We start from the raw sequence: 57,671 nt of genomic DNA on the forward strand, positions 1-57,671 counted from the left end.
GGGGAAGGCGGTCCCTGTTCGGCGCCCACTCCACCCGAGCCCCTACCCCCACCACCAACAAACCCCCCCCCACCCCCCCCCCCCCCCCCCCCCCCCCCCCCCCCCCCCCCCCCACCTCCGTGTGCCGTGCGGTCAGCCGGTGTTGCGCAGTCCGGCCGCGACGCCGTTGACGGTGAGGAGCAGCGCCCGGGACAGCAGCGGGTCGGGCTCGGCGCCCGCGGCGGCCTCGTCGCGCTGGCGCTTGAGGAGGGCGACCTGGAGGTAGGAGATCGGGTCCAGGTAGGCGTCCCGGATGGCGAAGGTCTGCTGGAGGACGGGGTGGTTGTCCAGCAGCCGCTCGCCGCCGGTGACGCGCAGCACCTCGCGGACGGTCAGTTCGTGTTCGGCCCTGATGGTGTCGAACACGTGCTTGAGCTCGTCGGGGACGAGGGTCTCGACGTAGTGGCCGGCGATCCGCAGGTCCGTCTTCGCCAGCGTCATCTCGACGTTGGAGAGGAAGTTGCGGAAGAAGTGCCACTGCTCCTGCATCTCGTCGAGGACGGTGTCGAGGCCGGCCTCGCGCAGTGCCTTGAGGCCGGAGCCGACGCCGAACCAGCCGGGCACGATCTGCCGGGACTGGGTCCAGCCGAAGACCCACGGGATGGCGCGCAGTCCGTCGAGCGAGACGCCGGAGCCGGGGCGGCGGGAGGGCCGTGAGCCGAGGTGGAGTTCGGCGAGCTGGTCGACCGGCGTGGAGGCGAGGAAGTAGGTCGGCAGGTCGGGGTCCTCGACGAGCCGGCGGTAGGCGGCGTGGGCGGCGTCGGAGACGACGTCCATGGCGGCGTCCCAGCGGGCGAGGGCCTCGTCGGACTGGCGGGGCGCGGTGTGCAGGGCGGAGGCCTGCAGCGTGGCGGCGACGGTCAGTTCGAGGTTCTCGCGGGCGAGTGACGGCACGAGGTACTTGTCGGAGATGACCTCGCCCTGCTCCGTCACCTTGATCTCGCCCTCCAGAGTGCCCCAGGGCTGGGCGAGGATGGCGTCGTGCGAGGGGCCGCCGCCGCGGCCGACGGTGCCGCCGCGGCCGTGGAAGAGGCGCAGCCGGACGCCGTAGCGGTGGGCGACGTCGCGCAGCCGGCGCTGGGCGCGGTGGATCTCCCACTGGGAGGTGGTGATGCCGCCGAACTTGGAGGAGTCGGAGTAGCCGAGCATGACCTCCTGGACGTCGCCGCGCAAAGCGACCAGGCGCCGGTAGGAGGGGTCGGCGAGCATCTCGTCGAGGATGACGTCGGCGGCGCGCAGCTCGTCGGTGGTCTCCAGCAGCGGCACGATGCCGATCTTCGCCCAGCCGGCGTGCAGGTCGAGGAGTCCGGCCTCGCGGGCGAGGACGGCGGCGGCGAAGACGTCGTCGGCGCCCTGGCACATGGAGATGATGTAGGACTCGATGACCTCGGGTCCGAAGACTTCGAGTGCCCGCTTGACGGTCTGGAAGACGCCGAGGGTCTTCTCGCCGGCGGCGTCGACCGGGGCGGGGCTGGGGGCGAGGGGACGGCGGGAGCGCAGTTCCTTGGCAAGGAGCTTGCCGCGGTACTCGCGGGGCATGTCGGCGTAGCGCCAGGACTCCTCGCCGAGCCGGTCGAAGAGCTGGCCGAGGGCGTGGTGGTGGGCGTCGGCGTGTTCGCGTACGTCCATGGTGGCGAGCTGCAGGCCGAAGGCGGCGAGGGTGCGGATGGTGCGGTTCATCCGGCCGTCGGCGAACAGGGCGCCGCGGTGTTCGCGCAGGGACGTCTGGATGAGGGTGAGGTCGGCGAGGAGTTCGCTGGTGCCGAGGTAGTCGCGGCCGTCCTCGTGGGGGATGCCCCGGGCGAGCCGCGTCTTGGTGTTCTCGAGCTTCTGGCGGATGCAGGTGGCCTTGAGCCGGTAGGGCTCCTCGGCGTTGAGCCGCTTGTAGCGGGGGCTGATCTCGGGGAGCCGTTCGAGGTCGGCCTGCAGCGAGGTGAGCAGTTCCTCGGTGGCACCGGTGTATCTGATGGAGTTCGACAGGAAGCCGCGCAGCTCGTCGATCATCTCCAGGGCGTCGTTGATGCCGTGTTCGTGCTGGAGGATCAGGACGTCCCAGGTGACCTGGGGGGTGACGTTGGGGTTGCCGTCGCGGTCGCCGCCGATCCAGGTGCCGAAGGTGAGGGGGCGGGTCTCGTCGGGGAGGACGACGCCGACGCGCTCCAGTTCGGCGGTGAGGTCCTCGAGGACGTCGCCGACGGCTCCGGCGTGCAGTTCGTCGAGGTAGTAGATGGCGTTGCGGGCCTCGTCGGCGGGTTCGGGGCGTACGACGCGCAGTTCGTCGGTCTGCCAGACGAGGTCGATGTTCTCGGCCAGGCGGGTGTCGTGGCGGCGCCGGTCGGCCTCGATGACCGGGGTCTCCAGGAGGGCGGCGATGCGGCGCAGCTTGTTCAGCACCGAGCGGCGGGCGGCCTCGGTGGGGTGGGCGGTGAAGACCGGGCGGACGTTGAGGTTGCGCACGGTGTCGCGCAGGTGCTCGGGGTCGGCGTCCTTGAGGCGGTCCGCCGTGCGGGCGAGGAGGCTGCCCTCGGCGGCGCGCTTGGCGCGCAGCTCGCGTCCGCGGTGCACCTGCTCGGTGACGTTCGCGAGGTGGAAGTACGTGGAGAAGGCGCGGACCAGCTTGGCGGCGGTCTCCAGTTCCGTGCCGCGGAGCAGCTCGGCGGCGGCCTCGCCGTCCTCGCGGGTCAGGCGGCGGACCTTCTCGACCAGTTCCAGCAGCTCGGGGCCCTCCTGCCGGACGAGGGTCTCCCCCAGCAGGTCGCCCAAGCGGCGGATGTCGGCGCGCAGCTCGCTGCTGTTCGTCGTGGTCTGATCGTCGGCACTGCTCACAGGTGCGGCTCCTTGCAGTGTTGAAGCTCGTCTGAAGCTCGTCTGGGAGGGAACCCGGGTGACGACCGCGCGGCGGGGTGCCGCTTAGGGACGTGGCATCCGGGAAGAAATCAGAACGGACCGCGCTGTCCGACCGACTCCAAGGATAGGTGTCCATGCGGACGCGCAGACTCTCGGGCTCTTGCCGTCGGCCTTCGCGCTGCCATACTTACGACGCCGTAGGTTACGGAACCGTAGGGATGCCCGTCAGCTCCAGGGATGTCTCGCGGATCCCTACCCCCGGCAGCTCTCTCAACCCCCGACCCTCGACCCCACAAGGGGACGCCCATGACCGCAAGCTCCGATGTGATCGAAGACGCCCCCCGGGCGGACGACGACGCCACACTCCCTCCCGCCACGCTGGGCGGTGAGCAGAAGCGTTCGGTGGAACAGTTCGCGCTGCTCCTCTTCATCGTCTTTCCCTTCCTGGCCCTGCTGGCGGCGGTGCCCCTGGCCTGGGGCTGGGGGGTGAGCTGGCTGGACCTCGGCCTGATGGTGTTCTTCTACTACCTGGGCTGCCACGGCATCACGATCGGTTTCCACCGGTACTTCACCCATGGTTCCTTCAAGGCCAAGCGGCCGCTGCGGATCGCGCTGGCGATCGCCGGCTCCATGGCGGTCGAGGGGCCGCTGGTGCGCTGGGTCGCCGACCACCGCAAGCACCACAAGTTCTCCGACGCCGAGGGCGACCCGCATTCGCCGTGGCGCTTCGGCGAGACGGTCCCGGCGCTGATGAAGGGCCTGTGGTGGGCACACATCGGATGGATGTTCGACGAGGAGCGGACGTCGCAGGAGAAGTACGCGCCGGACCTGATCAAGGACCCGGCGATCCGGGCGATCTCGCGGCAGTTCATCCTCTGGACGGCGCTGTCGCTGGCGCTGCCGGCGCTGATCGGCGGCCTGGTGACGATGTCCTGGTGGGGCGCGTTCACCGGTTTCTTCTGGGGATCACTCGTGCGGGTGGCGCTGCTGCACCACGTGACGTGGTCGATCAACTCGATCTGTCACGCGGTGGGCAAGCGGCCCTTCAAGTCGCGTGACCGTTCGGGCAACGTGTGGTGGCTGGCGGTGCTGTCGTGCGGTGAGTCGTGGCACAACCTGCACCACGCCGACCCGACGTCGGCGCGGCACGGGGTGGACCGCGGCCAGGTGGACTCCTCGGCCCGGATCATCCGCTGGTGCGAGCAGCTGGGCTGGGCCTACGACGTGCGCTGGCCGTCACGCTCGCGTATCGATTCCCGCCGGAACACGGACGGGACGGGCGCCCGCCGCAAGCCGGAGACCGCCGACGCGGCATGATGGACGGTGTGGCGACCGACTCCAGCACCTCCGGCAACGACAAGCAGCGGCGGCCGCGCCGCACTCGTATGACCGGTGCTGAAAGACGCCAGCAGCTTCTCGAGATCGGTCGCACCCTGTTCGCCGCCAAGGGTTTCGAGGCCACGTCGGTGGAGGAGATCGCGGCGAAGGCCGGGGTCTCCAAGCCGGTGGTGTACGAGCACTTCGGCGGCAAGGAGGGCCTGTACGCGGTGGTGGTGGACCGGGAGATGCGCCGGCTGCTGGACATGGTGACCGGTTCGCTGACGGCCGGCCATCCCCGTGAGCTGTGCGAGCAGGCCGCCTTCGCGCTCCTCGACTACATCGAGGAGTACACGGACGGTTTCCGGATCCTGGTCCGCGACTCCCCCATCCCGCAGTCGACGGGTTCCTTCGCGTCCCTCATCTCGGACATCGCCACGCAGGTGGAGGACATCCTGGGGCGCGAGTTCAAGAGCCGCGGGTTCGACCCGAAGCTGGCGCCGCTGTACGCGCAGGCCCTGGTCGGCATGGTGGCGCTGACCGGCCAGTGGTGGCTGGACGTACGGAGGCCGAAGAAGGCCGAGGTGGCCGCCCATCTGGTGAATCTGGCGTGGCACGGGCTGGACGGCCTGGAGGCCAAGCCGCGCCTGATCGGCCACCGCAAGTCCTAGCGGGCCCTTTTCACCGACTCCGGGGCCCGGGGAGCGGCTCCAGGAATTCGAGCCGGTTGCCGACCGGGTCCTCGGAGTAAAAGCGGCGGTGGCCGGGGAGGCCGTCGTCCCAGGTGACGGGCGCTCCGTGCGCCGTGAGCCGGGCGGCGTACGCCTCGATGCCGCGGACCGCGAGGCCCGGGTGGGCCTTCCTCGCCGGCCGGAAGTCCTCCTCGATCCCCAGATGCAGCTGCACGGTCCCGGCGGCGAACCAGCAGCCGCCGCGGGCGGCGAGTGCGGCCGGCTTGGGGATCTCGGTCATGCCGAGCACCTCGGCGTAGAACGCGCGCAGGACGCCCTCGGAGCCCGGTGGGGCGGCGAGCTGGACGTGGTCGATTGCGATCAGCACCGGTCAGCCCGCCTTCCGGGCGACGGCGAAGACGCGGCGGAACGGGAAGACGGTGCCGTGCCCGCCGGCCGGGTACGCGGCGCGCAGGGCCGCCCGGTACTCGTCGACGAAGGCCTCCGCGTCCGGTCCGAGTTCGGTGAGGACCGGACGCAGGCCGGTTCCCTTGACCCAGTCCAGGACCGGGTCCTCGCCCGGCAGGAGGTGCAGGTACGTGGTCTCCCAGACGTCGGTCTCGCAGCCGAGGGCGGCCAGGTGGTCCAGGTAGCCGGCGGGGGTGAGGATCGCGCCGTCGTGGCGCAGGGTTCCGCCGAGGCGGTCCCGCCAGCGGGCGGAGTGGGCGATCTCCCGCATCAGCCGGTGGCTGGGCGAGTCGAAGTTGCCGGGGACCTGGAAGGCGAGGGTGCCGCCGGGTGCGAGGGCGTCCACCCAGGCGGGGAAGGACTCCGGGTGCCCCGGCACCCACTGCAGGGTGGCGTTGCTGATGATCAGGTCGTACGGCTCGGCCGGCGTCCAGGTCCGGGCGTCGGCGGTGGCGAAGTCGAGCCGGCCGCCGCCCGGGGTGGGTCCTTCGTGGTCGGCGCGGGCGCGCTCCAGCATCTGCGGCGAGTTGTCGTAGCCGGTGATGTGCGCGGTGGGCCAGCGGTCGGCGAGCAGGGTGGTGACGTTGCCGGGGCCGCAGCCGAGGTCGGCGATGCGGGCCGGCCGGCCCGGCAGGTCGGGGACGCGGGCCAGCAGGTCGGCGAAGGGGCGGGCTCGGTGGTCGGCGTGGCGCAGGTACTGACCGGGGTCCCAGTGGGGGGCGGCGGCAGGCATGGCGAGGCCTCCTGGCGGTCGGGCGGGGTGGGTCGGCGTCCCGGGCCGGGTGTCCTGGACGATCTCCACCTTCACACCCGAAGTATCTTGACGTCAAGAGACTTCACGTCGACACAACCACTACACTGATCGTCATGGAGGACGAGGTCGATCGGCTGGTCGCAGCATGGCGCCGGGAGCGCCCCGACCTCGACGTGGAACCGCTCGAGGTGCTCAGCCGGGTGAGCAGACTGGCCCGGCACCTGGACCGGGCACGCCGCCTGGCGTTCTCCGAGCACAGTCTCGAACCCTGGGAGTTCGACGTCCTGACCTCGCTGCGGCGCGCGGGAGCCCCGTATCAGCTCTCCCCCGGCCAGCTGCTCACCCAGACCCTGGTCACCTCGGGCACGATGACCAATCGCATCGACCGGCTCGCCAAGAAGGGCCTGGTCGAACGGCTGCCCGACCCCAGCGACCGCCGGGGCGTGCTGGTCCGGCTCACCGAGGAGGGCCAGGACCGGGCCGACCAGGCACTGGCCGGTCTGCTCGACCAGGAGCGCGCGATCCTGGCGGAGCTGAGCCGTGCGCAGCGCGGGGAACTGGCGGCGCTGCTACGCCAGTTGACCGCCCCGTTCGACAACATCCCCGGCTAGGTCGACCGGCCCCACCCCGGCCCGGCGGGCGAGCGCGACCGCGGCGAGCGTGGAGTGCACCCCGAGCTTGCCGAGGACGTTCTGCATGTGCGTCCGCACGGTGTGCGGTGAGAGGAACAGGCGCTCGGCGACGGCCTTGCGCCCCAGCCCGGCCACCATGCAGCGCAGCACCTCGCGCTCGCGCGGCGTGAGGGACTCCACCAGCCGCTCGCTCTCCGTGCGGTGCTTGCGGGCCGCGGTCAGCTCCCGCAGCACGCCCGTGAGGAGGGCGGGCGGCAGGTGCGTCTCGTCGCGCAGCACCCCGCGGATGACGGTCAGCAGCCGGGACAGCGAGCAGTCCTTGGCGACCCAGCCCGAGGCGCCGGCCTGCAGGGCGAGGGCCGCGCGGCGCGGGTCGTCCTTCTCGGCGAGCACCACCGTGCGCACGTGCGGCTGGCCGGAGCGGACTCCGGCGACGAGCGAGATCCCGTCGACGAGCCCGTCCTCGTTGCTCTCCTGCACGGGTACGGCCGGGCGCACGCCCGGTACGTTCCCGCCGAGGTCCGCGTCGACGAGCAGCACGTCGAATCTGCGGCCCTCCGCGGCCCCGCGCTCCAGGCAGCGCAGCGCGGCGGGACCGCTGCCCGCCGCGGACACGTCGACGTCGGGCTCGGCGGCCAGGGCCGCGGCGAGCGACTCGGCGAAGATGCGGTGGTCGTCGACGACCAGGACTCGGATGCGAACCACTGAAACCCCCACTGTCGGAGGACGACCTGCGCAGGTACGGCGCCCGGAATGATCCCCGAGCCCCTGGGCCCGGGGGTGGGCCGCCGCAGCCGCACGGCCGCCGCCGTGCTGGAACTGCTACCCCCACTCCGGGCGTCGTACCCGGCTGTCTCGCCCCCTGATCAGCACCGGCCCCCACCGGTGCTGTTCATCAGGGTAGGGCCGGGAGCGGGGAGCGGAAGGCAATTTGCAGAACTGGTTGGCCAGCGCGTTTATGGTGAGCCGTATGTTTCGTCTTGAGACAGAAGTAGACAGGGAGAGGCGGGATCTGCTGCGCCGGCGCCTGCGGGACGCCAACACGCAGGCGTCCCCGGTGCTCCGCTCCCTGCGCGGAACCCCCGGTGAACGGGAGGTTCCGCTCCACGTCTGGGCGCTGGACGACGAGGGCGCCGTCGTGGGAGGTCTCGTCGGGCACACGTGGGCGACCTGGCTCCACGTCACGTACCTCTGGGTGGACGACCGCTGCCGGGGGGCCGGGCTCGGGGCCCGGGTGCTGGCGCGGGCCGAGCGTGCGGCGCGGGACGATCACGGCTGCCGCAGCGCGCGCCTGGAGACCTGGGACTTCCAGGCCCCCGGGTTCTACGAGAAGCAGGGCTACGAGGTGGTGTGCGTGATCCCCGGCTATCCGCCGGGGATCACCGAGTACACGCTCACCAAGCGGCTGACCCGCTGAGACGCGGGGCCTTCGCCCCCTCGGCCCTGCGGGTCTCCCCGGACTCAGCTCACCCGGTGGGCGCCCGCCGCCGGGACCGCCGGGAACACCCGGGGGGCGGTGTGACCGGCCGCGGCGAACGCCTCCGTCACCGCCTTGGTGACGGTGTCGACGTCGGCGGACTCCACCAGGACGACCGCCGAGCCGCCGAAGCCGCCGCCCGTCATCCGCGCGCCGAGCGCCCCCGCCGCGTTGGCGGAGGACACCGCGAGATCCAGCTCCGGGCAGGAGATGCGCAGGTCGTCGCGGAGGGAGACGTGCCCCTCGGTGAGGACGGGCCCGATGGCACGCACGTCGCCCGCGTCCAGCAGGCCGATGACCCGTTCCACCCGGTGGTCGTCGGACACCACGTGCCGCACGTAGCGGCGCACCCGGTCGTCGGACAGCCGGGCCAGCGCCGCGTCCAGGTCCTCGTACGCGACGTCGCGCAGGTGGGAGACGCCGAGCTGCCGCGCGCCCTGCTCGCAACCCTCGCGCCGCTCCGCGTAGGCGCCGTCGCCCAGGGCGTGCTTGACGCGGCTGTCGACGACGAGCAGTTCTAGACCCTGGGCCGCGAGGTCGAAGGGGACCTGACGGATCGACAGGTCACGGCAGTCGAGGTGCAGGGCGTGTCCCTCGGTGCAGCACGCCGAGGCCGTCTGGTCCATGATTCCGCAGGGCACGCCCACGAAGTCGTTCTCGGCGCGCTGGGCGACGCGGGCCAGCTCGGGACGGGTGAGCCCCAGGTCGAACAGGTCGTTCAGGGCCAGCGCCGTCACGACCTCCAGGGCCGCGGAGGAGGACAGGCCCGCGCCGGTCGGCACGGTGGAGGCCAGGTGCACGTCGGCACCGGTCACGGCGTGCCCGGCGGTGCGCAGCGCCCACACCACACCGGCCGGGTACGCGGCCCAGCCGGTGTCGGTGAGCGGCTCCAGCGTGTCCACGTGCAGCTCGACGACCGGTCCCTCGATGTCGGCCGAGTGCAGCCGCAGGACGCCGTCGTCGCGCCGCGAGACCGCCGCCACCGCGGTGTGCGGCAGGGCGAGCGGCATCACGAACCCCTCGTTGAAGTCCGTGTACTCGCCGATCAGGTTGACCCGGCCGGGGGCCGCCCAGACGCCCTCCGGCTCGGCCCCGTACAGCTCCTCGAATCCTTCGCGAACCCCCACCTGCTGCTCCCTCAGTCCCTGTTCTGTGCGAACGCCCACGCGTCCGCGACGATCCCCGCGAGATCCGCGCGGGACGGGTTCCAGCCGAGCCGGTCGCGCGCGGTGGCGGCCGAGGCGACCAGGACGGCCGGATCGCCGCCGCGGCGCGGGGCCACCACCTCGGGGATCGGGTGGCCGGTCACCTGCCGGACGGTCTCGATGACCTCGCGGACCGAGAAGCCGTTGCCGTTGCCGAGGTTGCAGATGAGGTGCTCGCCCGGGCGGGCCGCGGTGAGCGCCAGCAGGTGGGCCTCGGCCAGGTCCGCGACGTGGATGTAGTCGCGGATGCAGGTGCCGTCCGGGGTCGGGTAGTCGTCCCCGTAGACCGAGATGGCGTCCCGGCGGCCCTGGGCGACCTGGAGCACGAGCGGGATGAGGTGCGACTCGGGGTCGTGCCGCTCGCCGCAGTCGCCGTGGGCGCCGGCGACGTTGAAGTAGCGCAGGGAGACCGCGGCGAGCCCGTGGGCCGCCGCCTCGCCGGAGATCATGTGGTCCACGGCGAGCTTGGAGGCGCCGTAGGGGTTCGTCGGCGCCGTGGGCGCGCTCTCGACGATGGGGGTGACCTCGGGCTCGCCGTAGGTGGCGGCCGTGGAGGAGAAGACCAGTTTCCGCACGCCCGCGGAGCGCATGGCGGCGAGCAGCGCCATGGTGCCGCCGACGTTGTTCTCCCAGTACTTCTCGGGCTTCACGACGGACTCGCCGACCTGCGAGAAGGCGGCGAAGTGCAAAACCGCGTCGTAGGAGGAGTCCAGCCATTTGGTGGCGTCGCGGATGTCGCCCTCGACGAAGGCGGCCCCGGCCGGGACGCCCTCGCGGAAGCCGGTGGAGAGGTTGTCGAGGACGGTGACCTCGTGGCCGGCCTCCAGCAGGTGCTGGGCGACCACGCTGCCGACATAGCCCGCGCCGCCGGTGACCAGGTACTTCCCACTCATGAACTCGCTACCTCTCGCAGTCGCTGGGCCGCGGTCTCCGGCGGCACGTCGTTGATGAACACGTTCATGCCGGACTCGGAACCCGCGAGAAACTTCAGCTTGCCGGAAGTGCGGCGAATGGTGAAAAGCTCGAGGTGGAGTGCGAAGTCGTCCCGGTTGATGCCCTCGAACTCCTCCAGCGTGCCGAACGGCGCCTGGTGCCAGGCGGCGATGTACGGCGTCGGAGACCCGCCCTCACCGAAGATCCGGTCGAAGCGCCTCAAGATTTCCAGATACACCTGGGGGAACTCTGTGCGCGCGCCCTCGTCGAGGCCGAGCAGGTCGGGGACCCGCCGCTTGGGGTAGAGGTGCACCTCGTACGGCCAGTGCGCGGCGTACGGCACGAAGGCCGCCCAGTGCTCGCTCTCCAGGACGACGCGGGTGCCCTCGGCGAGTTCGCGTGCGACGACCTCGTCGAAGAGGTTGCCGCCCTCGGTCGCCTGCTTGTGCGCGGCCAGCGAGCGCAGCATCAGTGCGGTGCGCGGGGTGGTGAAGGGGTAGGCGTAGATCTGCCCGTGGGGGTGGCCGAGGGTGACGCCGATCTCGGCGCCGCGGTTCTCGAAGCAGAAGACCTGCTCGACGGAGGGGAGATGGGACAGCTCGGCGGTGCGGTCCGTCCACGCCTCCAGGACCAGGCCCGCCTGCTCCTCGGTGAGGTCGGCGAAGGACGCGTCGTGGTCGGAGGTGAAGCAGACGACCTCGCAGCGGCCGGAGTCGCCGGCCAGCGAGGGGAAGCGGTTCTCGAACACCACGACGTCGTACGAGGAGTCGGGGATCTCGCTGAGCCGGTCGTCCCGGGAGGGGCAGAGCGGGCATTCGTCCGCGGGCGGGTGGTAGGTGCGGCCCTGGCGGTGCGAGGCGATCGCCACCGAGTCGCCGAGCAGCGGGTCGCGGCGGACCTCCGAGGTGGTGACGGTCGGGTCGAGGGGGCGCCGGTCGACCGCGTCGCGCACCGAGTCGTCCCGTGCGTCGTAGTAGACGAGCTCACGACCGTCCGCCAGCCGGGTCGAGGTCTTCTTCACTGCCGGACTCCCCTGTTCCCACCCATCAAACAGAACCGAACACAACAAACCACAAGTCCCCACGGACGTCAACATCACAATCAAACAAAGAACATCAACTGAAGTGTTCATTTTCTGAACGTGGAGGCGTAGGTTCCGGTCGGATACGTTCACGCAACGAAGCGAGTTCCTATGCAGTCCCCCACATACCTGCCCCACGGCACCTACCTCGCCGAAGGGCTCCGGCTCCCCACGAACGGGCTCGACTACGCGATCCTGGCGATCTACTTCGTGGTGGTGCTGGGCATCGGCTTCGCCGCGCGCCGCTCGGTGAGGACGAGCCTCGACTTCTTCCTGTCCGGGCGCTCGCTGCCGGCCTGGGTCACGGGTCTCGCGTTCGTCGCGGCCAACCTGGGTGCGACCGAGATCCTCGGCATGGCGGCCACCGGCGCCCAGTACGGCGTGGCCGTCGTCCACTGGTACTGGATCGGCGCCATCCCGGCCATGGTCTTCCTCGGCCTGGTGATGATGCCGTTCTACTACGGCTCCAAGGTGCGCTCGGTGCCGGAGTTCCTGCTCCAGCGCTTCGACAAATCGGCCCACCTGCTGAGTTCGGTCCTGTTCGCCTTCGCCGCGGTGCTGATCGCGGGCGTCAACCTCTACGCCCTGGCGATCGTCGTCGAGGCGCTGCTGGGCTGGCCGCAGTGGGTGGCGATCGTCGTCGCCGGCTTCTTCGTCCTCGCGTACATCACCTTCGGCGGCCTGTCCTCGGCGATCTACAACGAGGTCCTGCAGTTCTTCGTGATCCTCGCCGCGCTCATCCCGCTCTCCGTCCTCGGGCTGAAGAAGGTCGGCGGCTGGGACGGTCTGACGGACTCGCTCAGCAAGAGCCACGGCGACAACTTCCTGTCCGCCTGGGGCGGTACGGGCATCGGTGACGCCAATCCGCTCGGCGCCAACTGGCTGACGATCGTCCTCGGCCTCGGCTTCGTGCTGTCCTTCGGCTACTGGACGACCAACTTCGCGGAGGTGCAGCGCGCCCTGTCCGCGAAGAACCTCTCCGCCGCCCAGCGCACCCCGCTGATCGCCGCGTTCCCGAAGATCTTCATCGTCTTCCTGGTGATGATCCCGGGTCTGGTCGCCGCCGTCCTCGTCCCGAAGATCGGCACGGGCTCCTCGGACCTGCAGTACAACGACGCCATCCCGTACCTGATGCAGGAACTGCTGCCCAACGGCGTGCTCGGCATCGCGGTGACCGGTCTGCTCGCCGCGTTCATGGCGGGCATGGCGGCGAACATCTCGTCCTTCAACACGGTGTTCACCACCGACATCTGGCAGCGGTACGTGGTCAAGGACCGCGAGGACGGCTACTACGTGAAGTTCGGCCGGCTGATCACCGCGATCGGCGTGCTGGCCTCGATCGGCACGGCGTTCATCGCCTCCAGCTTCTCCAACATCATGAGCTACCTCCAGACGCTCTTCTCCTTCTTCAACGTGCCGATGTTCGTGGTCTTCATCATCGGCATGTTCTGGAAGCGCGCCTCGGTGAAGTCCGGTGTCTGGGGCCTGGTCGCGGGCACCACGGCCGCGATGGTCAACTACTTCTGGATCTACAAGCAGGGCATCATCTCCATCCCCAGCGACCAGGGCGCCAACTTCGTGTCGGCCATCGTCGGCTTCGTCGCGGGCGCGGTCGTCATGGTCGCCGTCACCCTGTTCACCGCCCCCAAGCCGGAGGCCGAACTGGCCGGTCTCGTCTACGGAACGACCTCCCCGGGCGTCCCCGAGCCCCCCGCCACCGGCGACGACGCCTGGTACCGCAGGCCGGCCCTGCTGGGCTGGGGCGCGATCGCCCTCGCCGCGCTCTGCTACGTCCCGTACTCCTTCTGACCCGATCGGAGGCACTGACCATGTCCGAACTGCAGCGTGAAGTCTCCGAGCTGGAGAGCAAGTCCGCGACCGCCGCCCGTCTCTTCGACATCCGGCGGATCATCGGCGGCCTGTTCGTGGTCTACGGCGTGATCGTCACCATCGCCGGGATCAACCCGTCCGACGCCGACCTGGAGAAGGCCCAGGACGTCAACATCAACCTGTGGACGGGCCTCGCGATGCTCGCCCTGGGGCTGTTCTTCCTGGTGTGGCTCAAGCTGCGCCCCATCGCCCCGCCGGTCCCGGCGGAGGCCGCGGCGCCGGACGAGAAGGCCTGACCCACCCCGGCGGGGCCGGAGTTCACTCCGGCCCCGCACTCGCCTCCGTCCGCGGATGCGGCACCGGACCGGCCCGGTCGAGCAGCCCGGTGCGCGCGGCGAGCGCCGCCGCCTCCAGCCGCGAGCCCACCCCCAGCTTCATCAGCACCCGCTGGACATGCGTGCGCGCGGTGCTGGGCGCGATACCCATGCCGGCCGCGATGAGCCGCGTGTCCTCGCCGTCGGCCACCCGCACCAGCACCTCCACCTCGCGCGGGGTGAGCATCTGCAGCAGCCGCTGGCCCTCGTCGTCGGGCTGCGCGGCCGGGTTGAGCAGCTCGCCGAAGGCGCCCTGCAGCAACTGCGGTGCCACCGCGGCCTCTCCGGCCCGGGCCTTCATGATCGCGCGCTCGACGCCCTCTATCCGCTCGTCGTGCCGGACGTACCCGGACGCACCGGCCGCGAAGGCCGCGGCGATCCCCCGCGGGTTCGGCACCGGACCCAGCACCAGGACCGCCACCTGCGGACGCTCCCGCTTGATCCGCACCACCGGGTCGAAGATCCCCGGTTCCGCCGGTGCCGCCGTGCCCAGCAGGCACACCTCGGGCGCCCGGGCGATCACCAGATCGGCCGCTCCCGCGGCCGGCGCGGCGGCGGCGAGCACCCGGTGCCCGCGCAGTTTCAGCGCCGAGGCCAGCGCCTCGGCGAGCAGTCGGTGGTCGTCGACCACCATGAGCCGAACCCCCATCGAGCAACCCCCAGTCCCCCTGAGCATCCCCACTGGTTCCCCGTGGCAGGAGCCCCCCCGGCTCTCCATCCCCCGGAAGCTACACGCTTGTTCGACGTTGCGCTTCCCTACCGATGAGAAGTGACCCGTAATACCGAAATCCCTCCCGTTCGCGCATGATGCGGGATATGCGTACGGCCCCGCCCCTGAACTGGGGCGGGGCCGTCGGCCACGCTGCGGTACCTGGTACGGCACCCGGCGCCATCCGGCGCCGGGTGCCACCGTCGGGCGCCGCTCGCGCTACTTGGCGCCGAACCCGAGCGCCGTGTACTCCTTCTCGTCCTTCGAGTACGGCTTGCTGACCAGGTCCTTGCCCATGAACAGGCGGCCCGAGGTGTACAGCAGCTCGCAGGAGTCGGGGACCATGCTGCTGATCGCGCCGAGCACGGTCTCGGAGGCGGGCGTCTCCAGCAGCTTCGTCTGCTTCAGCGACCCTCCGTCCACGGAGACGACCTGGGCGCCCTTGTCGTACGGGCCGTCCTTGTACGCGATGATGTTGTCGCCGTCCATGCGGATGGGGAACATCGCGTAGCCGTCGCCCGCGTCGATCCGGTCGCCGGTGGTCTTACCGGTGGCCAGCGAGAACGAGATGATCTCGTTGGTCTGGCTGTACTTGGCGGTGCCGTCGTGCTCCTTGGTCGGCACGTACAGCTTGTCGTTGCCGACCGTGATGCTCTTGCAGTCGTGCACCTTGCCGACGTCGCAGTCGTGCTCGTACTTGCCGTCCGCCAGCGTGATCTTGGTGCGCAGCTTGCCGCTCTCGTCGAGCGAGAACGCGTCCGTGACGCCGGAGGCGGTGATGTCACCGGAGTCCACACCGAAGACCACCGGCTTGGTGGAGATCACCTTGGCGTTGTCGATGCCGGCCGGCAGTTTGTACGTCCACTTGACGCTGCCGCTCTTCGGGTCGAGGAGCTGCACCTGGTACTTCTCGTCGCCGTAGTCACCGCACTTGCGGACCGCGACCAGCTGCTCGCCCCCCGCGTAGCCGACGTCCTCGCACGAGCTGACCTTCGGCTGCCACAGGACCTTGCCGCTCTTCGCGTCGAACGCGGCGCCGCCGGAGTAGCCGCCGCCGACGGCGACGGTGGTGCCGCTGATCGTGACCTCGCCGAACGCGACCTTCGTGCCGCTGATGTCGACCGTCTCGGTCCACAGGTGCTTGCCGCTGTTCACGTCGAAGGCGACGACCTGCGTGCAGGGCTTGTGGTCGTTCTTGCCGTTGCGCTTGCCCTCTTCGGCGACCACCGCGGCGACGCCGTCCTCGGTGACCTCGCGCGAGCCCGCGCAGGTCTGGCCGGGCAGGTCGAGGGTCCACTTCTCGGAGCCGCTGTCCGGCTCGTAGCCCACGATCTTGTTGACGCCCGACTTGGCGTACACCGAGTCGGTGAGCCAGGAGCCGGTGACGCTGTCGATCTGGTTCTCCTCCTTGACCTCGGGCGCGGGCACCTGGAAGAGGACCTTGGCGCTCGGGTCGGACGGCGCCTTCTCCTGGGCCCCGCCACCGGAGGAGCCGGTGGTGGTGCCGCCCTTGTCGTCCTTGCCGCCCGTGCTGCCGCCCGGCCCCGCGGAGGTGTCCTTGGTGTTGTCGTCCTTGCCCGAGGAGGACGCGTACCAGACACCGCCGCCGATGATGAGGGCGATGGCCACGAGGGCCGCGACGATGATCAGCAGCTGCGGGCTGACCTTGCGGCCGCCGCCCTGGGGCACCTGCGGCTGCATCGGGTGGGTCTGCGGCTGCGGGTAGCCGTACGGCGACGGCTGCTGCTGGCCCGGGTAGCCGTAACCGGGCTGCGCGGGCGGCGTCTGCGGGTAGCCGTAGCCCGGGCCCTGCGGGGGCGGGGGCGTGCCCTGCGGCGGGGCGGGCGGCGGCGTCTGCGGGGGCTGGGGCGCCTGCGGGTAGCCGTAACCGGGGGCCTGCGGGGGCTGGGGCGCGCCGAAGCCGCCCGGGGGCGGGCTCTGCGGTGCACCGAAGCCGCCCGGGGGCGGGTCCTGCGGTGCACCGAAGCCTTCTCCCTGCGGGGGCTGGTTGGGCGGCGGGGGCGGCGGCGGCTGGCTCATGACGTCTCTACCTCGGGGTGTTCGGAGCGCGAAGGGCGCGCGGGGCGCGAAGGGGTGGCCGTGGGGAGGGGGCCGGGCGGGCCTGCGGTCACTTGCCGTAGGCCAGCATCAGCTTCTCCTTCGACTCGTCGTTGCCCGTCAGCCGGGTCGTGGAGAGGTAGAAGCGTCCGTCCACGTAGTCGAGGGCCTTGGAGTAGAAGCCGTTCTCGATCTCGGCGGTGCCCTGCGGGTTCTGCAGCAGCGTCGTCGTCTTGTGGCCGCTGCCCCCGGTGGGGATGGACACGACCCGGCCTCCCGCGTCGTACGACGGCTCGACGTACGCGACGAGATTGCTCCCGTCGATCTTCAGCGGCAGCATCGTCTGGTCCGTGGGCGACTTGGTGCGCCACTTCTCCTTGCCGCTCTCCAGGCTGATCGCGACGATCTCGTTGGGACCGCTCTTGGCCTCGGTGGGCAGGTAGAGGGTGTTGGCGTCCGCCGCGACCCCGGTGCAGCCCTGCAGGTCACGGCTGAGGATCGCCCAGCCGCACTCCGGTGCGAAGGACTCGTCGACGTCCACCTGCGAGCGGATCGTGCCGTTGTTCTTCAGCGTGGAGATGTTCCACTGCTTCTTGTCCTTGTTGGTCAGGTAGAGGACCACGGGGTCGACGGAGTACGTCCGGGCGACCTGCCAGCCCTTCGTGACCTTCTGGGTCCACCGGACCTTGCCGGTCGCCGGGTCCAGCTCCTGCACCTCGTCGTGCTCGTTGGAGGTGCTGGCGCCGCAGGAGGAGACGGAGATCAGCTTGCTGCCGCCGGCGAAGGCGGTCGGGAAGCACGCCGTGCCGTACTTCTCCTTGTCCCACAGCTTCTTGCCGGTCCGCACGTCGTACGCGGTGCCCGACTGGGAGCGGCCGACCATCAACGTGTCGCCGGACAGGCTCAGTTCGATCGACAGGGCGCTGTCGAAGAGGCCGCCGTCGGCGACCTTGCCGCTCCAGCCCTTCTTGCCGCTGGAGAGGTCGATCTCCTGCAGCTGGTTGCACTTGGCGCTGTCGCTGGCACCGCTCATGTACGCGACGACGATCCTGTCGTCCGACGTCTTCTGCGGGGTGGCCGCGCAGATCTTCTGGTCGAACGTGATCGGCTCCCAAGTGGGCTTGCCGTCACCGACGTCGTAGGCGAAGAGCTGCTTGTAGGCCGCCTTCACCGCCGTCTTGTCGGTGATCCACATGCCGGGGGCGTCGGCGCCGGAACCGGGGGCGTCGGGCGCCTCCTTGTACCAGAGCACCTTCGCCTCGCCGTCCTGGCGGCCCTCGTTGAGGTTCTCCGGGTCCTCGCCGCCGTCACCGCTGCCGTCGCCCTCGTCGACCGGTGCCGACTGGGTCGGCTTGTCGTCCTGGCTCTTCTTGGCGACCGGCTTCTTGTCGTCGTCACCGTTGCTGGAGACGGCCCACACGGTGCCGCCTATCGCGAGCAGCGCGGCGACCGCGGCACCGATGATCATCGCGGGCTTGCCCTTGAAGGGGTTCCGGGAGCCGCCACCGGGCGGCGGCGGCACCGGGCCGCCGGGGAACTGCGCCTGCGGATAGCCGTAACCGGCCTGCGGCGGCTGCCCGTAGGGACCCGGCTGCGCGTACGGGCCGGGCTGCTGCGGCTGGCCGTAGGGACCCGGCTGCTGGGGCTGCCCGTAGGGGCCCGGCTGCTGCGGCGGCTGCCCGTAGGGACCCGGCTGGGCGTACGGGCCGGGCTGCTGCGGGTATCCGTAGCCGGGCTGCGGCGCCTGCGGAGCACCTCCGGCGGGCGGGGCCGGCGGGGCGGGCGGCGCCTGGGGCGGCTGCGCGGGCGGCGGCGGCGCCGCTCCCGGCTGCCGCGGATCCTGCGGCGCCCCGAAGGCGATCTGTGTCGGCTGGTCGTGCGGTGTTCCCGAGCCGCCCTGGGGCGGCTCGTTGGGCGGCTGAGTCATCAGCGCTCCCCCTCTTCACTGATTTTTAGCCACCCGCGGTCGCGCTGGAGTGGTTCTCAGACTGTTCTCAGTCGGCTCTTTCTATCACTGCGCGAGCCTCGAACAAGGGGCCGGTCCTCCCCCTGTTCCCAAGGGAGGACCGGCCCGTGATGCCCTCGTTACGCGCCTTCACGCGCCCTTCACGCCCGCTGCGCGCGCTACGCGTCCTCGGCGAGCTCCAGCCAGCGCAGTTCCAGCTCCTCGCGCTCGCCGGCCAACTCCCTCAGTTCGGCGTCCAGTTTGGCCACCTTCTCGAAGTCCGTTGCGTTTTCGGCGATTTGGGCGTGCAGCCTGGTCTCCTTGTCGGAGACCTTGTCCAGCTGACGCTCGATCTTCTGCAGTTCCTTCTTCGCGGCGCGGGCGTCGGCGGCCGACGCGGACCTGGCCGGAGCCGGGGCGGCGGCCAGGACGGCGGCCGCCGCGGCCTCCTCCATGCGGTGGCGCCGCTCCAGGTACTCGTCGATGCCCCGCGGCAGCATCCGCAGGGTGGCGTCCCCGAGCAGCGCGAACACCTTGTCGGTCGTCCGCTCGATGAAGAACCGGTCGTGGGAGATCACGACCATCGAACCGGGCCACCCGTCGAGCACGTCCTCCAGCTGGGTGAGCGTCTCGATGTCCAGGTCGTTGGTGGGCTCGTCGAGGAAGAGGACGTTGGGCTCGTCCATCAGCAGCCGCAGCAGCTGGAGCCGCCGGCGCTCACCACCGGACAGGTCCCCGACCGGCGTCCACTGCTTCTCCTTGCTGAAGCCGAACGTCTCGCAGAGCTGACCCGCGGTCATCTCCCGGCCCTTGCCGAGGTCGACCCGGTCGCGGACGGCCTGCACGGCCTGCAGCACCCGCCAGGTGGGGTCGAGTTCGGCGACCTCCTGGGACAGATAGGCGAGCTTGACGGTCTTGCCCGTGACGATCCGGCCGGCCGCGGGCTGCTTCTCGCCGTCGCTGCGCGCGGCCTCGGCCATCGCCCGCAGCAGGGAGGTCTTGCCCGCGCCGTTCACCCCGACCAGGCCGATCCGGTCACCGGGGCCCAGCTGCCACGTCAGGTGCTTGAGCAGCAGCTTGGGACCGGCCTGGACGGTCACGTCCTTCAGGTCGAAGACGGTCTTGCCGAGCCGCGACGAGGCGAACTTCATCAGCTCGCTCGTGTCGCGCGGCGGCGGCACGTCCGCGATCAGTTCGTTGGCGGCCTCGACCCGGAAGCGCGGCTTGGACGTCCGCGCGGGCGCCCCGCGGCGCAGCCAGGCCAGCTCCTTGCGCACCAGGTTCTGCCGCTTGGTCTCCTCGGTGGCGGCGATCCGCTCCCGCTCGGCCCGCGCGAAGACGTAGTCGGAGTAGCCGCCCTCGTACTCGTACACGGCGCCCTTCTGCACGTCCCACATGCGGGTGGCGACCTGGTCCAGGAACCACCGGTCGTGGGTGACGCACACCAGCGCCGACCGCCGCTCGCGCAGATGCCGGGCGAGCCAGGCGATGCCCTCCACGTCCAGGTGGTTGGTAGGCTCGTCGAGGATGATCAGGTCCTGCTCCTCGATGAGGAGCTTGGCCAGCGCGATGCGCCGCCGCTCACCGCCGGAGAGCGGGCCGATCACCGTGTCGAGACCCTGCGGGAAGCCGGGCAGGTCGAGCCCGCCGAAGAGTCCGGTGAGCACGTCCCGGATCTTGGCGTTGCCCGCCCACTCGTGGTCGGCCATGTCCCGGATGACCTCGTGCCGGACGGTGGCCGCGGGGTCGAGGGAGTCGTGCTGCGTGAGCACGCCGAGGTGCAGGCCGCCGGAGTGCGTGACCCGGCCGGTGTCCGCGTCTTCCAGCTTGGCGAGCAGCCTGATCAGAGTGGTCTTGCCGTCGCCGTTGCGGCCGACCACGCCGATCCTGTCCCCTTCGGACACGCCGAGGGAGACACCGTCGAGCAGGGCACGGGTTCCGTACACCTTGCTGACGGACTCGACATTGACCAGATTGACGGCCATTTCTCTCCTGACAAGGGGGACGATCGACCCTCAAGGGTAGTCCGCGGCCGCCGTCGCCCGGGCCGCGGTCTCAGAGCAGGGTGGCGCCGGGCGCCGGTCCCTCGGTGACCCGTACCGCCCGGCAGGTGCCGGAGGCGAGCAGCGCGTCCGCGACCTCGCGTGCCGAACCCGCGTCCCGGACGAGGAAGGCCGTCGTCGGCCCCGACCCGGAGACCAGCGCGGCGAGGGAGCCCGCGGAGCGGCCGGCGGCCAGGGTGTCGGCCAGCTTCGGGAAGAGGGAGAGCGCGGCGGGCTGCAGGTCGTTGGAGACGGCGGCCGCGAGGGCCGTCGGGTCGCCCTTGGCCAGGGCGTCGAGGAGCTCCTGGGAGGCGGCCGGCGCGGGAACGGTGACGTTCGCGGTGAGGCGGTCGAACTCCCGGTACACGGCCGGTGTCGACAGCCCGCCGTCGGCGACCGCGAAGACCCAGTGGAAGCTGCCGCCGACCTCCAGCACGCGCAGCCGCTCTCCCCGCCCGGTGCCGAGAGCGGCCCCGCCCACCAGACTGAACGGCACATCGCTGCCCAACTCGGCGCAGATGTCGAGGAGTTCCTCCCGCGAGGCCCGGGTGCCCCACAGCGCGTCGCAGGCGAGGAGTGCGCCGGCGGCGTCCGCGCTGCCGCCGGCCATGCCGCCCGCGACGGGGATGTCCTTGGCGATGTGGAGGTGCACGTCGGGCGCGAGACCGTACCGTCCGGCGAGCGCGAGAGCCGCGCGGGCCGCCAGGTTCGTCGTGTCCAGGGGCACCAGCGCGGCGTCCGGGCCCGCGCAGGTGACGCTCAGCTCGTCCGCGGGGGTGGCCGTCACCTCGTCGTACAGCCCGACCGCCAGGAAGACGTTGGCCAGGTCGTGGAAGCCGTCGGGGCGGGCGGCACCCACCGCGAGCTGGACGTTGACCTTGGCCGGGACGCGTACCGTCACCGTCACGATGCCCTGGGCTCCTTCTTCTCGGCGTGCTCGGCGTCCGCCGCCGGTGCGTCGTGTCCGGCGGCGCGGTGCTCCGCGATGCGGACGAACTCCTCGACCGTCAGCGCCTCCCCGCGGGCCTGCGGGGAGACGCCCGCGGCGACGAGCGCGGCCTCGGCGGCCGGGGCGGAGCCCGCCCATCCGGCGAGCGCGGCCCGCAAGGTCTTCCTGCGCTGGGCGAACGCGGCGTCGACCACGGCGAAGACCTCACGCCGGGAGGCCGTGCTCTTCAGGGGCTCGGTCCGCCGCACCAGCGACACCAGGCCGCTGTCGACGTTCGGCGCGGGCCAGAACACGTTCCGTCCGATGGCACCGGCACGCTTGACCTCCGCGTACCAGTTCGCCTTCACGGACGGCACGCCGTACACCTTCGAGCCGGGCGCCGCGGCGAGCCGGTCGGCCACCTCGGCCTGCACCATCACGAGCGTCCGCTCGATGGTCGGGAAGGCCTCCAGCATGTGCAGCAGCACGGGCACGGCGACGTTGTACGGCAGGTTGGCGACGAGTGCGGTGGGCGCGGGCCCCGGCAGTTCGGTCACCTGCATCGCGTCGGAGTGCACGAGCGAGAACCGCTCGGCACGCTCCGGCATGCGCGCCGCGACGGTCGCGGGCAGGGCGGCCGCGAGCACGTCGTCGATCTCCACGGCGACGACCCGGTCGGCGGCCTCCAGCAGACCCAGGGTCAGCGACCCGAGGCCGGGCCCGACCTCGACGACCACGTCGTCGGAGCGCACACCGGCGGTCCGTACGATCCGCCGCACGGTGTTCGCGTCGATCACAAAGTTCTGGCCGCGCTGCTTGGTGGGCCGCACGCCGAGGACGGCCGCGAGTTCGCGGATGTCGGCGGGGCCCAGGAGGGCGTCGGGGGTGGGGCTGCTCACGCCCCAAGGGTACGGGTGGCCGGGACACACCTCGCCCACCCGACACCGACGGACCCCACTCCGACCGGACCACCCCGGTCCATGCCGGACCCACACGCGATGCCCGGGGATCCCTTCAGCACGTCCGGGGAAGCTTCCCGGCCCGCCCGGCGCTTGCGGACGAGCGCGTCGGCGCGACGGCGTCCGGCCACACCCCGGCCGTCCCGACACATGACGCCCGGGGGATGCATTCAGCCCGCCCGGCGACACCCCGGCCCCGTCCCGAGGTCCGAGGAGATGCATCCAGCCCGTCCGGCGCCACCCCGGCCCCGTCCCGAGGTCCGGGGAGATGCATTCAGCCCGTCCGGCGCCACCCCGGGTACGGCCCGGGAGGACGAGCCGGTCGGCGCGGCCGGGGGTTCGGGGGCGGAGCCACGGGAAGGGGGCGTCCTCAGCCGTGCAGGCGGGTGCCACAGTGCGGCCACGGGCTCGCCCCCCGCCGCACATACAGCCGCTTCGCCCGGAACGTCTGCTCCGCCGCGGGCGCGTCCTGGGGCCGCCCGGACCCCCCGAGGCTCTGCCAGGTCCGCGTGTCGAACTGGTAGAGCCCTCCGTACGTCCCGGAGGGATCCACCGCCCCGGGCCGTCCGCCCGACTCGCAGGCCGCGAGCCCGGACCAGTCCAGGTGGTCGGCCCCCGCGACCGACGCCGGCGGCGCCTTCGTCCCGACCTTCACCACCTGCGTCACCGGTTCCCGCACCACCTCGGTCCGCAGCCGCCGCGGCGTCTGCCGTACGCCGTTGACGGTGCGCAGCGCGTAGGTGACCCGGCGGGTCCCGGGCCGCCCGGCCCGCTCGACGACCTCCGTGCCGCGGAACAGCGAGGGGTCCTGCGTCCGCTCCACCGCGAACGGGATGGGCTCCTCGCGGACCTCCTTGGTCCCGGTGATCCGCATGACGGTGACGGTCTGCCCGTCCCGGGGGAAGCTGCCGGGAGCGACGGACGTGGTGTCCTGGCCGCGCAGGGTGATGCCGGCCTCCTCGACGGCCTCCCGGACACTCGCCGCGTTCGTCCGGATCGTCCGCGCCCGGCCGTCCGCCATGATCGTGACGGTCCGCTCGGTGCGGACGTCCAGCGTGAGTCCGGCCCGGCCGATCCGCAGGGAACGCGCGGCGGACACGTACGCGCCCTCCGCGCGCACCCCGAGCATGCGCAGCGCCTCGTCCACCGTGTGCGCCGTCGTCCACACCGTGCGGCGCTGCCCGTCCAGAGTGAGGCGCACAGGCCGTCCGTAGTGGACGGCGACCTCGTCGCCGCTGGCCAGGGCGGTGCCGGGAGCGGGCGCCACGACGTCGTGGGCGCCCACCTCGACGCCCTGGTCGGCGAGCAGCTCGGTCACGTCGTCCGCGAAGGTGTGCAGGGTGCGCGGCTTGCCGTCGACGTTGAGCTCGATCGCCTTGTCCTCGGCGACGAACGCGGAGGTGCCGCCCGCCAGGAACGCCACGACCAGGGCCTGCGGCAGCAGCCGGCGCAGCGGGTCGGGCCGTACGGCGGTGCGTCTGCGGCGGGCGGCGCGCCGGGCCCCGGCGCGTCCCCCGGCCGGCGGGACGGCGGGCGCCGGAAGGGTGCCGTACGGGAGGAGCCCGCCGTCCGGGACGGTCTGCCGCGGCAGCGTGGGCTCCTCGTGCGCGGGCCGGTACGGGTCCTCATGGACCGGGTGGCCGGCCGGACCTCCGGTGCCGCCGGGGCCCGGGTCGGGGCGGCCGTCGTAGCCGCCGTACTCGCCGCGTCCGGCGTGGTCGCCGTACCCGGCACGGCCGCCGTACCCGACGTGGACGTCGTAGGGCAGCGTCGGCGCGCTGTGCGGATCGGGCACGCCGTACGGCACCGGCGGGTCATAGGTGGACGGGCCGGACCGGCCGGCCGGGCCGTACGTCTCGTACTGCGAGTTGCTCACGACGACGCTCCAGGGGGATCGGGCGACCAGAACCTAGCGGAGCGGCCGTCACTCTCCAAAGCAACGCGGCTACACAGTGTCGCGACACTCCCCCAAGGTGGGACCCCGGAAAGCCCCTGGAAGCGTTACGTGTCAGTAATCGAACGCGCGGGCCGTGTTCGCGGCCAGCGCCGTCGCCAGCGCGTCCTCGCCGATGCCCCGGACGGCCGCCATCGCACGGACCGTGACCGGAATGAGATACGGGGCGTTGGGCCGTCCGCGGTACGGCACCGGGGTCAGGAAGGGTGCGTCGGTCTCCACGAGGACCAGCTCCAGCGGCGCCGCGGCGAGCGCGTCGCGCAGCGGCTGGGCGTTCTTGAACGTCATGTTGCCGGCGAAGGACATGAAGTAGCCGGCGCGGGCGCAGACCTCGGCCATCGCCGCATCGCCCGAGTAGCAGTGGAAGACGGTGCGCTCGGGGGCGCCCTCCTCCTGGAGGATGCGCAGCACGTCGGTGTGGGCGTCGCGGTCGTGGATGACCAGGGCCTTGCCGTGCCGCTTGGCGATCTCGATGTGCGCGCGGAAGGACCGCTCCTGGGCGGCCTTTCCCTCGGGGCCGGTGCGGAAGTAGTCGAGCCCGGTCTCACCGACGCCCTTGACCTGCGGCAGGGCGGCCAGCCGGTCGATCTCGGCGAGGGCCTCGTCCAGGGCCGCGTCACCGCCGGCCGTACGCGCCCCCTGCCGGGACCAGCCGTCGGGGTCCCCGTGCACGATGCGGGGCGCCTCGTTGGGGTGCAGCGCGACGGCCGCGTGCACCGCGTCGTACCGGCCGGCCGTCTCGGCCGCCCATCGCGAGCCGTTCACGTCGCAGCCGACCTGGACCACGGTCGTCACACCGACCGACGCGGCCCGGGCGAGGCCTTCCTCGACCGTGCCGGCCTGCATGTCGAGATGGGTGTGCGAGTCGGCGACGGGCACGCTCAGCGGGGCCGGCAGGGGTGGGGCTTCGGCGTTGGAAGGCATGCCCCGATCCTACGAAGGGGGCATGCCGGGTCTCGCGTCGCGGTCGGCGGATCAGCTCGCCCTGCGGTGGTGGAACGGGTGCAGCAGGTCCGAGAAGTGCCAGTGGTGGTGCTCCTTGTGCTCCGGCCCGGGCTCGGGCCCGGTGGGCTCCTCCGACGCCTGCCGCGGCAGGGCGCGCGGCTGCGCGCGCCGCATGGAGTTCAGCGCCGACGACACCTGCCCGGCGCGCATGATGCGCACCACGTGGCTGTCGCAGTTCAGGCAGGTGGGCCGGCTCAGCGGCGACGGCACCACCCGGCCGTCCGCCACGTAGGTCACGAATGCGCTGCCCTCGGCGTCGCGGTGGTGCTCGATCTCGTACGACTGCTCCCAGCCGTGCCCGCAGCGCATGCAGGCGAAGGAATACGACTCGTGAACGGCGTCGGCCGCCGGGACATGGTGCCCGGTCCGCCCTGCGATCTCACTCATTCCAGCTCCTCTTGTCCGCTGGACAAGCGCCTCCGTCAGCGGGGAGGGGATCCGACTCCCCTGCGTCCCCCGGAGGCGAGGGACGGGTGCGTCCCTTCGACCAGTGGACGCTTCTCCCGGCGCGAAAGCATCAGACCTGCCGAGTGTTGGAGCCGTCTTGGCCGTTCCTTGCCGCAACGCCCCCGGACCCTGTCCGAGCTTTGCTTTTCACGATAGTCCTTTGCCCTCTTATGGGGCGCTCTGAGCCGCGTTCTTTGCCGCCACGACGGCATCGAAGACCTCGCGCTTGGGAATCCCCGCCTCGGCGGCCACGGCGGCGATCGCCTCCTTGCGTCGCTCCCCCGCCTCCTCGCGCACCCGCACCCTGCGCACCAGCTCGGCCGCGTCCAGGTCGCCGGCGCCCTTCTCCGGCGCGCCCTCGACGACCACGGTGATCTCGCCGCGTACGCCCTCGGCGGCCCAGGCGGCCAGGTCGGCCAGCGGGCCTCGCTTGATCTCCTCGTACGTCTTCGTCAGCTCGCGGCAGACGGCGGCCCGGCGGTCCCCGCCGAAGACCTCGGCCATCGCGGCGAGGGTGTCGTCGAGCCGGTGCGGGGCCTCGAAGTACACGAGGGTGCGCCGTTCGTCGGCGACCTCCCGCAGCCGGGACAGGCGCTCGCCCGCCTTCCGCGGCAGGAACCCCTCGAAGCAGAACCGGTCGACGGGCAGGCCCGACAGCGCGAGCGCGGTGAGCACCGCGGACGGGCCGGGCACCGCGGTCACCTTGATGTCCTTCTCGACGGCGGCGGCGACCAGCCGGTACCCCGGGTCGGAGACGGACGGCATCCCGGCGTCCGTCACCAGCAGCACCCGGGCCCCGCCGACGAGCGCCTCGACCAGCTCCGGGGTGCGGGCCGCCTCGTTCCCCTCGAAGTACGAGAGCACGCGCCCGGTCGGCAGCGCGTCCAGGGCCTGCGCGAGCCGGCGCAGCCGCCGGGTGTCCTCGGCGGCCACCACGTCCGCGGTCGCCAGCTCGTGGGCGAGCCGCGGCGGGGCGTCGCTCACGTCGCCGATGGGAGTGCCTGCCAGTACAAGGGTTCCTGTCACGTTTCCATCCTCGCAGGGCCCGGGGACGGGACTCCCACAGAGACGTTCCCTACGATGGCGCGGTGACCAGTACCGCGTCCTCCACGGACACCCGGCAGGGCCGGGCCACCGAAGAGCAGCGGCCGTCGTGGCAGCACCGGCTGCGGCGCTTCGGCTACTCGGCGAAGCCCCGAAGCGATGTCCGCGACCGCCTCGTGCCGCCCTACGCGGAGCCCAGCCCCCGCATCTGGGCCGCGCTCGGGCTGCGTCACGAGGTCGCCGAACGGATCACACGCTGGTCCGGATGGGGCGGGCCACTGCTCGTGACCCTGCTGGCCGGGGTGATGCGGTTCTGGAACCTGGGCAGCCCCAAGGCGGTGATATTCGACGAGACCTACTACGCCAAGGACGCCTGGGCACTGGTCCACCGCGGGTACGAGGTCAACTGGGCGAAGGACGCCAACGACCTGATCCTGCAGGGCAACGGCCATGTGTCGATCCCCAGCGACGCGGCTTACGTCGTGCATCCGCCGGTCGGGAAGTACGTCATCGGGCTCGGCGAGACGATGTTCGGCTTCGACCCCTTCGGCTGGCGCTTCATGACGGCGCTGCTCGGCACGCTGTCCGTCCTGATGCTGTGCCGGATCGGCCGTCGGCTCTTCCGCTCCACCTTCCTCGGATGCCTCGCCGGCGCGTTGATGGCGGTGGACGGGCTGCACTTCGTGATGAGCCGGACCTCGCTGCTCGACGGCGTGCTGATGTTCTTCGTGCTGGCCGCGTTCGGCTGCCTCGTCGTCGACCGCGACAAGGCGCGTATGCGGCTGGCCGCCGCGCTGCCGGCCGGACCCGACGGTGTCGTGCGCCCCGATCCGCACACGGCCGAGACGACCCGTTTGGGCTGGCGCCCCTGGCGCTGGGCGGCCGGTCTGATGCTGGGCCTGGCCATCGGCACCAAGTGGAACGGCCTCTACGTGCTGGCCGCGTTCTGTGTGATGGCCGTCCTGTGGGACGTCGCCTCCCGCCGGGTCGCGGGCGCCCGGCACCCGTACTCGGCCGCCCTGCTGCGCGACACCGGCATCACGTTCCTGGCGACGGTGCCGGTCGCCGTCGTCGTCTACCTGGCCTCCTGGACCGGCTGGATCCTCTCCCCCGCCGACGGCAGTGGCGGCTACTTCCGCAACTGGGCCGCGACCGACGGCAAGGGCGGCAACTGGACCGTGCTGCCCGACTGGCTGCGCAGCCTGTGGCACTACGAGCACGAGGTCTACAAGTTCCACGTCGGCCTGTCGTCCCCGCACACGTACCAGTCGAACCCGTGGAGCTGGCTCGTCACCGGTCGCCCGGTCTCGTACTTCTACGAGTCCCCGGCGCCCGGCAAGGACGGCTGCCCGGCCGACGCGGGCGAGAAGTGCGCCCGCGAGGTCCTCGCCCTCGGCACGCCGCTGCTGTGGTGGGCGGCGTGCTTCGCGCTGCTGTACGTGCTCTGGCGCTGGGCATTCCGCCGGGACTGGCGGGCCGGCGCGATCGCCTGCGCCGTCGCCGCCGGGTACCTCCCCTGGTTCCTGTACCAGGAGCGGACGATCTTCTTCTTCTACGCCGTCGTCTTCGTGCCGTTCCTCTGCCTGGCCGTGGCGATGCTGGTCGGCGCGCTCCTCGGCCCACCCGGCTCCAGCGAACGCCGCCGCGTGGCAGGAGCCGCCGGCGCCGGCGTCCTGGTCCTCCTGATCGCCTGGAACTTCATCTATTTCTGGCCGATCTACACGGGCACGGCGATCCCGATCGACGACTGGCGGTCGCGGATGTGGCTGGACACGTGGGTCTAGCCGGGCGGATGCGGCGCGGGCGGTCACGTCGGACCGGCTGATCGGGTGCGTGCAGGAGATCCGTTCCGGCTCCGGCGCGGCCCGCGCGGTGACGGATCTCCGCCGACGTCTCAACTTGGCCACGAGACCGGACGAGCGGCAGGAAGCGCCCTGCCGCTCCTGCTTCACTCGGATGACGACCGTCAAGGCATCCGGGGCGACCGTTGACTCTTTCCGAGAGCTATATCGGGTCCAACGACTTCTGGAACACGGCGATCACCGTCATCGTCGCCGTTCTCGCGGCGTTGTTGGCGGCCTGGGCCACACTTCGCAGCGTGCACCCCCGGCGTCGGCTCGTCTGGCGTCAGCACGTGAATGCCGCTCTCCTCCCGGACGGCGACCTGGCGGCGGGAATCAGCGTGACGCACGGCCGGACTCCCCTGGGCGAGCCGAGACTGGTCGAACTCCTCGTCAAGAACGCCGGCCGCCGAGACCTGCAGAGTTCCGATTTCGCGAACGCCGAGAACTCGCTCGTGTTCGACTTCGGGGCCCCCATCGTCTCGGTGCTGGCATCCCGGGTACGCCCGGAGTCGGCCGCACCCGCGGTGACGTCGGTCGGCGGCACGGAACTCCGCCTGCACCCCCAGCTGATGTCCAGGGGTCAGGTCGTGCAGCTCTCCGTCCTGGTGGACGGCGCTGAGCACGACGTGAGGCTGAAGCTCGCCTCGCTGCTGGAGACCCCGGTCAAGCAGGGAGGGCAGGGCGACTTCGAACCGGCCGGGAAACGGGTCCTGCGCATCGGCGCGGTCGCCGTCCTCGCCTTGATGAGCTCGGCGGTGGCCTATTCGCTGTACGCCACCGCGGCGGCCACCCGTGACGCCACAGAGGCGCTGCGGAGGGACCGGGAGTACATGCAGAGCGCGGCGGCAACCGTCCAGAAGGTCAGCGAGAAACTGATCCTCCTGCAGAAGTGCCGCTACTGGGACACCCACGAGCCGGAACGAGCGAGGAAGGAATGCCCCGAAGTCACGGCACCCCTGGACGAGAGGCAATGATCACGGTCCGCCCATGCCTCCCGCGACTGCCGGATACTGTGTGCCGGAGATTGACAACGGGCTGGAGGGGGCACGTTCGTGGATCCGGAGCTGGCGGTGCTGGCAGGCACAGCAGCCACAACCATGGTCACCGCACTGACGACCGAGGCCTGGCAACGCGCCAGGGACGGTATCGCCTCGTTGTGGCACCGCGCCGAACCGGAGCGCGCCGACGCGATCACCTCGGAGCTCGACGCGACCCGGACGGACCTGCTGGCCGCGCAGGCCGATGGTGACGTCGAATCCCGGAGTGAACTCAGCGCGGAGTGGCAGGGCCGCATCCGGCGGTTCATCAGGACGCATCCCGAAGAGGCCGAGGCGCTCCGGACGCTGATCAGCGAACTGCAGCCACTCGCACCGGCGGCTCCGTCGGTGACGCAGCACGCCACCGCCTCCGGACAGGCTCGCGTCTACCAGGCGGGCCGCGACCAGAACGTCACCGAACGGTGAACGGCAGCCAGGACGCGCGGGCCGACGGGTACGGCCGGGTCTACCAGGCGACGGGCGACCAGCACATCGTCGAGCACCATCACCACGCTCCCGACTGGTCGGGGCCCGACTCGGTACGGCACCCGGCCGTCGGCCGCGCTCCGGTGGTACTGCGGGACCGGACCGGGGAGATGAACCGTCTGCGGGCCGCCGTCGAGCCCGGCGTCGGCAACCGCGTCTACGTCCTCCACGGCCTGGGAGGCTGCGGCAAGACCGCCGTCGCCTACACCCTCTTTCGCCACGCCACCACCCAGGTCGGCCGCATCGGGCTCTGGGTCAACGCCTCCGACCCGGCTTCGCTGCGCGCCGGCATGCTCGCCGTCGCCGCCGACCGCGGGGCCACCGACGCCGAACTCACCGGCGCCCGCAGCGGGTTACGTCCCGCCGCCGACCTGGTCTGGCACTGCCTCGACCGCTCCGACCAACCGTGGCTGCTGGTGCTCGACAACGCCGACACCCCCGCCATCCTGAGGGACGGCGGTTGGCTCCGTACGAGCCCCGCCGGAACCGTCGTCGTCACCACCCGCCAAGCGGCGGCCCGCTGGTGGCCGGGCGCCGACCTGCTCCAGTTCGGCGTCCTGCCGCGCGAGGACGCCGCCCGCGTGCTGCAGGACATCGCTCCGCACGCGGGAAGCGCCGAGGACGCGGCGGAGGTCGCCGACCGCCTCGGACGCCTGCCCCTGGCGCTCACCCTGGCGGGCGGGTTCCTCGCCCACCAGGTCATCGACCCGTGGACCCTCGCCGACTACGGGCACCGACTCGTCGACGCCACCGGCCTCCAGCCGATCGAACTCATAGACCAGGGCGCCGAGGCCGGTGCCGACTCACGCCACCTGCTCAGCCGCACGTGGCAGCTCTCCCTGGACGCCCTCATCGCCCAGGGTCTTCCCGAGGCCACCTCGCTGCTGCGTCTGCTCGCCTGCTGGGCCGGCGACCCGCTTCCGCTCAAGGTCCTTGCCGGGGCCGGAATCGACCCGGTGCTGCACCCGTCTCGTGTGGAGACCGCCCTGCGGGGGCTGCTCGACCACTCGCTCACGGAACTCGTGTCCGGTGAGGTGCGCGGCCTGCGCACCCACGGGATTCTGCTCGACAGCGTCGCTCTGGCCACGCCGGGCGACCAGCGGGACCTGCTCGCCACGACTGCCGCCCGGCTGCTCGCGGCGGTGCTGCCGGAGGTGCCCGAACGCGGCGCGCAGGACCCCGTGGTGATCCCGCTCGCGCCCCATGTGCTCGCGTTGCTTCGGCGAGCGGTGAACTGGAGAACCGGGCCGTCCGCGGTCCGGGCGGCGACCGACTGTGCCGTCCGGCTCGTCGTCGCCGTCCACCGGTCGGGCGACTACGCCTCGGCACTCAGGCTGGCGGAGGAAGCCCTGGACCTCGCCGCCCCGGCTCTGGACGCCGACGACGTGCTGCTTCTCCGGCTTCGTATGCGCACGGGTCGCGCTCTCTTTCGTCTCGGCCGATTCGAGGAGTCCGAGGCCGTCCACCGTCAGGTTCTCGAAGACTGCGAGCGCGCCCTCGGGGCCGACGCCCCGGACACCTTGGAGGCGAGCCTGCGGCTGGCGAGTCCGCTCTACAACCTGGGCCGGGTCCTGGAGGCGGTCCCCTCGGTGCGGCGGGCGGTGCGGGGGCGGGAGGACTCTCTCGGGCGACTGCACCCACTCACCCTCATCGCACGGAAGTACCTCCTGGAGATGGCCGCCGCCCCGGAGGCGGCCGCAATCCCGGAGCGAGACGAGATAGTCGCCACCGGCCCCGCCCTGATCGCGGACTGCCGCAGCGTGACCGGGGACAACCACCCGATGACGCTGGGAGCAGAACTCAATTACGCCTTCGTTCTGTCCAGGACGGGGATGCCGAACGAAGCCCTGCCCCACGCTCGCAACGCGTTGGCCGGCTACCTGCAGCTCTACACCGAGAACTACCCCCTGGTGCTGGCCGCACGGCAGACGCTCAGCACCGTTCTGGACGCGCTCGGACGCACTGCCGAGGCGGTCGAGCAGGGTGAGCTGCTCGTGGAGGGCCGAACCAGAGTGCTCGGCCCGGCACACCCGTGGACCGTCGTGGGCAGGGACCTCCTGGCGCGGTACCGGGACCGCCAGCCGTGAGTGCGGCTTCCCTGTCGGCGCGGGGATCCCCGGCCTAACAATCAGGGAAACTCCCTCCCCACCCGTCACTCGCCCGGCTTAGAGTGCAAACGCTTCCGGGGAGGGGATCGCGTCATGCGCAAGGGGGTCAAGGCTGCCGTCGTCGGCAGTGTGTTCGCGGTGATGGTGGGGGGCGCCGGCTACGGCGCGTACAACGTGGTGACCGCCATCAACGGGGACGGTTCGGGGGGCGGACCCGCGCCCGTGAAGACCGGGACGCCGAGCGGGGACGAGGTCGAGGCGACCACCGGGAAGTTCTTCGCCGCCTGGGAGAAGGGCGACGCCGCCGAGGCCGCGCGGTACACGAACGACGCCGTCGCGGCCGAGCCGCTGCTGGCCGCCTACCGCGACGACGCGCACCTCACGAAGGTGCGGATCACGCCGGGCTCGCCGTCCGGGACGACCGTGCCGTACTCGGTCCGGGCGACGGTCTCGTACCGGGGGAAGAGCAAGCCCTTGTCGTACGAGTCCGAACTGACCGTCGTGCGCGGGGTCACCACCGGCAAGGCGCTCGTCGGGTGGAAGCCGTCCGTCGTGCATCCCGATCTGGTGGAGGGCGACACGCTGGTGACGGGGGAGTCGGCGAACCCGCCGATCCGGGCCGTGGACCGGAACAACGTTGTCCTGGACAAGGACAAGTACCCCTCCCTGGGCCCGATCCTGGACGCCCTGCGCGGCAAGTACGGCGACAAGGCGGGCGGTACGCCCGGTATCGAGCTGTCGATTCGCCACGCGAACGAGAACGCGGGCGACAAGACGCTGGTGACGCTCGCCAAGGGCGAGCCGGGCAGGCTGCGCACCACGCTCAGCGCGAGCGCGCAGGCGGCGGCCGAGCGGGCCGTCGAGGGGTACGCCCAGTCGTCCGTGGTGGCGGTCAAGCCCAGCACGGGTGAGGTGCTGGCGGTCGCGAACCACCGTCGGGACGCCTTCAACGCGGCCTTCGAGGGCCGGCTCGCCCCGGGCTCCACGATGAAGATCATCACCGCGGCGATGCTCATCGACAACGGGGTGACGTCGATGAACGGGCCAGCGCCCTGCACGGACACCGCCGTCTGGCAGAGCCAGACCTTCCACAACCTCACGGGCATGGTCGCCAACGAGAAGGCCACGCTCGCCAACAGCTTCATGCGCTCGTGCAACACCGCCTTCGTGAAGCTCGTCGACGAGAAGCCGCTCACCGACGCGTCGCTGACCACCGAGGCGCAGGAGCGGTTCGGTCTCGGCCGGGACAACTGGAAGACCGGGATCATCTCGTTCGACGGCAGGATCCCCGCGTCCGGCGGCCCCAACCGCGCGGCCAACGCGATCGGCCAGGGCGAGGTCCAGATGAGCCCGCTGAACATGGCGTCCGTCACCGCGACCGCCATCACGGGCTCGTTCCGCCAGCCCTACCTCGTCTCGCCGAAGCTCGACGACCGGCCGCTCGCCACCGCCCGCGGTCTGAGCGGCGGGACCGTGCAGCAGCTGAGGCAGATGATGCGCCTGACCGCGACCCAGGGCACCGGCGCTCCCGCGATGGCGAGGCTGGGCGGGGACATCGGTGCCAAGACCGGTTCCGCCGAGGTCGACGGCCAGGCGAAGTCCAACAGCTGGTTCACCGGGTTCCGGAACGACATGGCGGTCGCCGCGATGACGGAGGAGGGCGGGCACGGCGGGGACGCGGCCGGGCCGATCGTCGCGGCCGTGCTGAGAACGAGCGGTTGACGTCACACCGGTCCCGCCGGGACCCCTCGGTGGTGCCTGTCGTTGAATACCTGAGGGCAACGGGGCATCAGGGGAACCAGCAAAGGATCTGCAGCTGTGGGCAAGAGAGGGCGCGCCGCCGAGCGTAGGAGGACGAGACCCGCCGTGATCGGCGGGCTCATCGCCGTGGTCGTCGCGGGCGGGGGCTTCGGCGCCTACAGCGTGTTCGGCGGGGCGGACGGCGACGGCTCCACGAGCGCCGACCAGAAGCCGGTGAAGACCGGTCCGCTGTCGGCGGCCGAAGTGCGCACGGCCGCGACGCGGTTCCTCACCGCCTGGCAGCAGGGCCGCACCGCGAAGGCCGCCGCCTTCACCGACGACGCGGCCTCCGCCGAGGCCGCCCTCACCGGCTACCGCAAGGACGCGCACATCACCGGCGTGAAGCTGACACCCGGCAGGCGGGCGGGGGCCGCCGTCCCATTCTCGGTCAAGGCCACGGTGACCTACCGGGGCAGGAGCAAGCCGCTCGCGTACGACGCGCGGCTGACCGTCGTGCGGCGGGCCGGGGACGGGGGCCCGCTCGTCGACTGGAAACCCTCCGTCGTCCACCCCGACCTGCGGGACGGCGACCGGCTGGTGACCGGCGCGTCGGGCACGCCCCCGGTCAGGGCGCTCGACGCGGACGGCGGGGAACTGACCACCGCCGCGTACCCGTCGCTGGGCACGGTGCTGGACGGGCTGCGGGAGAAGTACGGCAAGAAGGCCGGCGGCAAGGCGGGCGTCGAGCTGCGGGTGGTCCGCAAGGCCGCCGAGAAGGGCGCCGACAAGACACCCGACAAGACCCTGGTGACCCTGAGCGAGGGCACGCCGGGGACGGTGCGCACGACGCTCAGCCCCGCCCTCCAGGCGAAGGCCGAGCAGCAGGTGGCGAAGAAGTCCCGGGCGTCGGTCGTGGTGATGCGCCCCTCGACCGGCGCGATCCTGGCCGTCGCCAACTCCGGCCACGGCTTCAACACCGCCTTCCAGGGTTCCCTGGCGCCCGGCTCCACGATGAAGATCATCACGTCGTCGCTGCTGATCGACAAGGGCCTGGCGTCGGCGGAGAAGCGGCACCCCTGCCCCAAGTACGTGACGTACGGCGGCTGGAAGTTCCAGAACGACGACAAGTTCCAGATCAAGAACGGCACGTTCAAGGCGAGCTTCGCGGCGTCCTGCAACACGGCCTTCATCTCGCAGGCCGAGAAGCTGGACAACGGCGACCTGACCGAGCAGGCGCAGCAGGTCTTCGGGCTCGGCAGGGACGACTGGTCCATCGGGGTGCCGTCCTTCGACGGCGCGGTGCCGGTGCAGAGCGCCGCGTCGATGGCCGCCTCGCTGATCGGCCAGGGCGGGGTACGCATGAACCCGCTGAACATGGCCTCGGTGGTGTCGACGGCCAAGACGGGGGCCTTCCACCAGCCGTACCTGGTCTCCCCCGACGTCGACGACCGCACCCTGGCCAAGGCCTCCCGATCGCTGTCCCCCGGTACGCGGGCCCAGCTGCGGGAACTCCTGCGCTACACGGCCGCCGCCGGCACCGCCGCCCGGGCCATGTCCGGGCTCGGCCCCGACTTCGGCGCCAAGACGGGTTCCGCGGAGGTCGACGGACAGAAGGAACCGAACGGCTGGTTCACGGCCTGGAAGGGCGACCTGGCGGCCGCGGGCGTGGTGCAGGCGGGCGGGCACGGCGGCGATTCCGCGGGCCCGGTCGTGGCGGCCCTGCTGCGCGCCGGAAGCTGACGTCCGCTCCCCGGAACCCGTTCGCATGTCCTGTACACGCACCGCTACGGTGCCGTCCATGACTGCCGCCGAAGAGCACGCCGCCCATCCCCGATTCGCCGAGGCCCTGCGCGAGGCGGGCCTCGGGGACCTGCTGCCGCGGGTGCGCCGCTTCCCGGAAGCGACGCGCACCGCAGCCGAGGCCGCCGCCGCGATCGGCTGCGAGCTGAGCCAGATCTGCAAGTCGCTGATCTTCGCCGCGGACGGGGTTCCGGTGCTGGTGCTGATGGACGGCGCGTCCCGGGTGGACCTGGAGCTGGTACGGCGGGAGCTGGGCGCGGGGAAGGTCACCCGGGCCCGGGCTGACCTGGTCAGGGAGACGACGGGGTACGCGATCGGCGGGGTCCCGCCCTTCGGCCACCGCACGCGGACGCGTGTCCTGGCGGACCGCTCGCTCTTCGGCCACGACACCGTGTGGGCCGCGGCCGGAACGCCGTACGCCGTCTTCCCGATGACCCCCGACGCCCTGGTGAGCCACGCGGGCGCGACGCTGGTGGACGTGCGCGAGCAGGACGCGGCCGAACGGGACGAGCCGGGCGTGGGCGGCGCGGACGTGCGCGAGCAGGCCCGGTGACCCCGCTCGTCACCGCGGCCGTGCTGCTCGCCGCCGTCACGCACGCCGGATGGAACGCGCTCGCGCACCGCATCACGGACAAGCTGGTCGGCTTCACGCTGATCGCGGGCGGCGGGACGCTCCTGGGGATGGCCGCGGCGCCGTTCGTGCCGTTCCCGGCGGCCGGGGCGTGGCCGTATCTGATCGCCTCGGCCGCCATCCACGTCGTGTACTACATGCTGCTGATGCGCTCGTTCCGGCTCGGCGACTTCGGGCAGGCGTACCCGATCGCCCGCGGGACCGCTCCGCTCGTCGTGACCGTGCTCGCGGCCGTCTTCGCGCACGAGGTCCCGGACCGGTGGGCGGCGGCCGGCGTCGCGCTGTCCTGCGCGGGCCTGACGGGCGTGGCCCTGTGGGGCCTGCGCGGGCGGCGGCCCGACTGGGCGGCGATCGGGGCGGCGCTGGCCACCGGCCTGGCGATCGCCGCGTACACCGTCGTCGACGGGCTCGGGGTCCGGGCCTCCGGCTCCTCCCTCGGTTACACGGCCTGGCTGATGGCCGCGGAGGGCTGGGCGATCCCGGCTTACGCGGTGTACCGCTGGCGGGGCGAAACGGTGGCGCTCCTGCGCCCGTTCGCGGCCGTCGGTCTCCTCGGTGCCGTGCTCTCGGTCTCGGCGTACGGCCTGGTCCTGTGGGCGCAGACCCGCGCGGAGCTGGCGCCGATCGCGGCGCTGCGGGAGTCCTCCATCATCGTGGGGGCGGCCATCGGCGCGATCTTCTTCAAGGAGCGCTTCGGAGCGCCCCGAGTGGCGGCGGCCGGGCTGCTCGTGGTGGGCATCGGCCTGATGCTGCACGCGGGTTGAGGCGCGGCCGGATGCTCACCCCGGGCCCAGGTCCCGTACGGGGACGAACCGGGCCTTCTTGATGTCCGGGCCGTCGGCGGCCCCGGGGAGGACCCAGTAGCCGTGCTCCTCACGGGGCTTGGCGAAGCCCCGGTAGCCCAGGAGGAGTTCGGCCCGCCCGTCGTGGTCGAGGTCGGCGGCGGCGACGTCCCAGCCGAAGTTGTCGGCGTCCGCCGGGTGCGTGGGCCGGCTGCGCAGGTGGAGCCGGTACCGGTCGAGGGTGAGCGGGGGCGCGTAGCCGCCGTCCGGCCGCGAGAGCAGGACCGTCACGGTGCCCGCCGGTTTGCTGCGGGAGTCCCGGTACACCGGGTCGTCCTGGCCGTCGCCGTTCAGGTCGGCCAGGACGGGACCCGGCGTGTATCCGAGGGTCCTGAGGGTTCCGGGCGGGTCGTCGCTCCCGGTGTCGTAGGGGGCGGGAAGCCGGGTCGTGCGGGCGCCGGGGCCGCGCGGTCCGCCGTGCAGGATCGTGCCGTCGGTCCGGAGGACGTCCGTGTACCGGTCGCCGTCCAGTTGTCCTGCGGTGAGCAGCGGTACGGTCCGGTCGCGGTCCGGCAGGGGCAGCGCCCTCGCGGTGCCGGGCGGCAGGGCGGCCGGGGCCGGCCCCTCGGGCGTACCGCGGTAGTAGCGGGTGTCCACGAGGTCGCGGGGCAGCAGGTCCTCGTCGTACCAGTCGGACACGCTCTGGTCCTCCGGCGGTACGGGCAGCCCGCCGCGGGTGACCACGTCGTCGCGGCCGTCCGCGTCGAAGTCGCCGGTGACCAGGCTGGTCACGCCCACGTACCCGCCCTGGGTCACCTCCACGGCGACGGTCCTGCGGGGGGCGCCGGTGCGTGTGAAGGGCCCGTAGAGGACGGTCAGGCAGGTCGTGGGGCGCGGGACGCGGAAACCCGGTGGCCGTGTCTCGCGGCCGTCCCGCAGCCCGACCAGGTCCAGCGCCCCGTCCCCGTCGAAGTCACCGGCCGCCGTGAACAGGGGGTGGGCGGCGGGGAGCCGGACCGTGCGGGGGGTGCCGCCGGCGGTGCCCCAGACGACGCTCTGCCCGGTCCAGGAGTGCTCGCGGTCGTGGAGCAGGTTCTGGACGACGAGGTCCGCCAGTCCGTCGCCGTCCAGGTCCCCGCTGAGGTGGGCGGCGCTGTTCGCGACCAGCGGGCGGGTGCTGGTGGCCGGGTCCAGACCGGGCCGGCTCAGCGGTACGGCGGCCGCCGGGGCGATGCCGTGCGGGGAGCCCGGAACGACGACGCGGTGGTGCAGCCAGCCGCCGCCCTCCGCGGGTCGGTACCAGGCGTTCAGATGGACGTCGGAGAAGCCGTCGCCGTTGAAGTCCGAGCGGTTGACCGGTCGGTGCGGGGCCGTTGTGCCGGTGCGCGCCGGGGCGGCGGGCGGAGCCGGGCACACGGCCGGGGCGACCGCCGGCGCCCTGCCGTCCGAGGCGGCCGGCGGAGTGCGCTCCGGTAGGCCCGGGTTGCGATGACGTCCGGAGGAACCGGAGAGGTGCACGTGGACCAGCACGCTCGCGAGACTCGCCACGAGCACGGCGACGGCGACGACGGCTGTGGCGGTGCGGCGGCGGGACACGGATCGAGTCTCGGCCGGACGGCCGGGCACCGCCAGGCCCGGCATGTTCCGGATCGGCAAAGGAGGTGGAACCGCCCGACGCCACGAACGCCGCTCGGCCCGTCGCCACGGACGCCGCTAAGCCCGTCACCAAGGACGCCGCTAAACCCGTCACCGCCGGCGCCGCTCGGCCGGAGAGCGCGGATCGCCGCGCACGTCCGGTGTCCCCGTGCCGCACGCCGCAGCGCCGCTCCGCACGCCGCCACGGACGCCGGACGCGCCCACGGAGGGCGGCCGGAGAGCCCGGACGCCCGTCAACGGGAGAGCGCCGCCTGCACCCCCCGGATCAGCGCCTGCGCCCGCGGGTCCGCCGTCACCGTCTTGCGGAAGCCGTTGGTGACGTAGCCGAAGGCGATGCCCGACGCGGGGTCGGCGAAGCCGAGGGGGCCGCCCCGGCCGGGGTGACCGAAGGAGCCGGGTCCGAGCAGCGGGGACGCGGTGCCGTGCAGCATGCAGCCGAGGCCGAAACGGGTGTTGACCACCAGGACGCGGTCCGGCCCCGCGGACTCCTCCGCGCGGGCCAGTTCGACGGTGGCCGGGGTGAACAGGCGCTCTCGGCCGTCCACTTCGCCGATGAGGGAGGCGTAGAAGCGGGCCAGCGCCTCGGCCGTGGCGATCCCGTTGGAGGCGGGCAGCACCGCCGCCCGGTACGCCGGGTCGTTGTCGTCGGGGTGCGGGGTGATCGCGGCGAAGGCCCGGCTGGTGAGGGAGGACGGGTCGGCGTAGGCCTCGGCCACGGACCGCTTCGGGCGCATCCGCAGGCTGCTCGCCGTCTCCGGCGGCGTGACCCGTCCGGAACGCCCCACGCGGTGCCGCTGCGCGTCCGGCAGCCCCACCCACAGGTCGGCACCGAGGGGCCCGGCGATCTCGTCCGCGATCCAGTCGCCGATACCCCGCCCGGTGATCCGGCGCACGAGTTCGCCGACCAGCCAGCCGTAGGTGTGCGCGTGGTAGCCGTGGTCCGTCCCGGGATCCCAGGCCGGAGCCTGCGCGGCGAGCACCGCGGCCGTGTGCCCGGGGTCCGCCGCCTCGGCGGGCGTCAGCGGACGGTCGACCACCGGCACGCCCGCCCGGTGCGAGAGCACGTGCCGGACCAGCACGCCCTCCTTGCCCTGCGCCTTGAACTCCGGCCAGTACGCGCCGACCGGAGCGTCCAGGTCCACCTGCCCGCGCTGGTGCAGCAGCAGGAGTACGGCGGCGGCGACGCCCTTCGTCGCGGAGTGGACGACGTGCGCGGTCCCCCGCTGCCAGGGCTCGGTGCCGTCCACGTCCCGCGTGCCGCCCCACAGGTCGACGACCTTGCGCCCGTGCCGGTACACGGTCACCGCGGCGCCCCGCTCGCCGAGCGCGTCGAAGTTGCGGACGAACGCCGCCCTGACCGGCTCGAAGCCCTCGGCCACTGTGCCGTTCACGTCCACGCCCGCCACTCCTGTCCTGCCCGCCGACCCTCGGCACCCGTCGATGCAACAGCCGTCCGGCACGCCCGATTCCTGCGGCGTGCTATCCGAGCAGGATCGTGACCTCGATGTTGCCGCGGGTCGCGTTGGAGTACGGGCAGACCTGGTGCGCCTCGTCGACGAGCCGCGCGGCGAGTTCCCGGTCGACGACGGGCAGGGAGACGCTCAGGGCGACCGCGAGGCCGTATCCGCCCTGGGCGTTGGGGCCGATGCCGACCTTCGCGGCGACCGTGGACCCGGTCAGGTCGTAGCCCGCGCGTCGGCCGACGAGCACGAGGGCGTTGTGGAAGCAGGCGCTGTACCCGGCGGCGAACAACTGCTCCGGGTTCGTCCCGTCGCCGTCACCGCCGAGCGCCGGCGGCATCGCCACCCGCAGCTCCAGCCGGCCGTCCTGGCTGGTCACATAGCCGTCCCGGCCACCGTGCGCGGTGGCCTCGGCGACATACATGATCTTCGTCGGACGCGTGTCGACAGCGGTGCCGTCCGTCATGGCCGCCCCTCCCGGGAAAAAGTGCACGCAAGTACATCGTGCACAAGGTATCCATCGGTGAGCGGCCCCGGTTACCCGGGGGTAGCCGATACCCGGCCGCGCCGGCCCGCTCCCGGATCACGCCCGCGTGGTCAGCGCCCGCGCTCCGCCGCGCTCTCCGCCCGCTCCGCGAGCCGCCACAGCTCCTCCCGCAGTCGGGCCACCTCGTCGCCGCTCACCCCGGTCGCCGCCAGCAGCGCCTGCGGGACGCTCTCCGCGCGCTCGCGCAGTGCCTCGCCCCGCCCGGTCGGTGCGACGAGCACGGACCGTTCGTCGCGGGCCGAGCGTTCACGGCGCAGCAGACCGGCCGCTTCCAGTCGCTTGAGGAGCGGCGACACCGTGCCGAAGTCGAGCCGGAGGGCGCCCGCCAGCTCCTTCACCGTCGTCTCGCCGCGCTCCCAGAGCACCAGCATGACCAGGTACTGGGGGTAGGTGAGTCCGAGATCCTCGAGGAGCGGGCGGTACGCGGCGGTCACCGCCCGCTGGGCCGCGTACAGCGCGAAGCACAGCTGCTCGTCCAGCAGCAGTGCACCGGTCCGCGTGTCCGACGCGTCCGGCGTGTGCGGAGCGGTGTCCGGGATGCCCGTCTCTTCGTTCGTCACGCGCCCATTGTCACGGAGCGGGGGTCGAAGCCGAAGGGCAGCTCCAGCCGGTGGCTGCGCATCAGCGCGTCGTCCGAGAGCAGTTCGCCGGTCTTCCCGTCGGCCGCGATGACTCCGTCGCTGAGGACGAGGGCGCGGGGGCACAGCTCCAGGGCGTACGGCAGGTCGTGCGTGACCATGAACACGGTGACGTCCAACGACCGCAGGATGTCGGCGAGTTCGCGCCGCGAGGCCGGGTCGAGGTTGGAGGAGGGCTCGTCCAGGACGAGGATCTCCGGCTCCATCGCGAGGACCGTGGCCACGGCCACCCGGCGGCGCTGCCCGAAGGAGAGGTGGTGCGGCGGGCGATCGGCGTAGGACTCCATGCCGACCTGCTCCAGGGCCGTGCGCACGCGGCTCTCCAGCGCCTCCCCCTTCAGTCCGGCCGCGGCGGGTCCGAACGCCACGTCCTCGCGCACGGTCGGCATGAAGAGCTGGTCGTCGGGGTCCTGGAAGACGATGCCGACCTTGCGCCGGATCTCCGCCATGTGCTTCCGGCCGACCGGGAGTCCGGCGACCGTCACGGTCCCGGCGCCGCCGGACAGGATGCCGTTGAGGTGCAGCACGAGCGTGGTCTTGCCGGCGCCGTTCGGCCCGAGCAGGGCCACCCGCTCGCCCCGCCCGATGGTGAAGTCGACGCCGAAGAGGGCCTGGTGGCCGTCGGGGTAGGCGAAGGCCAGCCCGGCGACTTCCAGGGAGGGCGGGAGCGCGGTGGGGGTCACAGGGTCCATCCAGAAGGGGTCACAGGGTCCATCCCAGCAGACAGACGACGAGGGCGGCGAGGGGGAGGGTGAGGGCGTGGGTCCACTGGGCCCGGGACGCGGTCACCTCGTCGATCACCGGCATCGAGCCGGCGTATCCCCGGCTCACCATGGTCAGGTGCACGCGCTCCCCGCGCTCGTAGGAGCGGATGAAGAGCGCGCCCGCCGACTTGGCGAGGACGCCCCACTGACGGACACCGCGGGCCTCGAAGCCGCGGGACTCGCGCGCGATGCGCATGCGCCGCATCTCGTCCGTGATGACGTCCCCGTAGCGGATCATGAAGGACGCGATCTGCACGAGGAGCGGCGGGAGCTTCAGGCGCTGGAGGCCGAGGAGCAGTTCGCGCAGCTCGGTCGTGGAGGCGAGGAGTACGGAGGCCGCGACGCCCAGCGTCCCCTTGGCGAGGACGTTCCAGGCGCCCCAGAGTCCGTTCACGCTCAGGGACATGCCGAGCACGTCCACGCGCTCGCCCTCCGCGACGAACGGCATGAGCACCGCGAAGGCGACGAAGGGGACCTCGATCAGCAGGCGCTTCAGGAGGAAGGGCGCGGGCACGCGGGCCCGGTACGCGACGCCGGCGAGGAGCACCGCGTACAGCGCGAACGCCCACATCGCCTCGCGCGGGGTGGACACCACGACGACCACGAAGCCGAAGGCCGCGGCGAGTTTGGTGTGCGGCGGCAGGCTGTGCACCGGCGAGTGCCCGTGCCGGTAGAGCTTGTGGGCGTGGCCCGCACCCATCTCAGACGCCCTCGGGGAGGGAGGCGGGCGAGGCGTCCCCCGACCGGCGCCTGCGGACCGCCCAGAAGACTCCGGTGCCCGCGACGACGGTGACGCCGACGCCGATCACGCCCGCGAGACCCCCGGAGATCCGGGCGTCGGAGACGTCCTTGACGCCGTAGTCGGCGAGCGGCGAGTCGGACGCGGCGTGCTCCTCGGCCTTCTTGTCGATGCCCTGGTCGTGGGCGACCTTCTCCAGACCGTCGGGGCTGGCGGAGGCGTAGAAGCTCACGAAGCCCGCGAGGACGACGGAGGCGGCCAGACCGGTGGCCCAGACGGCACGCCGGGAGGTCCGGGCGGCCACCGGGACGGTGGCGGTGCCCGGGGCGTCGACCAGCTCGCCGTTGACGCGCAGCTTCAGCCGCGGCTGGAGGCCCCGCGCCCCGTGCACGAGGTCCGGCCGTACGGCGATCACGGCGCCGACCGTGAGGGCGGTGATCGCCGCCTCGCCGAGGCCGATGAGGACGTGGACGCCGATCATGGCGGTGGCGACCTTGGTGATCGAGACGTCGGTGGTGCCGCCGAGCGCGTAGAGGAAGGTGAAGGCGACGGCGGCGCCGGGTACGGAGAGCAGCGCGGCGACGAAGGCGGCGGCGGTGATCGAGCTCCGCTTGCGCGGGAGCACCTTCACCAGGCCGCGGAAGGCGGCGTACGCCACCACGGTCGTGACGATCGCCATGTCGGTGATGTTCACCCCGAGCGCGGTGAGGCCGCCGTCCGCGAAGAGGATGCCCTGCATCAGCAGCACCACGGACACGCAGAGGACCCCGGTGAAGGGGCCGACGAGTATCGCCGCCAGTGCGCCGCCCAGCAGGTGTCCGCTGGTCCCGGCGGCGACCGGGAAGTTCAGCATCTGTACGGCGAAGATGAAGGCGGCGACCAGGCCGGCGAGCGGCGCGGTCCTCTCGTCCAGCTCGCGGCGGGCCCCCTTGAGGCTCACGGCGATGGCACCGGCGGCGACCACGCCGGTGACCGCGGAGACCGGGGCGTTGATGAATCCGTCAGGCACATGCACCGTTCGAGGATAGCGCCTTGTTGCGAACGAGTTGCAAGAGCGACCGCCCTATGAATAGTCCGGGGCCACCGAAAACGGGTCCGGGGGCGACTTCCGCGAAATATGCGACATTGGAGGGGAAGCGGAAGCGGATCGACAGCTTCGGCTCGGGTTACGCAGCGTGAGGAGCCGTCCGATGTCCGTCGTCGAACAGTACGCGCGAGTCCACATCGTCACGGAAACCCAGGAAGGCGAGAACGCCGTCCCGGTCGTCCTGCGCTACGACCCCGATGCCGACCCCCTCGACGTCCGGATCGGCCTCCCCGGCCCCCACGAGTGGACGTTCTCCCGCGAGCTGCTGGAACGCGGCCTGCGCACCCCGGTCCGCAGCGGCAATGTCGAGATCTGGCCCTGCGGCCGGGTCCAGGCGATCATGGAGTTCCACTCCCCCAAGGGAACCGCGGTCGTCCAGTTCGACGCGAAGACCCTCATCCGCTTCCTGCGCCGCACGTACCTGGCCGCGGCCGCGCCGGTGGCGCACTGACGCGGGACGCCCCCGCGAGCACGTGCCGGAGCTGCTGGCGGGCGGCCGGTTCATCCGCTGCGGTGAAGGTGTAGTGCAGGGCCGGCCGCGCGGCGGGCCCCAGGCGGGACGGACGCGGTCCGGGGACCCGGTCGGCCGCGTCACGGCCGACCGCCCGGACCGCCTCGGGCCCCAAGGTGAAGGTCAGGGGTGTCGCCGGTTCCTCGCGGTGCGGCCCGGTGGTCAGGTCGGCGGCGGCCGCTCGTACGTGGGTGAGCATCGACGTGAGCCCGTGCCCGGTGACGAGCGTTTCGGCGAGTCCGGTGAGCGCGTCCAGGGGCGGAACCCGGTCTGCGGCGTAGCCGGCGGCAAGGGTGATGTGCTCCTCGATCCCGGCGGGTGTGTGCGCGACGCGCAGCGTGGCGATCGCGGGGTGATCCGGCCGTCCCACGACGACCAGCCAGGTGCCGGCCGATCTGCGGGCCCTGGTGCGGGCCAGCTCCGTCAACTGCGCGGTCGACCAGGGGAGGTTGACGGGCTCGGCGGTGGACCAACCGGCCGGTGGGGAGCCGGTGAGGGTGCTCCACGCGGTTTCCAGCGCGCCACCGAGTCGGAGGTGTTCCCCGGCGGTGCGGGTGGTGCGGAGGGACAGGAGCAGCTGCTGTTCACCGCTGCCCCCGGAGACGGGTGCGCGGTCGAAGGCCGGCGCGACCACCGCGGTGCCGTCGGCTGTCCGGGCCGGGGCGAACCGTCCTTCGTGCCAGTGCGTCACGGCGCCGGTGAGCCCGTCGTAGTAGCCGCACTCGGGATCACGTACGACCCAGCGGGCGGCCAGTCCGGTCAGCAGCGTGCGGGCGGGCATGGTGAGCCGGGCGCCGGGCTCCGTGACGATCTGCAGCTCCCGCCCCGTGGCGGTGGCGGCGCCGAGGGCTTCGGTGAGCCAGGTGGTGGCCGCGACGACGGGGCGGTCCTGGAGGACGACGGCCGCGTGCGCGGTGACGATGTCGGGAGCGGCGGCCGGAAGGGCGTCCCGGTCGGCCGGTCCGTCGCTGACGTCCGCGAGAGCGCCGCCCGGCGGGACGGTCACGACGCCGGTGTGGGCGACGCCCCGTGGCCACGTGGTGCCTCCCAGCACGGCGGTCAGCCGCCCGGCGACGGACGCGGCCAGTCGTCCGGCCTCCTCGACGGCCGTCACCGCCCGCACCTCGGTCCACCAGAACGGGGCGTCCACGGCCAGGTCCGCACCCAGCAGCCGGGCGGCCTCGCCCGGCACCTGTACGAGGCACGGCGCCTCGACGGTCACGAGGGCCCGCCCGTCCTGCGCACACAGCCGGACAGCGGCCCCTTCCGCCAAGCCCTCCACCCGCAACGCCGGCCCCCCGGCATGCAACCCGGCCAGCAGGGTACGCAGATCCGGCATACGGGGCGTGAGAGCGATGAGGTCCTGGGTCACCGGATCACCTCCTCCTGGAGACGGCAGACACTCACGACTCCGCCACCCGCCCGCCGGTCACTCACGGCCTGCACCGCTCAGAGCCGGCCGGTCAGGTCCGGGCCCAGACCGTCTTCGTAGGCGTCCGGGGTGGCGAGGCCGTCTGCCGTGGCCACGCCGAAATAGGTCGGGTCACCCGGTTCCGGAGACACACCCAGTACTGCAGTGAGTTCCTTCAGGGCGGCTGCGAGGCGTGGTGCGTTGCGCTGATGGACGTCGGGATGCGGACGGCCCGAGAAGTCGTACCAGGCCCAGATGTCGTGATGGACGGCCAACTCGGCCGAGAGACCCGTGGGAGCGGGCGAGACGGACAGATCGATCAGCCCGGGTTCCTCGCGCTTCTTCCCTGCCGCATCGATCCAGATGCCCGAGCCGACGACATGGACGGTGTCGATCTCTGCTTCGGGGAAGGCGACCGGGCGACTTCCCCGAAGCCGCTCCGCCAGGTTCGGATCGCTCAGGGGTACCGGGAGTTCCAGGGTGCTCTTGACGCCGGTGGCACCGACGTCCATGACGTACCACCGGTATTCGAGGGCGGTCGGGGTGAGCAGCTCCAGGCGGTCGAGCACTTCGCTCATGCGCGCTGCCGTCGCCAGCGCCGACTCCAGACCGGGTGCGGCGATCTCGTCGAGATCCCAGAACCAGGAACCGCACTCCCTCGGTGCACGCATCAAGATTGACAAGGTAGATCCTTACGGGAATGTGTGTCCGCCCGGCGGGACAGTGACCGAGCCATCGGTGAAGCGCAGAAGGAAGGTACCTCCACACTTCCGGGCCTGAAATTCTGCTTCATTGAACATCGCGGGAGTGAGACTTCCCCTCGGCTGATGCACGTCCAGAATGGCCACTCGATGACCGATTCCTTCGTGCACCAGTTGCGATGCCGCCTTCCTGGCAGCGCTCTTGATGCCCTTGATGTTGTCGACGTCCTTGAGCTGATAGCCGTAATCGACGGACCCGTCGGGATGCCGTGTGTAGACGTCGAGGTCGAAGGTCGCCGTGTCCAGCTCGACTCCCACGCGGCCGACCCCGCGGCCCTGCAGGTCCGTGGCAAGCCGCATGGCCATGTGAGCGGCGGGAACCATGCCTTTGGGATCACCCTTGGACGGCCCCTTCTTGCACATGTCCAGCAGATGGTCGTAGCCCTCGATACCGCGCAGGTGCCCTCGGGCAAGCATCTCGGCCACACCGGCGCCGTAGGGATCCTTGCGCAGGGAACGCAGCACAGCGGCCTGATCCCGTGCGTCCATTTTCGCGCGGTCGAGTTCTGCGAGGACGGCCGATTCCTGATCCGGCTGCATCCGGCCGGTGTGGGAATGGGCGGCGTCGTCCGCGTTCCCGACGTACGAGGCCGGATCGATGTCAGGCGGACCGTCCGCATGCTCGCCGGGAGACGGTTGCCCCTCCCCCGGCAGGTCCGCACCTGCACCACCGTGGCTGCCGTGCGCGGCATCGTGCGGAGGACCCTCGGGCGGACCGGCGTCACCGCCGCTGGATGAACTCCGCGAACCTCCGGGTTGCGCAGTCTCCGAAGTGCCCTGCGCTCCCGCGTCCGAGCGGTGCGGCCCGGGGTCGCGGCCTTCCCCGGGACCGCTCCGAGGCGCGTCGTGCGCCGGCGGCCGGTGATCGCCACCTCCGAGCGGCGTGTCGTGGGAGCCCCGCGGAGGCAGGTGGTCGCCCGGGTGGGCCGTGGCCTGCGGGGTGCGGGCTCCCGCGCCGACCAGGTCCCGAGGGTGCCCGGTCTCGACTCTCGGGACGCGGGCCGCGGCCGACGGCTCGTGCGGGGCCGGGCTCGGGTCGGCGACGCCCCTGCGGCCGGGGATGAACTCACCGTCCGAGACACGCAACTGCGAGCCGTCGGAGAGATGGATGACGCTGTGCGCGGCATCCGAGGCACCGGCCACGTCCGTGGCGGCCCGGATGCCGGACGTCAGCTCGGAGACCTTGGGGAGAATCCGGGCCGCCGCACCCACCGTTTTCGTCGCCGCGCCGATCGGGTCGAGGACCTCCCCGACCTTGGCCAGACCACCCGCGATCCGCGCACCCGCACCCGCCTTCCCCGCCGCACCGCCCGCTCTGGACGCCGCACCCAGGGGCCCCGCCCCGAGCGTGAGGCCGTTGAAGACGACGGTGCCGGCGGCCTTCGCCGGGTTCGTCGACCAGTCGTCCCAGCCGACGAAGGACTTGGCGAACTCCTTCGCGTACGGCCTGTTCTCGTCCATCAGCCGGTCGAACCCGGGGTTGAGATCGTCCCTGTCGTTCAGCGGGTCCAGCACGTAGCCGCCGAGGCCGATGAAGACCTTGCCCAGACCTTCCCGCGTCGCCGCCCCCTCCTCACCGGGGCTGAAGAGGTTCACCAGACCCTCCACAGCGCCCGCGGCGTTGTCGTAGACGCTGACGCCGAACTCCCGCAGGTGGTAGTCCATCCCGAAGGGCATGGACGTGTGGTGTGCCGGGCTGCCCCAGGGAAGCTCGTCGGCCTGCCCCAGCTGGTCCGCGCTGAAGCCATAGGCGTTCTTCTGCTTCGGGCTTCCGTCGTCGATGTGCCACCGCGTGCCGCCGACCGTGGCGGTGATCCTGTCCGCACACGTCACTTCGGCCCGCTGGAAGGCCGCGACAGCGGCGTTCACGCCGTCCCAGATGGCCTGGTGCTCGTCGACCTTGTCCTGATCGCTCGTCCAGTCCCGGAAGACCCCCTGGTCACCCCTGACCGACTCCACGAACACCGCCGCCTGCCCGCGCAGCGACTCCAGCTGCCGCACGATCTCGGCGACTTCGACCACGTAATCGGTCAGGGCGCCGGCCACGGTCTCCAGGTCGTCCGCGAACGAACCCGCCCTCTCCTCCACGGCATGCGTCGTGGCGAAGAGCTGCCCTGCCTCCGGCGCCGTGTACGACGCGTCCAGATGCTGGAAGCGGGCGTTCACGGCGCTGCCGTGCTCACGAATCGCCTTGGCCGCCTGGCGCATGAAGCCGATCTCGCGCTGGAGTTCGACCAGGTCTCCGGTGAAGGCCGGTATCTTCTCCGGGCTGATCACCTGGCGCCGCCCGCCTTCTTGTGGGCCGCCTCCAGCAACGCGGTGACGTCCGGTGCCAGGGTCGCCTGGTGCTGCGCGTTCCACGCCTGCTCCAGGTTCCCCGCGACATAGGCGTTGGTCGCCTCCACCGCTCCGTTTGCCGAGTTGCTCGCACGCAACGGCAAAAAGGCCACGTCCGCCTCGGTCCCCTCGACGAACTGGCCGAGCGCCACGGAGACGAGGCCGGCCGCCCGGCCGGGGGCACCCGCCTCACCGCCGAACGCCAGGGTCCCGGCCGACTCCATGGCACCTCGCACGCACTGGCCGTACAGCGTGATGCCTGCGTTCATCCCGTCGGCGGAGTCCCGCACCTTGGAGATCACCGACTGCACTCCCGCGGGCGCGATGTCCCACCCCGTCACGCCAACCCCCGTGATTTTCGCGTGTGTTCAGGAGATCCATGTGTATCAGCGGGCCATTGCAGTCGCAATGCATATCCGGCCAACGCGGGCCATGTCCTCCTACCCGGCGGACACGTACCCCAGGAACTCCGCCCAGGCGACCGGGGCCACCGTGACGCGAGGCCCCCGGGTGTTCTTGGAGTCGCGGATGTGGATCGTCGAGGGGGTGGTGGCTATCTCGACGCAGTCGCTGGGATTGCTGCTGTCGCTGTAGCTGCTCTTGATCCACGCAAGGCCGGAAGCGTCCTCTGCCGAGGGTATGCGGGTCATGTCTCTCCCAGCAGTTGCTCGATGAAGGCCCGGGACTCCCTTGGCGAGAGGGCCTGGGCCCGGATGATGCCATACCGCAGTTCGAGGATCCGGAGCTGGCGGGGTTCCGAGACCGGCCGTCCGCCGAACTCGTCGTCGGTGCGCCCCACGGCAGTGCCGTCCCCGAACTTCAGCACCTGAATCCGCCCGGCCGGTCCCGGATGGTCAGCATGGGAGGTCGGCATCACCTGGAGTTCGACATGCGGCAACTGCGCCAGTTCCAGCATGTGTTCGAGCTGACGGCGCAGCACGATCGCGCCTCCGACCGGGCGACGCAGTGTCACCTCCTCCTGCACGAAGCTGATTTCGGGCGCGGGAGCCCTGTCATAGATGGACTGCCGTGCCATGCGTGCGGCCACCGCCCGTTCCAGCTCGTCCGGCGAGAGGGTCGGGCGCCATGTTCCGAACAACGCCGCGGAGTACTCCCGCGTCTGCAACAGCCCATGGATGTTGTGGTTGCCGTAGAGCAGCAGCTCGACCGCCCGCTCCTCCAACAGCTTCAGCTCCCGTACCTTCTTCGGGTACCGGGCCTTCTCCATGTCCTCGCGGAACGCCCTGATGCGGCCGCCCGCCTTCAGGACCTCGTCCGCCCTGTCCAGGAACTCCGGGCGGGGAATGCGCGCCCCGCGCTCCACCTTGCGGACCAGGTCCTCGCCGTACCCGACGGCCTCCCCGAAGTCGGCCGCCCGCAGGCCCGCCGCCTCCCGCCAGAGCCGGATCTGGCGACCCGTCGCCTCCACCACCGGAGCGATCTCGTCCTCCGGGGCGACGTCCCAGCCGGGCTCGTCCACCGCCTCGCCGCTCATGTCCACCCACCTCCCACGCGCAGCCGTACCCGTACGCCCGCCGGACAGCCCGGACAGATCGGGACGGCGGCCGGACAGTGACCGTACGTACGGGCGCGATCACCGCTCAGCGTAAGCAGAGTCGGCCACGCTGAGTGACGTGAACCAAGAGACCCGCGGGCCCCGGCCGCAAGGTGTGAGCCCCTTCCGCAACTTCAGCGTGCTGCTGTCCCCCACGCCCCGCGGTGCCCGACTGGCCAGGCTGCTCGCGGTGGAGCAACTGCGCTGCTGGGAGCTGCCGTTGGAGGCGGCGGCCCACGTCGTCGCCGAGCTGGCGGCCAACGCGGCGACCCATGGCCGGGTTTCGGGCCGGGACTTCCGGCTGACGCTGCTCGTGGTCGGCGACACGCTCCGGATCGAGGTGACGGACACGCGCGGTGACGCTCTCCCCGCCCTCACCGGGGAGGCACCCGCGGACGCCGAGTCGGGCCGCGGTCTGCTGCTCGTGGACACGCTCGCCGACCGCTGGGGCGTCATGCCGGGCCCGCCCCCGCGCAAGACCGTATGGGCGGAGGTACGCCTCGGCGTGCCCGGCAACGGCGACGGCCGCCGGTGAGGACGCCCCTCGCGGGGGCCCTCACCGGCGGCCGGCCGGACGTGCGGCGGTCGGGTCAGACCCGTACCAGCTCCCGGTCCTCGTCGTCGTCCTTCGGACCGGCGGCGTCGTGGGCGCGCAGCCCCTCGCCCTCGACGTCGACGTTCGGGATCGCCCGGTCAAGCCACTTCGGCAGCCACCAGGCCCGCTTGCCGAGCAGGGCGAGCACCGCCGGGACGACCGCCATGCGGACCACGAACGCGTCGAAGAAGACGGCGATGGCGAGCCCGAAGCCGATCATCTTGATCATCGCCTCGCTGGAGCCGATGAAGCCGGAGAAGACGGCGATCATGATGACGGCGGCGGCGGTCACCACCCGGGCACCGTGCCGGAAACCGGTCACGATCGCCTGGCCGGGCCGCTCCCCGTGGACGTACGCCTCCCGCATCCGGGTCACGAGGAACACCTCGTAGTCCATCGCGAGGCCGAAGACCACGCCGACCATGAAGATCGGCATCATCGACATGATCGGGCCGGTCTCCTCGACGCCGATCAGGCCGGCCAGCCAGCCCCACTGGAAGACCGCGACGACGGCGCCGAGCGCGGCCATCACCGAGAGCAGGAAGCCGAGGGCCGCCTTCAGCGGCACCAGGATCGAGCGGAACACCACGATCAGCAGGAGGAAGGCCAGGCCGACCACCAGCGCCAGGTACGGGACGAGCGCGTCGTTGAGCTTCTGCGAGAAGTCGATGTTCATGGCCGTGGAGCCGGTGACCAGGACCGTCGCGCCGGAGTCGGCCCTGATGGTGCCGCCCGCGTCCCGGATCTCGTGGACCAGGTCCTCGGTGCGCACCGAGGACGGCTTGGAGTCGGGGATGACGCTGATCATGGCCGTGTCGCCGGCCTTGTTGAAGGTCGCCGGGGTGACCGACACGACGTCGTCGAGCTTCTCGACGGTGTCGGACACCGTGCCGACGGCGCCCTTGGGGTCGTCACTGGAGCGGGCGTCCACGACGACCATGAGCGGGCCGTTGAAGCCGGGGCCGAAACCGTCGGACAGCAGGTCGTAGGCGCGGCGCTGCGTGGTGGAGGTCGGCTGGGAGCCGTCGTCCGGCAGACCCAGCTCCAGCGAGGCGGCGGGGACGGCCGCGGCGCCCAGGCCGACGACGCCGAGGAGCAGCACGGCGAGGGGGCGGCGGACGACGAAACGTGCCCAGCGGGTGCCCATGTTGGGGCGCTCGCCCGCCGCGGCGTCCTGCGCCTTCTTCCGGCCGCCGCCGAGGAGGCGGCTCTTCTGTCCCGCGGGCTGCACCTTGCGGCCCACGTAGCCGAGGAGCGCGGGGATCATGGTGAGCGCGATAAGGACGGCGATGGCGACCGTGCCCGCCGCCGCGACGCCCATCTTGGTCAGCATCGGGATGTTGACCACGGCCAGGCCGACCAGGGCGATGACGACGGTCAGGCCGGCGAAGACGACGGCCGATCCCGCGGTGCCGACGGCCCGTCCGGCGGCCTCCTCGCGTTCCCGTCCCTCGGCCAGTTCGGCCCGGTAGCGGGAGACGATGAAGAGGGCGTAGTCGATGCCGACGGCGAGGCCGATCATCATCGCGAGGGTGGAGGTGGTGGAGCCGAGGTCGAGCGCCTTGGCGAGCGCGGTGATGGTCGAGACGCCGATGCCGACGCCGATCAGCGCGGTCAGCAGCGGCAGACCGGCCGCGATCAGCGAGCCGAAGGTGATCACGAGGACGACCGCGGCGATCGCGATGCCGATGATCTCGGTGGACCCGGTCTCGGGCACGGCCTGGAGGGCGTCACCGCCGACCTCGACGGTGAGTCCGGACTCCCGCGCGTCCTGCGCGGCCTCCTTCAGGGCGTCCTTGGAGACCTCCTTGAGCTCCATGCCGGAGACCTTGTACGACACCTGCGCGTACGCGATGGTGCCGTCCTTGCTGATGGCCTTGGCCTTGAAGGGGTCGGTGACGGAGGTGACCTCGGACCCGTCGCCGAGTTCGGCGACGGTCTTCCGCACGGCGGCCTTGTTCGCCGGGTCGGCCATCTTCTCGCCGTCGGGCGCCTGGAAGACCACGCGTGCGGTCGCTCCGTCGGCACTCATCCCGGGGAAACGATTCTCCAGCAGGTCGAAGGCCTTCTGGGCCTCGGTGCCCGGGATCGAGAAGGAACTGGAGCCCGCGGTGGGGGCCGAGGCGGCCCCGACTCCGGCGAGCGTGAGGAGTGCCACCCAGATCAGGGCGACGAAGTGCCGTCGCCTGAAGGCGAGACGGCCGAGTTTGTAGAGGAACGTGGCCACGAAGGCGTACTCCCGGTCAGGTCGTTCGGATGGCAGGGGCTGGTGCGCTCACCCGGTGGGGCACGGGGGAACGGCGGTGGGGATCAGCCCGACGACGTGAGCGGTCGCGTCAGGTGTGACAGTGGAACAGCGGGGACTCGAGAGGGGATCGAGGGATCAGGCGCCGAGAGCGGGGAGGACCACGGCGTCGATGTACGAGGTGATGAAGGCCTGCGTGGGCGGCAGCTCGTCGATCATGGTGCGCGCCGCGAAGGCGCCGATCAGCATGTGCATCACGTACTCCATCGCGGGGTTGTCCGCGCGGATCTCACCGCGGTCGACCGCACGCCGCAGCACATGGCGCAGCTCCTCCATCTCCGGCTCCACGAGGTACTCGCGGAACGCCTTGAGGAGATCCGGGTTCCCGTGCGCCGCCATGGCCAGACCCCGCATCAGCGCGGAGTCCTGCTCCATCTGGCAGTCGTCCTGCCGTGCGGCCAGGGCGTGGAAGTCGCCCCGCAGGGACCCGGTGTCCAGGTCGGCGAGCTTGAGCGGCTTCTGGTGCCGCACCGCCCGTACGACCAGCTCGGCCTTGCCGCCCCACTGACGGTAGAGGGTGGCCTTGCTGGACCGGGTGCGGGCGGCGACGGCGTCCATCGTCAGGGCGTCGTAGCCGACCTCGCGCAGCAGGTCGAGCACGGCGGCGTACAGCTCGGCCTCGCGCTCGGGCGTGATCCGACTGCGGCGCACCGTTGCGGCTTCAGCCATCCCACTCACCTTCTCCCGCTTCTCCTGCCCGACACTGCGTCCGGCATCGCCCCCGGCGTGGCAGCGCGCGCCGGGCGCCCGTTGCCGCGCCCGTCCGCCGCCGAGACCGCTTCGGGCGGCACGCTCCGGACGACACCGTCTCGTACGCCTCCGAACATACCCCGGGAGACAGCGAAACGAAACCGTTTCGTACGTGTCGTCGGTCACGGTTGCCGCCCCGCGCACCCGAGTTGCCGGTACCCCCCGGGCGGCAAAGCATGGGGAGGTGAGCGACGCGTACGAGAAGGCGACCACCGACGAGACCGCCCCCGGCTATCTGCGCTTCCCGCACCTCAGCGGCGACCTGCTGTGCTTCGCCGCCGAGGACGACCTGTGGGTGGCCCCGCTCGACGGCCCCGGACGCGCCTGGCGGCTCACCGTGGACCGTACCAAGGTCGGCCACCCGCGCTTCTCCCCCGACGGCCGCCACATCGCGTACACCAGCTGGCGCAGCCTCGTCCCGGAGATCCATCTGGCGCCGGTCGACGGCGGCCCCGGACGGCGGCTCACCTACTGGGGCAGCGCCGACACCCAGGTCTGCGGCTGGGCGCCGCCCGACCAGGACGGCAACTGCCACATCCTGGCCGTCGCCTCGCACGGCCAGCCGTTCTCGTACTTCACCTGGGCCTACAGCGTGCCCACCGACGGCGACCCCGGACGCCGGCTGCCCTGGGGCCCGGTCTCCGACATCCAGGTCGCCGACGTCGAGGGCGAGCGCAGGACCCTGCTGCTCACCGGGACCCCGCCGCACGAGCCGGCCGCGTGGAAGCGCTACCGGGGCGGGGCCACGGGACGGCTGTGGCTGCACGGGCAGCGGATCCTCGCGGGTCTGAACGGGCACCTGAGTGCCCCGATGTTCGTCGGCGGGCGGGTCGCCTTCCTCTCCGACCACGAGGGCATCGGCAACCTCTACTCCTGCGCGTACGACGGCTCCGACCTGCGCCGGCACACCGACCACGACGCCTTCTACGCCCGGCACGCGTCGAGCGACGGCACGCGGGTCGTCTACCAGTGCGCGGGCGACCTGTGGATCGTCGACGACCTCGCCGCCGACTCCGTGCCGCGCCGGCTGGACGTCCGCCTGGGCGGGCCGCGCGCGGGCCGACGCGGATACCAGGTACCGGCCGCCCAGCACGTCGACGGCATCTCCGTGGACGAGACGGGGCGCGCCAGTGCCGTCGTCGTACGCGGCAGTCTGTACTGGCTCACCCACCGCGACGGTCCGGCGCGCACCATCACGGACACCCCGGGCATCCGCGTCCGGCTCCCCGAGATGCTCGGCTCGGGCGGCCAGGTCGCCTACGTCACCGACGCCGACGGCGAGGACGCCGTCGAGATCGCCCACCTGCCGCGGGCCACCGGCGACCGGGAGCCGCGCCGGCCCGCCACCGGAGACCTGGGCCGCGTTCTGGAGCTCGTGTCGGACCCCCGGGGCGAGCGCCTCGCCGTCGCCTCGCACGACGGGCGGGTGCTGCTGATCGACGCGACCGAGGAGCCCGGGGACACCGGGACGGCCGGGACGGGCGCGGCCGTCGAGCTGATCAGGTCCGACAACGGGCCGGTGCGGGACCTGGCGTTCTCACCGGACGGATGCTGGCTGACGTGGTCCCACCCGGGCATCGGGCGGTCACTGCGGCAGATCAAGATGGCGCGGATCAAGGACGGCCTGGTCGTCGACGTCACCAACGGCAGATTCGAGGACGAGAACCCGGTGTTCACCCGGGACGGCCGCTATCTGGCGTTCCTGTCGTGGCGCGGCTTCGACCCGGTCTACGACGTGCACACCGGCGACCTGTCCTTCCCGCTGGGCTGCCGCCCCTACCTCGTGCCCCTCTCCTCGGCGACCCCCTCCCCGTTCGCGCTGAACCCGGACGGACGGCCGGTCGCCGGCGGGCTCGACCCCGTCGGGGACGGACCGGACGACGGCAGCACGGCGACCGTGGAGATCGAGGGCCTGGAGAGCCGGGTCACCCCGTTCCCGGTCACCGCCTCCAAGTACTCCGCGCTGTATCCGGTGGCGGGCGGCGGACTGGTCTGGCTGCGCTGGCCGATCTCCGGGGCGCTCGGCGAGACCTTCGCCAACCCGGACGACACGACGGGCCGCCCCACGCTGGAGTACTTCAACATCGCCAAGGCGAAGAAGTCCGAACTCGTCGACCATCTGGACTTCTTCGCGGTCAGCGGGGACGGCAGCCGGCTCGTCGTCGCCGACGAGGGCGACCTGCGGGCCGTCCCGTCCACCGAGTCCGGCGACGGCGACTCGACCGTCTGGATCGACCTGCGCCGGATCCTGCACGAGGTGGACCCGCCCGCCGAATGGCGCCAGGCCTACGCGGAGGCAGGTCGCATCATCCGCGCGTACTACTGGGACCCCGACATGTGCGGGATCGACTGGGACGCGGTCCTCGCGCAGTACCGCCCCCTGGTCGAACGGGTCGCCTCCCCCGACGAGTTCGCCGATCTGCTGCGCGAGGTGCTCGGCGAACTGGCCACCTCGCACGCCTACGTCTCCGCCGCCCGCCGCAACGAGGGACCGCCGCACTACCAGCGCTGGCAGGGACTGCTCGGCGCCAACTTCGTGCGCCGGGAAGGCGGGTGGACGCTGAAGCGGATCCTGCCCGGCGACTCCTCCGACTCCAAGGCCCGCTCGCCGCTGGCCGGTTCGGGCATCCGGGAGGGCGCCGTGCTGACCCATGTGGACGGCCGCCCGGTCGACCCGGTCGCCGGCCCCTATCCGCTGCTCGCGGGGGCGGGCGGTACGACGGTGGAGCTGACGTTCACCCCTGCCGAGGGCGGCGGCCGCTCCCGCCGGGTGGCGGTGGTGCCGCTGATCGACGAACGGCCGCTGCGCTACCAGGACTGGGTGGCCAAACGACGCGAGGTGGTGCGGGAGGTGAGCGGCGGCCGCTGCGGCTACCTGCACATCCCCGACATGGGCGGCTCGGGCTGGGCCCAGTTCAACCGCGACCTGCGCATGGAGGTCTCGCGCCCCGCGCTCATCGTCGACGTGCGCGGCAACGCGGGCGGCCACATCAGCGAACTGGTCGTCGAGACGCTGACCCGCAGGATCCTGGGCTGGGACCTCACCCGCAACGCCCTGCCCGTGTCGTACGCGTCGAACGCGCCGCGCGGTCCGGTGGTCGCCCTCGCCGACGAGGCCACGGCCTCGGACGGCGACATGATCACGGCGGCGTTCAAGCTGCTGAAGCTGGGGCCGGTGGTCGGCCAGCGCACCTGGGGCGGAGTCGTCGGCATGACGGGACGGCACCGGCTCGGCGACGGCACGGTCATCACCGTCCCGATGAACGCGGCCTGGTTCGACGCCTACGGCTGGTCGGTGGAGAACCACGGCGTCGCTCCGGACCTGGAGATCCTGCGCACCCCCCTGGACTGGGCCGAGGGCCGTCACGCCCAACTGGACGACGCCGTGGAGCTGGCGCTGGAGCTGCT

General features: G+C 72.0%; 49 protein-coding genes (1 of these 49 cut by a window edge). 17 read left to right on the top strand and 32 right to left on the bottom strand.

The genetic code is table 11. The features are described from left to right. Window positions 1-132 precede the first annotated feature (132 nt). The gene (gene ppc, locus ACZ4NT_RS25450; RefSeq protein ID WP_467727785.1) at window positions 133-2,865 is read right to left on the bottom strand and encodes a phosphoenolpyruvate carboxylase; all 2,733 of its coding nucleotides are present in this window, start codon (window positions 2,863-2,865) and stop codon (window positions 133-135) included. 327 nt (window positions 2,866-3,192) lie between these two features. Here ppc and ACZ4NT_RS25455 point away from each other — a divergent pair, with 327 nt between their 5' ends. Further along, on the top strand, window positions 3,193-4,203 hold the full coding sequence (locus tag ACZ4NT_RS25455) for a fatty acid desaturase (RefSeq protein ID WP_121402462.1): 1,011 nt from the start codon (window positions 3,193-3,195) through the stop codon (window positions 4,201-4,203). Beyond that, the gene (locus tag ACZ4NT_RS25460; protein WP_121402461.1) at window positions 4,200-4,874 is read left to right on the top strand and encodes a TetR/AcrR family transcriptional regulator; all 675 of its coding nucleotides are present in this window, start codon (window positions 4,200-4,202) and stop codon (window positions 4,872-4,874) included. The genes ACZ4NT_RS25455 and ACZ4NT_RS25460 overlap by 4 nt, the downstream gene beginning before the upstream one ends. A 10-nt stretch (window positions 4,875-4,884) precedes the next feature. On the opposite strand, the gene ACZ4NT_RS25465 is transcribed toward ACZ4NT_RS25460, so the two are convergent. Both ACZ4NT_RS25465 and ACZ4NT_RS25470 read right to left on the bottom strand, forming a co-directional pair. Further along, window positions 4,885-5,262 carry a VOC family protein gene (locus tag ACZ4NT_RS25465; protein ID WP_467727788.1) on the bottom strand — a complete coding sequence of 126 codons (378 nt, stop codon included), beginning with the start codon at window positions 5,260-5,262 and terminating at the stop codon, window positions 4,885-4,887. Between the two features lie 3 nt (window positions 5,263-5,265). Then, window positions 5,266-6,075, bottom strand: a complete 810-nt coding sequence (locus tag ACZ4NT_RS25470) for a trans-aconitate 2-methyltransferase (protein ID WP_121402459.1) — start codon at window positions 6,073-6,075, stop codon at window positions 5,266-5,268. Window positions 6,076-6,209: 134 nt separating this feature from the next. Here ACZ4NT_RS25470 and tamR point away from each other — a divergent pair, with 134 nt between their 5' ends. After that, window positions 6,210-6,707 carry a MarR family transcriptional regulator TamR gene (gene tamR / locus ACZ4NT_RS25475; RefSeq protein WP_121402458.1) on the top strand — a complete coding sequence of 166 codons (498 nt, stop codon included), beginning with the start codon at window positions 6,210-6,212 and terminating at the stop codon, window positions 6,705-6,707. Here tamR and ACZ4NT_RS25480 read toward each other — a convergent pair. Next, window positions 6,666-7,433 (bottom strand): response regulator transcription factor, encoded by a 768-nt coding sequence (locus ACZ4NT_RS25480; RefSeq protein WP_121402457.1) that lies wholly within the window; start codon window positions 7,431-7,433, stop codon window positions 6,666-6,668. The two genes, tamR and ACZ4NT_RS25480, sit on opposite strands and share 42 nt — an antisense overlap. 253 nt (window positions 7,434-7,686) lie before the next feature. On the opposite strand from ACZ4NT_RS25480, the gene ACZ4NT_RS25485 reads away from it, so the two are divergent. Further along, on the top strand, window positions 7,687-8,145 hold the full coding sequence (locus ACZ4NT_RS25485) for a GNAT family N-acetyltransferase (protein WP_121404690.1): 459 nt from the start codon (window positions 7,687-7,689) through the stop codon (window positions 8,143-8,145). Window positions 8,146-8,189: 44 nt separating this feature from the next. Here ACZ4NT_RS25485 and galK read toward each other — a convergent pair whose 3' ends face one another. From galK to galT, 3 genes are read right to left on the bottom strand one after another with little or no spacing between them, the layout of a single operon-like run. Beyond that, a complete protein-coding gene (galK, locus tag ACZ4NT_RS25490; protein WP_121402456.1) occupies window positions 8,190-9,332 on the bottom strand; it encodes a galactokinase in 1,143 nt (380 codons plus the stop codon). Between the two features lie 11 nt (window positions 9,333-9,343). After that, window positions 9,344-10,303, bottom strand: a complete 960-nt coding sequence (gene galE / locus ACZ4NT_RS25495; RefSeq protein WP_121402455.1) for a UDP-glucose 4-epimerase GalE — start codon at window positions 10,301-10,303, stop codon at window positions 9,344-9,346. Next, window positions 10,300-11,364 (bottom strand): galactose-1-phosphate uridylyltransferase, encoded by a 1,065-nt coding sequence (galT, locus tag ACZ4NT_RS25500; protein ID WP_467727793.1) that lies wholly within the window; start codon window positions 11,362-11,364, stop codon window positions 10,300-10,302. The genes galE and galT overlap by 4 nt, the downstream gene beginning before the upstream one ends. 171 nt (window positions 11,365-11,535) lie before the next feature. Between galT and ACZ4NT_RS25505 the strand changes: the two genes are divergently transcribed. Both ACZ4NT_RS25505 and ACZ4NT_RS25510 read left to right on the top strand, forming a co-directional pair. Beyond that, on the top strand, window positions 11,536-13,233 hold the full coding sequence (locus ACZ4NT_RS25505) for a sodium:solute symporter family protein (protein ID WP_467727795.1): 1,698 nt from the start codon (window positions 11,536-11,538) through the stop codon (window positions 13,231-13,233). 20 nt (window positions 13,234-13,253) lie between these two features. Further along, window positions 13,254-13,550, top strand: a complete 297-nt coding sequence (locus tag ACZ4NT_RS25510) for a hypothetical protein (RefSeq protein ID WP_121402452.1) — start codon at window positions 13,254-13,256, stop codon at window positions 13,548-13,550. 22 nt (window positions 13,551-13,572) lie between these two features. On the opposite strand, the gene ACZ4NT_RS25515 is transcribed toward ACZ4NT_RS25510, so the two are convergent. From ACZ4NT_RS25515 to rsmI, 10 genes are all read right to left on the bottom strand, one after another. Beyond that, complete coding sequence (locus ACZ4NT_RS25515) at window positions 13,573-14,277, bottom strand: response regulator transcription factor (RefSeq protein ID WP_121402451.1); 705 nt, start codon at window positions 14,275-14,277, stop codon at window positions 13,573-13,575. Between the two features lie 279 nt (window positions 14,278-14,556). Next, a complete protein-coding gene (locus ACZ4NT_RS25520; RefSeq protein ID WP_121402450.1) occupies window positions 14,557-16,377 on the bottom strand; it encodes an outer membrane protein assembly factor BamB family protein in 1,821 nt (606 codons plus the stop codon). Window positions 16,378-16,465: 88 nt separating this feature from the next. Continuing rightward, window positions 16,466-18,322 carry an outer membrane protein assembly factor BamB family protein gene (locus ACZ4NT_RS25525; RefSeq protein ID WP_467727798.1) on the bottom strand — a complete coding sequence of 619 codons (1,857 nt, stop codon included), beginning with the start codon at window positions 18,320-18,322 and terminating at the stop codon, window positions 16,466-16,468. Between the two features lie 197 nt (window positions 18,323-18,519). Beyond that, on the bottom strand, window positions 18,520-20,325 hold the full coding sequence (locus tag ACZ4NT_RS25530; protein ID WP_121402448.1) for an ABC-F family ATP-binding cassette domain-containing protein: 1,806 nt from the start codon (window positions 20,323-20,325) through the stop codon (window positions 18,520-18,522). Window positions 20,326-20,395: 70 nt separating this feature from the next. After that, complete coding sequence (locus tag ACZ4NT_RS25535; RefSeq protein ID WP_121402447.1) at window positions 20,396-21,289, bottom strand: 4-(cytidine 5'-diphospho)-2-C-methyl-D-erythritol kinase; 894 nt, start codon at window positions 21,287-21,289, stop codon at window positions 20,396-20,398. Next, window positions 21,286-22,209: a 16S rRNA (adenine(1518)-N(6)/adenine(1519)-N(6))-dimethyltransferase RsmA gene (gene rsmA, locus ACZ4NT_RS25540; protein WP_121402446.1), complete on the bottom strand. Its 924-nt coding sequence runs from the start codon at window positions 22,207-22,209 to the stop codon at window positions 21,286-21,288. The genes ACZ4NT_RS25535 and rsmA overlap by 4 nt, the downstream gene beginning before the upstream one ends. 430 nt (window positions 22,210-22,639) lie before the next feature. Continuing rightward, window positions 22,640-24,145: a ubiquitin-like domain-containing protein gene (locus ACZ4NT_RS25545; RefSeq protein WP_467727802.1), complete on the bottom strand. Its 1,506-nt coding sequence runs from the start codon at window positions 24,143-24,145 to the stop codon at window positions 22,640-22,642. A 132-nt stretch (window positions 24,146-24,277) separates the two neighbouring features. After that, a complete protein-coding gene (locus tag ACZ4NT_RS25550) occupies window positions 24,278-25,147 on the bottom strand; it encodes a TatD family hydrolase (protein ID WP_121402444.1) in 870 nt (289 codons plus the stop codon). 51 nt (window positions 25,148-25,198) lie between these two features. Beyond that, window positions 25,199-25,615 (bottom strand): hypothetical protein, encoded by a 417-nt coding sequence (locus tag ACZ4NT_RS25555; protein ID WP_121402443.1) that lies wholly within the window; start codon window positions 25,613-25,615, stop codon window positions 25,199-25,201. 228 nt (window positions 25,616-25,843) lie between these two features. Next, window positions 25,844-26,701, bottom strand: a complete 858-nt coding sequence (rsmI, locus tag ACZ4NT_RS25560) for a 16S rRNA (cytidine(1402)-2'-O)-methyltransferase (protein ID WP_121402442.1) — start codon at window positions 26,699-26,701, stop codon at window positions 25,844-25,846. Window positions 26,702-26,763: 62 nt separating this feature from the next. Between rsmI and ACZ4NT_RS25565 the strand changes: the two genes are divergently transcribed. The 8 genes from ACZ4NT_RS25565 to ACZ4NT_RS25600 all read left to right on the top strand — a co-directional run bounded on the left by ACZ4NT_RS25565 (window position 26,764) and on the right by ACZ4NT_RS25600 (window position 37,129). After that, window positions 26,764-28,503 (top strand): phospholipid carrier-dependent glycosyltransferase, encoded by a 1,740-nt coding sequence (locus ACZ4NT_RS25565; RefSeq protein ID WP_121402441.1) that lies wholly within the window; start codon window positions 26,764-26,766, stop codon window positions 28,501-28,503. A gap of 203 nt (window positions 28,504-28,706) precedes the next feature. Further along, window positions 28,707-29,537 (top strand): hypothetical protein, encoded by an 831-nt coding sequence (locus tag ACZ4NT_RS25570; protein ID WP_467727806.1) that lies wholly within the window; start codon window positions 28,707-28,709, stop codon window positions 29,535-29,537. A 78-nt stretch (window positions 29,538-29,615) separates the two neighbouring features. Continuing rightward, window positions 29,616-30,026 (top strand): hypothetical protein, encoded by a 411-nt coding sequence (locus ACZ4NT_RS25575; protein WP_467727808.1) that lies wholly within the window; start codon window positions 29,616-29,618, stop codon window positions 30,024-30,026. Next, window positions 30,023-32,173 carry a tetratricopeptide repeat protein gene (locus ACZ4NT_RS25580; RefSeq protein WP_467727810.1) on the top strand — a complete coding sequence of 717 codons (2,151 nt, stop codon included), beginning with the start codon at window positions 30,023-30,025 and terminating at the stop codon, window positions 32,171-32,173. The genes ACZ4NT_RS25575 and ACZ4NT_RS25580 overlap by 4 nt, the downstream gene beginning before the upstream one ends. 114 nt (window positions 32,174-32,287) lie before the next feature. Next, window positions 32,288-33,916: a penicillin-binding transpeptidase domain-containing protein gene (locus tag ACZ4NT_RS25585; protein WP_467727811.1), complete on the top strand. Its 1,629-nt coding sequence runs from the start codon at window positions 32,288-32,290 to the stop codon at window positions 33,914-33,916. Window positions 33,917-34,012: 96 nt separating this feature from the next. Further along, window positions 34,013-35,674: a penicillin-binding transpeptidase domain-containing protein gene (locus ACZ4NT_RS25590; RefSeq protein ID WP_467727813.1), complete on the top strand. Its 1,662-nt coding sequence runs from the start codon at window positions 34,013-34,015 to the stop codon at window positions 35,672-35,674. A gap of 25 nt (window positions 35,675-35,699) precedes the next feature. Further along, window positions 35,700-36,287: a YbaK/EbsC family protein gene (locus tag ACZ4NT_RS25595; protein WP_467727815.1), complete on the top strand. Its 588-nt coding sequence runs from the start codon at window positions 35,700-35,702 to the stop codon at window positions 36,285-36,287. Further along, entirely contained in the window at window positions 36,284-37,129 is an 846-nt protein-coding gene (locus ACZ4NT_RS25600; protein WP_121402436.1) for an EamA family transporter, read from the top strand. The genes ACZ4NT_RS25595 and ACZ4NT_RS25600 overlap by 4 nt, the downstream gene beginning before the upstream one ends. A 15-nt stretch (window positions 37,130-37,144) precedes the next feature. On the opposite strand, the gene ACZ4NT_RS25605 is transcribed toward ACZ4NT_RS25600, so the two are convergent. The 7 genes from ACZ4NT_RS25605 to ACZ4NT_RS25635 all read right to left on the bottom strand — a co-directional run bounded on the left by ACZ4NT_RS25605 (window position 37,145) and on the right by ACZ4NT_RS25635 (window position 43,966). Further along, the gene (locus ACZ4NT_RS25605) at window positions 37,145-38,743 is read right to left on the bottom strand and encodes an FG-GAP repeat domain-containing protein (RefSeq protein ID WP_147464352.1); all 1,599 of its coding nucleotides are present in this window, start codon (window positions 38,741-38,743) and stop codon (window positions 37,145-37,147) included. 293 nt (window positions 38,744-39,036) lie between these two features. Then, the gene (locus ACZ4NT_RS25610) at window positions 39,037-40,200 is read right to left on the bottom strand and encodes a serine hydrolase domain-containing protein (RefSeq protein ID WP_467727818.1); all 1,164 of its coding nucleotides are present in this window, start codon (window positions 40,198-40,200) and stop codon (window positions 39,037-39,039) included. A gap of 82 nt (window positions 40,201-40,282) precedes the next feature. Then, the gene (locus tag ACZ4NT_RS25615; RefSeq protein WP_121402433.1) at window positions 40,283-40,729 is read right to left on the bottom strand and encodes an organic hydroperoxide resistance protein; all 447 of its coding nucleotides are present in this window, start codon (window positions 40,727-40,729) and stop codon (window positions 40,283-40,285) included. A gap of 131 nt (window positions 40,730-40,860) precedes the next feature. Continuing rightward, window positions 40,861-41,349: a MarR family winged helix-turn-helix transcriptional regulator gene (locus ACZ4NT_RS25620; protein ID WP_467727910.1), complete on the bottom strand. Its 489-nt coding sequence runs from the start codon at window positions 41,347-41,349 to the stop codon at window positions 40,861-40,863. 17 nt (window positions 41,350-41,366) lie between these two features. Further along, window positions 41,367-42,140, bottom strand: coding sequence for an ABC transporter ATP-binding protein (locus ACZ4NT_RS25625; protein WP_121402432.1), 774 nt, complete (start codon window positions 42,138-42,140; stop codon window positions 41,367-41,369). Window positions 42,141-42,150: 10 nt separating this feature from the next. Then, window positions 42,151-42,912 (bottom strand): cobalt ECF transporter T component CbiQ, encoded by a 762-nt coding sequence (gene cbiQ / locus ACZ4NT_RS25630; RefSeq protein ID WP_467727821.1) that lies wholly within the window; start codon window positions 42,910-42,912, stop codon window positions 42,151-42,153. 1 nt (window position 42,913) lies between these two features. Next, complete coding sequence (locus tag ACZ4NT_RS25635; protein WP_121402430.1) at window positions 42,914-43,966, bottom strand: energy-coupling factor ABC transporter permease; 1,053 nt, start codon at window positions 43,964-43,966, stop codon at window positions 42,914-42,916. Window positions 43,967-44,141: 175 nt separating this feature from the next. Here ACZ4NT_RS25635 and ACZ4NT_RS25640 point away from each other — a divergent pair, with 175 nt between their 5' ends. Further along, complete coding sequence (locus tag ACZ4NT_RS25640; RefSeq protein WP_121402429.1) at window positions 44,142-44,489, top strand: SsgA family sporulation/cell division regulator; 348 nt, start codon at window positions 44,142-44,144, stop codon at window positions 44,487-44,489. On the opposite strand, the gene ACZ4NT_RS25645 is transcribed toward ACZ4NT_RS25640, so the two are convergent. The 6 genes from ACZ4NT_RS25645 to ACZ4NT_RS25670 form a co-directional block, all read right to left on the bottom strand. After that, a complete protein-coding gene (locus ACZ4NT_RS25645) occupies window positions 44,434-45,921 on the bottom strand; it encodes a DUF6177 family protein (RefSeq protein ID WP_467727824.1) in 1,488 nt (495 codons plus the stop codon). The genes ACZ4NT_RS25640 and ACZ4NT_RS25645 overlap by 56 nt on opposite strands. Window positions 45,922-45,998: 77 nt before the next feature. Next, window positions 45,999-46,631, bottom strand: coding sequence for a hypothetical protein (locus ACZ4NT_RS25650; RefSeq protein WP_121402427.1), 633 nt, complete (start codon window positions 46,629-46,631; stop codon window positions 45,999-46,001). Between the two features lie 21 nt (window positions 46,632-46,652). Beyond that, window positions 46,653-48,998 carry a hypothetical protein gene (locus tag ACZ4NT_RS25655; protein WP_467727826.1) on the bottom strand — a complete coding sequence of 782 codons (2,346 nt, stop codon included), beginning with the start codon at window positions 48,996-48,998 and terminating at the stop codon, window positions 46,653-46,655. Further along, the gene (locus ACZ4NT_RS25660) at window positions 48,995-49,399 is read right to left on the bottom strand and encodes a DUF6507 family protein (RefSeq protein ID WP_220784157.1); all 405 of its coding nucleotides are present in this window, start codon (window positions 49,397-49,399) and stop codon (window positions 48,995-48,997) included. The genes ACZ4NT_RS25655 and ACZ4NT_RS25660 overlap by 4 nt, the downstream gene beginning before the upstream one ends. Window positions 49,400-49,498: 99 nt before the next feature. After that, complete coding sequence (locus ACZ4NT_RS25665) at window positions 49,499-49,708, bottom strand: DUF397 domain-containing protein (protein WP_467727827.1); 210 nt, start codon at window positions 49,706-49,708, stop codon at window positions 49,499-49,501. Next, a complete protein-coding gene (locus ACZ4NT_RS25670) occupies window positions 49,705-50,553 on the bottom strand; it encodes a helix-turn-helix domain-containing protein (RefSeq protein WP_467727829.1) in 849 nt (282 codons plus the stop codon). The genes ACZ4NT_RS25665 and ACZ4NT_RS25670 overlap by 4 nt, the downstream gene beginning before the upstream one ends. Window positions 50,554-50,692: 139 nt before the next feature. On the opposite strand from ACZ4NT_RS25670, the gene ACZ4NT_RS25675 reads away from it, so the two are divergent. Beyond that, the gene (locus tag ACZ4NT_RS25675; RefSeq protein WP_467727831.1) at window positions 50,693-51,148 is read left to right on the top strand and encodes an ATP-binding protein; all 456 of its coding nucleotides are present in this window, start codon (window positions 50,693-50,695) and stop codon (window positions 51,146-51,148) included. Between the two features lie 55 nt (window positions 51,149-51,203). On the opposite strand, the gene ACZ4NT_RS25680 is transcribed toward ACZ4NT_RS25675, so the two are convergent. Together ACZ4NT_RS25680 and ACZ4NT_RS25685 are read right to left on the bottom strand one after the other, a co-directional pair. After that, window positions 51,204-53,435: an MMPL family transporter gene (locus ACZ4NT_RS25680; RefSeq protein ID WP_121402422.1), complete on the bottom strand. Its 2,232-nt coding sequence runs from the start codon at window positions 53,433-53,435 to the stop codon at window positions 51,204-51,206. 156 nt (window positions 53,436-53,591) lie between these two features. Continuing rightward, window positions 53,592-54,182 (bottom strand): TetR/AcrR family transcriptional regulator, encoded by a 591-nt coding sequence (locus ACZ4NT_RS25685; protein ID WP_467727834.1) that lies wholly within the window; start codon window positions 54,180-54,182, stop codon window positions 53,592-53,594. Between the two features lie 265 nt (window positions 54,183-54,447). On the opposite strand from ACZ4NT_RS25685, the gene ACZ4NT_RS25690 reads away from it, so the two are divergent. Beyond that, window positions 54,448-57,671 carry the 5' portion of a S41 family peptidase gene (locus ACZ4NT_RS25690; protein ID WP_467727835.1) on the top strand. Its footprint extends 88 nt past the window's final position, so the window shows 3,224 of its 3,312 coding nt (coding positions 1-3,224); it begins with the start codon at window positions 54,448-54,450; its stop codon lies beyond the right edge, outside the window.

The organism is Streptomyces sp. NPDC026417, from assembly GCF_055567695.1.

Excerpts from the sequence above, each read along its gene's own strand:
- ACZ4NT_RS25640 (WP_121402429.1), top strand. The coding sequence starts at position 44,142 with ATGTCCGTCGTCGAACAGTACGCGCGAGTCCACATCGTCACGGAAACC.
- ACZ4NT_RS25555 (WP_121402443.1), bottom strand. The coding sequence starts at position 25,615 with ATGAGTGAGATCGCAGGGCGGACCGGGCACCATGTCCCGGCGGCCGAC.
- ACZ4NT_RS25530 (WP_121402448.1), bottom strand. The coding sequence starts at position 20,325 with ATGGCCGTCAATCTGGTCAATGTCGAGTCCGTCAGCAAGGTGTACGGA.
- ACZ4NT_RS25650 (WP_121402427.1), bottom strand. The coding sequence starts at position 46,631 with ATGCGTGCACCGAGGGAGTGCGGTTCCTGGTTCTGGGATCTCGACGAG.
- ACZ4NT_RS25520 (WP_121402450.1), bottom strand. The coding sequence starts at position 16,377 with ATGAGCCAGCCGCCGCCGCCCCCGCCGCCCAACCAGCCCCCGCAGGGA.
- galE (WP_121402455.1), bottom strand. The coding sequence starts at position 10,303 with ATGAGTGGGAAGTACCTGGTCACCGGCGGCGCGGGCTATGTCGGCAGC.
- ACZ4NT_RS25505 (WP_467727795.1), top strand. The coding sequence starts at position 11,536 with ATGCAGTCCCCCACATACCTGCCCCACGGCACCTACCTCGCCGAAGGG.
- cbiQ (WP_467727821.1), bottom strand. The coding sequence starts at position 42,912 with ATGGGTGCGGGCCACGCCCACAAGCTCTACCGGCACGGGCACTCGCCG.
- ACZ4NT_RS25550 (WP_121402444.1), bottom strand. The coding sequence starts at position 25,147 with ATGCCTTCCAACGCCGAAGCCCCACCCCTGCCGGCCCCGCTGAGCGTG.
- tamR (WP_121402458.1), top strand. The coding sequence starts at position 6,210 with ATGGAGGACGAGGTCGATCGGCTGGTCGCAGCATGGCGCCGGGAGCGC.
- ACZ4NT_RS25510 (WP_121402452.1), top strand. The coding sequence starts at position 13,254 with ATGTCCGAACTGCAGCGTGAAGTCTCCGAGCTGGAGAGCAAGTCCGCG.
- ACZ4NT_RS25595 (WP_467727815.1), top strand. The coding sequence starts at position 35,700 with ATGTCCTGTACACGCACCGCTACGGTGCCGTCCATGACTGCCGCCGAA.
- ACZ4NT_RS25525 (WP_467727798.1), bottom strand. The coding sequence starts at position 18,322 with ATGACTCAGCCGCCCAACGAGCCGCCCCAGGGCGGCTCGGGAACACCG.
- ACZ4NT_RS25485 (WP_121404690.1), top strand. The coding sequence starts at position 7,687 with ATGGTGAGCCGTATGTTTCGTCTTGAGACAGAAGTAGACAGGGAGAGG.
- ACZ4NT_RS25470 (WP_121402459.1), bottom strand. The coding sequence starts at position 6,075 with ATGCCTGCCGCCGCCCCCCACTGGGACCCCGGTCAGTACCTGCGCCAC.
- ACZ4NT_RS25625 (WP_121402432.1), bottom strand. The coding sequence starts at position 42,140 with ATGGACCCTGTGACCCCCACCGCGCTCCCGCCCTCCCTGGAAGTCGCC.
- ACZ4NT_RS25460 (WP_121402461.1), top strand. The coding sequence starts at position 4,200 with ATGATGGACGGTGTGGCGACCGACTCCAGCACCTCCGGCAACGACAAG.
- ACZ4NT_RS25615 (WP_121402433.1), bottom strand. The coding sequence starts at position 40,729 with ATGACGGACGGCACCGCTGTCGACACGCGTCCGACGAAGATCATGTAT.
- ACZ4NT_RS25515 (WP_121402451.1), bottom strand. The coding sequence starts at position 14,277 with ATGGGGGTTCGGCTCATGGTGGTCGACGACCACCGACTGCTCGCCGAG.
- ACZ4NT_RS25670 (WP_467727829.1), bottom strand. The coding sequence starts at position 50,553 with ATGAGCGGCGAGGCGGTGGACGAGCCCGGCTGGGACGTCGCCCCGGAG.
- ACZ4NT_RS25585 (WP_467727811.1), top strand. The coding sequence starts at position 32,288 with ATGCGCAAGGGGGTCAAGGCTGCCGTCGTCGGCAGTGTGTTCGCGGTG.
- ACZ4NT_RS25685 (WP_467727834.1), bottom strand. The coding sequence starts at position 54,182 with ATGGCTGAAGCCGCAACGGTGCGCCGCAGTCGGATCACGCCCGAGCGC.
- ACZ4NT_RS25455 (WP_121402462.1), top strand. The coding sequence starts at position 3,193 with ATGACCGCAAGCTCCGATGTGATCGAAGACGCCCCCCGGGCGGACGAC.
- ACZ4NT_RS25665 (WP_467727827.1), bottom strand. The coding sequence starts at position 49,708 with ATGACCCGCATACCCTCGGCAGAGGACGCTTCCGGCCTTGCGTGGATC.